The organism is Vibrio sp. QJM3NY_15 (assembly GCF_057785995.1).
Map to the genome: position 1 here is coordinate 2825905 of NZ_CM173517.1, position 57206 is coordinate 2883110.

Annotated in this window: 58 protein-coding genes and 1 pseudogene (2 of these 59 only partly in view); 27 read left to right on the forward strand and 32 right to left on the reverse strand. The window is 44.5% G+C overall.

The window, feature by feature from the left end; all coding sequences use genetic code 11:
* Positions 1-940, forward strand: partial view of a bifunctional uridylyltransferase/uridylyl-removing protein GlnD gene (gene glnD, locus AC3CKG_RS12550; protein ID WP_065110910.1) — the final stretch only. Its footprint begins 1682 nt before the window's first position; the window shows 940 of its 2622 coding nt (coding positions 1683-2622); its start codon lies off the left edge, out of view; its stop codon occupies positions 938-940.
* A 164-nt stretch (positions 941-1104) separates the two neighbouring features.
* A complete protein-coding gene (locus AC3CKG_RS12555; protein ID WP_017107178.1) occupies positions 1105-1488 on the forward strand; it encodes a DUF3461 family protein in 384 nt (127 codons plus the stop codon).
* Positions 1489-1622: 134 nt separating this feature from the next.
* Here the strand turns inward: AC3CKG_RS12555 and truC are convergent, their stop codons facing one another.
* Positions 1623-2372, reverse strand: a complete 750-nt coding sequence (truC, locus tag AC3CKG_RS12560; RefSeq protein ID WP_029225912.1) for a tRNA pseudouridine(65) synthase TruC — start codon at positions 2370-2372, stop codon at positions 1623-1625.
* A complete protein-coding gene (locus AC3CKG_RS12565) occupies positions 2372-2686 on the reverse strand; it encodes a YqcC family protein (RefSeq protein WP_017110390.1) in 315 nt (104 codons plus the stop codon). The genes truC and AC3CKG_RS12565 overlap by 1 nt, the downstream gene beginning before the upstream one ends.
* An 87-nt stretch (positions 2687-2773) precedes the next feature.
* Here AC3CKG_RS12565 and AC3CKG_RS12570 point away from each other — a divergent pair, with 87 nt between their 5' ends.
* Both AC3CKG_RS12570 and AC3CKG_RS12575 read left to right on the forward strand, forming a co-directional pair.
* On the forward strand, positions 2774-3814 hold the full coding sequence (locus tag AC3CKG_RS12570; RefSeq protein WP_017110391.1) for a DUF3549 family protein: 1041 nt from the start codon (positions 2774-2776) through the stop codon (positions 3812-3814).
* Positions 3815-3914: 100 nt separating this feature from the next.
* Positions 3915-4223: a DUF3301 domain-containing protein gene (locus tag AC3CKG_RS12575; RefSeq protein WP_017069389.1), complete on the forward strand. Its 309-nt coding sequence runs from the start codon at positions 3915-3917 to the stop codon at positions 4221-4223.
* Here AC3CKG_RS12575 and AC3CKG_RS12580 read toward each other — a convergent pair.
* Positions 4189-4707, reverse strand: a complete 519-nt coding sequence (locus AC3CKG_RS12580; RefSeq protein WP_017060749.1) for a GNAT family N-acetyltransferase — start codon at positions 4705-4707, stop codon at positions 4189-4191. The two genes, AC3CKG_RS12575 and AC3CKG_RS12580, sit on opposite strands and share 35 nt — an antisense overlap.
* 769 nt (positions 4708-5476) lie before the next feature.
* Between AC3CKG_RS12580 and AC3CKG_RS12585 the strand changes: the two genes are divergently transcribed.
* The 3 genes from AC3CKG_RS12585 (at position 5477) to AC3CKG_RS12595 (ending at position 7104) form a co-directional block, all read left to right on the forward strand.
* A complete protein-coding gene (locus AC3CKG_RS12585) occupies positions 5477-5764 on the forward strand; it encodes a hypothetical protein (RefSeq protein ID WP_017110392.1) in 288 nt (95 codons plus the stop codon).
* Positions 5765-5786: 22 nt separating this feature from the next.
* Entirely contained in the window at positions 5787-6230 is a 444-nt protein-coding gene (locus AC3CKG_RS12590) for a YaiI/YqxD family protein (protein WP_004734361.1), read from the forward strand.
* Between the two features lie 118 nt (positions 6231-6348).
* Positions 6349-7104 carry a MipA/OmpV family protein gene (locus AC3CKG_RS12595; RefSeq protein WP_488528420.1) on the forward strand — a complete coding sequence of 252 codons (756 nt, stop codon included), beginning with the start codon at positions 6349-6351 and terminating at the stop codon, positions 7102-7104.
* Positions 7105-7209: 105 nt separating this feature from the next.
* Here AC3CKG_RS12595 and AC3CKG_RS12600 read toward each other — a convergent pair whose 3' ends face one another.
* The 3 genes from AC3CKG_RS12600 to AC3CKG_RS12610 form a co-directional block, all read right to left on the reverse strand.
* On the reverse strand, positions 7210-8796 hold the full coding sequence (locus AC3CKG_RS12600; protein WP_029225911.1) for an AbgT family transporter: 1587 nt from the start codon (positions 8794-8796) through the stop codon (positions 7210-7212).
* A 386-nt stretch (positions 8797-9182) separates the two neighbouring features.
* Positions 9183-9308: a type B 50S ribosomal protein L36 gene (gene ykgO / locus AC3CKG_RS12605; RefSeq protein WP_010436457.1), complete on the reverse strand. Its 126-nt coding sequence runs from the start codon at positions 9306-9308 to the stop codon at positions 9183-9185.
* Entirely contained in the window at positions 9308-9568 is a 261-nt protein-coding gene (locus AC3CKG_RS12610; protein ID WP_054541634.1) for a type B 50S ribosomal protein L31, read from the reverse strand. The genes ykgO and AC3CKG_RS12610 overlap by 1 nt, the downstream gene beginning before the upstream one ends.
* Before the next feature lie 124 nt (positions 9569-9692).
* Here AC3CKG_RS12610 and tsaA point away from each other — a divergent pair, with 124 nt between their 5' ends.
* The 6 genes from tsaA (at position 9693) to AC3CKG_RS12640 (ending at position 14227) form a co-directional block, all read left to right on the forward strand.
* Positions 9693-10388, forward strand: a complete 696-nt coding sequence (gene tsaA / locus AC3CKG_RS12615) for a tRNA (N6-threonylcarbamoyladenosine(37)-N6)-methyltransferase TrmO (protein ID WP_488528421.1) — start codon at positions 9693-9695, stop codon at positions 10386-10388.
* A 101-nt stretch (positions 10389-10489) separates the two neighbouring features.
* Positions 10490-12205, forward strand: a complete 1716-nt coding sequence (locus AC3CKG_RS12620; protein ID WP_012604615.1) for a proline--tRNA ligase — start codon at positions 10490-10492, stop codon at positions 12203-12205.
* Positions 12206-12406: 201 nt separating this feature from the next.
* A complete protein-coding gene (locus tag AC3CKG_RS12625; RefSeq protein WP_488528422.1) occupies positions 12407-13102 on the forward strand; it encodes a tellurite resistance TerB family protein in 696 nt (231 codons plus the stop codon).
* A gap of 168 nt (positions 13103-13270) precedes the next feature.
* Positions 13271-13474 (forward strand): YaeP family protein, encoded by a 204-nt coding sequence (locus tag AC3CKG_RS12630; RefSeq protein WP_009847436.1) that lies wholly within the window; start codon positions 13271-13273, stop codon positions 13472-13474.
* Position 13475: 1 nt separating this feature from the next.
* Positions 13476-13667 (forward strand): DUF4250 domain-containing protein, encoded by a 192-nt coding sequence (locus tag AC3CKG_RS12635; protein WP_004738555.1) that lies wholly within the window; start codon positions 13476-13478, stop codon positions 13665-13667.
* A 233-nt stretch (positions 13668-13900) separates the two neighbouring features.
* Positions 13901-14227 (forward strand): hypothetical protein, encoded by a 327-nt coding sequence (locus AC3CKG_RS12640; protein ID WP_017107167.1) that lies wholly within the window; start codon positions 13901-13903, stop codon positions 14225-14227.
* A 327-nt stretch (positions 14228-14554) separates the two neighbouring features.
* Here the strand turns inward: AC3CKG_RS12640 and glyA are convergent, their stop codons facing one another.
* Positions 14555-15805, reverse strand: a complete 1251-nt coding sequence (gene glyA, locus AC3CKG_RS12645; protein ID WP_017106297.1) for a serine hydroxymethyltransferase — start codon at positions 15803-15805, stop codon at positions 14555-14557.
* A gap of 347 nt (positions 15806-16152) precedes the next feature.
* On the opposite strand from glyA, the gene AC3CKG_RS12650 reads away from it, so the two are divergent.
* The 3 genes from AC3CKG_RS12650 to AC3CKG_RS12660 all read left to right on the forward strand — a co-directional run bounded on the left by AC3CKG_RS12650 (position 16153) and on the right by AC3CKG_RS12660 (position 19414).
* The gene (locus tag AC3CKG_RS12650; protein WP_017106296.1) at positions 16153-16755 is read left to right on the forward strand and encodes a YitT family protein; all 603 of its coding nucleotides are present in this window, start codon (positions 16153-16155) and stop codon (positions 16753-16755) included.
* A gap of 82 nt (positions 16756-16837) precedes the next feature.
* Positions 16838-18403: a winged helix-turn-helix domain-containing protein gene (locus AC3CKG_RS12655; protein ID WP_488528423.1), complete on the forward strand. Its 1566-nt coding sequence runs from the start codon at positions 16838-16840 to the stop codon at positions 18401-18403.
* Between the two features lie 102 nt (positions 18404-18505).
* Positions 18506-19414, forward strand: a complete 909-nt coding sequence (locus AC3CKG_RS12660) for a hypothetical protein (protein WP_488528424.1) — start codon at positions 18506-18508, stop codon at positions 19412-19414.
* Positions 19415-19559: 145 nt separating this feature from the next.
* Here AC3CKG_RS12660 and treC read toward each other — a convergent pair whose 3' ends face one another.
* The 5 genes and pseudogenes from treC to gmhB form a co-directional block, all read right to left on the reverse strand.
* Positions 19560-21245, reverse strand: a complete 1686-nt coding sequence (gene treC, locus AC3CKG_RS12665) for an alpha,alpha-phosphotrehalase (protein ID WP_488528425.1) — start codon at positions 21243-21245, stop codon at positions 19560-19562.
* A gap of 137 nt (positions 21246-21382) precedes the next feature.
* A pseudogene (gene treB, locus AC3CKG_RS12670) lies at positions 21383-22806 on the reverse strand (PTS trehalose transporter subunit IIBC).
* A gap of 204 nt (positions 22807-23010) precedes the next feature.
* Positions 23011-23955, reverse strand: coding sequence for a trehalose operon repressor TreR (treR, locus tag AC3CKG_RS12675; protein WP_017106292.1), 945 nt, complete (start codon positions 23953-23955; stop codon positions 23011-23013).
* Between the two features lie 88 nt (positions 23956-24043).
* Complete coding sequence (locus tag AC3CKG_RS12680; protein WP_017110401.1) at positions 24044-24385, reverse strand: MliC family protein; 342 nt, start codon at positions 24383-24385, stop codon at positions 24044-24046.
* 77 nt (positions 24386-24462) lie between these two features.
* On the reverse strand, positions 24463-25014 hold the full coding sequence (gene gmhB / locus AC3CKG_RS12685; protein ID WP_017110402.1) for a D-glycero-beta-D-manno-heptose 1,7-bisphosphate 7-phosphatase: 552 nt from the start codon (positions 25012-25014) through the stop codon (positions 24463-24465).
* Between the two features lie 240 nt (positions 25015-25254).
* Between gmhB and metN the strand changes: the two genes are divergently transcribed.
* The 3 genes from metN (at position 25255) to AC3CKG_RS12700 (ending at position 27838) form a co-directional block, all read left to right on the forward strand.
* A complete protein-coding gene (gene metN / locus AC3CKG_RS12690; RefSeq protein WP_065103078.1) occupies positions 25255-26289 on the forward strand; it encodes a methionine ABC transporter ATP-binding protein MetN in 1035 nt (344 codons plus the stop codon).
* The gene (locus tag AC3CKG_RS12695; RefSeq protein WP_004734372.1) at positions 26279-26962 is read left to right on the forward strand and encodes a methionine ABC transporter permease; all 684 of its coding nucleotides are present in this window, start codon (positions 26279-26281) and stop codon (positions 26960-26962) included. The genes metN and AC3CKG_RS12695 overlap by 11 nt, the downstream gene beginning before the upstream one ends.
* Before the next feature lie 66 nt (positions 26963-27028).
* Positions 27029-27838, forward strand: coding sequence for a MetQ/NlpA family lipoprotein (locus AC3CKG_RS12700; RefSeq protein ID WP_102384777.1), 810 nt, complete (start codon positions 27029-27031; stop codon positions 27836-27838).
* Positions 27839-27929: 91 nt separating this feature from the next.
* Here AC3CKG_RS12700 and AC3CKG_RS12705 read toward each other — a convergent pair whose 3' ends face one another.
* The 3 genes from AC3CKG_RS12705 to syd all read right to left on the reverse strand — a co-directional run bounded on the left by AC3CKG_RS12705 (position 27930) and on the right by syd (position 30857).
* Positions 27930-29135 (reverse strand): carbohydrate porin, encoded by a 1206-nt coding sequence (locus tag AC3CKG_RS12705; protein ID WP_488528426.1) that lies wholly within the window; start codon positions 29133-29135, stop codon positions 27930-27932.
* Between the two features lie 395 nt (positions 29136-29530).
* Positions 29531-30307, reverse strand: a complete 777-nt coding sequence (locus AC3CKG_RS12710) for a Zn-ribbon-containing protein (protein ID WP_017106286.1) — start codon at positions 30305-30307, stop codon at positions 29531-29533.
* A gap of 4 nt (positions 30308-30311) precedes the next feature.
* Positions 30312-30857, reverse strand: a complete 546-nt coding sequence (gene syd / locus AC3CKG_RS12715; RefSeq protein ID WP_488528427.1) for a SecY-interacting protein — start codon at positions 30855-30857, stop codon at positions 30312-30314.
* Positions 30858-30988: 131 nt separating this feature from the next.
* Here syd and queF point away from each other — a divergent pair, with 131 nt between their 5' ends.
* The 5 genes from queF to xni all read left to right on the forward strand — a co-directional run bounded on the left by queF (position 30989) and on the right by xni (position 38544).
* Positions 30989-31834, forward strand: coding sequence for an NADPH-dependent 7-cyano-7-deazaguanine reductase QueF (gene queF / locus AC3CKG_RS12720; protein ID WP_065110894.1), 846 nt, complete (start codon positions 30989-30991; stop codon positions 31832-31834).
* A 58-nt stretch (positions 31835-31892) separates the two neighbouring features.
* Positions 31893-34151 (forward strand): tetratricopeptide repeat protein, encoded by a 2259-nt coding sequence (locus AC3CKG_RS12725; RefSeq protein WP_102300272.1) that lies wholly within the window; start codon positions 31893-31895, stop codon positions 34149-34151.
* A 118-nt stretch (positions 34152-34269) separates the two neighbouring features.
* On the forward strand, positions 34270-35835 hold the full coding sequence (locus AC3CKG_RS12730) for a diguanylate cyclase domain-containing protein (protein ID WP_076668268.1): 1566 nt from the start codon (positions 34270-34272) through the stop codon (positions 35833-35835).
* Positions 35836-36230: 395 nt separating this feature from the next.
* Positions 36231-37595 (forward strand): nucleotide 5'-monophosphate nucleosidase PpnN, encoded by a 1365-nt coding sequence (ppnN, locus tag AC3CKG_RS12735; RefSeq protein ID WP_488528428.1) that lies wholly within the window; start codon positions 36231-36233, stop codon positions 37593-37595.
* A 175-nt stretch (positions 37596-37770) separates the two neighbouring features.
* Complete coding sequence (gene xni / locus AC3CKG_RS12740; RefSeq protein ID WP_017110410.1) at positions 37771-38544, forward strand: flap endonuclease Xni; 774 nt, start codon at positions 37771-37773, stop codon at positions 38542-38544.
* Between the two features lie 304 nt (positions 38545-38848).
* Here the strand turns inward: xni and rlmM are convergent, their stop codons facing one another.
* The 7 genes from rlmM to pomA form a co-directional block, all read right to left on the reverse strand.
* Positions 38849-39940: a 23S rRNA (cytidine(2498)-2'-O)-methyltransferase RlmM gene (rlmM, locus tag AC3CKG_RS12745; protein ID WP_192852249.1), complete on the reverse strand. Its 1092-nt coding sequence runs from the start codon at positions 39938-39940 to the stop codon at positions 38849-38851.
* The gene (locus tag AC3CKG_RS12750) at positions 39937-40335 is read right to left on the reverse strand and encodes a DUF423 domain-containing protein (RefSeq protein ID WP_065103071.1); all 399 of its coding nucleotides are present in this window, start codon (positions 40333-40335) and stop codon (positions 39937-39939) included. The genes rlmM and AC3CKG_RS12750 overlap by 4 nt, the downstream gene beginning before the upstream one ends.
* Positions 40325-40948 carry an alpha/beta fold hydrolase gene (locus tag AC3CKG_RS12755; protein ID WP_488528429.1) on the reverse strand — a complete coding sequence of 208 codons (624 nt, stop codon included), beginning with the start codon at positions 40946-40948 and terminating at the stop codon, positions 40325-40327. Before AC3CKG_RS12755 ends, AC3CKG_RS12750 begins: the two co-directional genes overlap by 11 nt.
* On the reverse strand, positions 40941-41849 hold the full coding sequence (locus AC3CKG_RS12760; protein WP_017106275.1) for a transcriptional regulator GcvA: 909 nt from the start codon (positions 41847-41849) through the stop codon (positions 40941-40943). The genes AC3CKG_RS12755 and AC3CKG_RS12760 overlap by 8 nt, the downstream gene beginning before the upstream one ends.
* A gap of 673 nt (positions 41850-42522) precedes the next feature.
* Positions 42523-43971, reverse strand: coding sequence for a tRNA uracil 4-sulfurtransferase ThiI (thiI, locus tag AC3CKG_RS12765; RefSeq protein WP_065110890.1), 1449 nt, complete (start codon positions 43969-43971; stop codon positions 42523-42525).
* Positions 43972-44304: 333 nt separating this feature from the next.
* Positions 44305-45252, reverse strand: coding sequence for a flagellar motor protein MotB (locus tag AC3CKG_RS12770; RefSeq protein ID WP_065103068.1), 948 nt, complete (start codon positions 45250-45252; stop codon positions 44305-44307).
* A gap of 15 nt (positions 45253-45267) precedes the next feature.
* A complete protein-coding gene (gene pomA, locus AC3CKG_RS12775) occupies positions 45268-46032 on the reverse strand; it encodes a flagellar motor protein PomA (protein WP_017106271.1) in 765 nt (254 codons plus the stop codon).
* A 298-nt stretch (positions 46033-46330) separates the two neighbouring features.
* Here pomA and xseB point away from each other — a divergent pair, with 298 nt between their 5' ends.
* The 3 genes from xseB to dxs are packed head-to-tail and all read left to right on the forward strand — an operon-like array spanning position 46331 to position 49383.
* Complete coding sequence (gene xseB / locus AC3CKG_RS12780) at positions 46331-46573, forward strand: exodeoxyribonuclease VII small subunit (RefSeq protein ID WP_004734405.1); 243 nt, start codon at positions 46331-46333, stop codon at positions 46571-46573.
* A 20-nt stretch (positions 46574-46593) separates the two neighbouring features.
* On the forward strand, positions 46594-47478 hold the full coding sequence (gene ispA / locus AC3CKG_RS12785; RefSeq protein WP_488528430.1) for a (2E,6E)-farnesyl diphosphate synthase: 885 nt from the start codon (positions 46594-46596) through the stop codon (positions 47476-47478).
* A gap of 21 nt (positions 47479-47499) precedes the next feature.
* Positions 47500-49383, forward strand: coding sequence for a 1-deoxy-D-xylulose-5-phosphate synthase (gene dxs, locus AC3CKG_RS12790; protein WP_488528431.1), 1884 nt, complete (start codon positions 47500-47502; stop codon positions 49381-49383).
* A gap of 135 nt (positions 49384-49518) precedes the next feature.
* On the opposite strand, the gene AC3CKG_RS12795 is transcribed toward dxs, so the two are convergent.
* The 10 genes from AC3CKG_RS12795 to AC3CKG_RS12840 all read right to left on the reverse strand — a co-directional run.
* Positions 49519-49878 carry a putative quinol monooxygenase gene (locus AC3CKG_RS12795; RefSeq protein WP_065103066.1) on the reverse strand — a complete coding sequence of 120 codons (360 nt, stop codon included), beginning with the start codon at positions 49876-49878 and terminating at the stop codon, positions 49519-49521.
* 50 nt (positions 49879-49928) lie between these two features.
* Positions 49929-50435 carry a phosphatidylglycerophosphatase A gene (gene pgpA, locus AC3CKG_RS12800; protein WP_102485307.1) on the reverse strand — a complete coding sequence of 169 codons (507 nt, stop codon included), beginning with the start codon at positions 50433-50435 and terminating at the stop codon, positions 49929-49931.
* Positions 50435-51409, reverse strand: coding sequence for a thiamine-phosphate kinase (thiL, locus tag AC3CKG_RS12805; protein WP_017633415.1), 975 nt, complete (start codon positions 51407-51409; stop codon positions 50435-50437). The genes pgpA and thiL overlap by 1 nt, the downstream gene beginning before the upstream one ends.
* Before the next feature lie 115 nt (positions 51410-51524).
* A complete protein-coding gene (gene nusB, locus AC3CKG_RS12810; RefSeq protein WP_004734399.1) occupies positions 51525-51992 on the reverse strand; it encodes a transcription antitermination factor NusB in 468 nt (155 codons plus the stop codon).
* Entirely contained in the window at positions 51992-52462 is a 471-nt protein-coding gene (ribH, locus tag AC3CKG_RS12815; protein WP_004734398.1) for a 6,7-dimethyl-8-ribityllumazine synthase, read from the reverse strand. The genes nusB and ribH overlap by 1 nt, the downstream gene beginning before the upstream one ends.
* Positions 52463-52742: 280 nt before the next feature.
* Entirely contained in the window at positions 52743-53852 is a 1110-nt protein-coding gene (gene ribBA / locus AC3CKG_RS12820) for a bifunctional 3,4-dihydroxy-2-butanone-4-phosphate synthase/GTP cyclohydrolase II (RefSeq protein WP_004734397.1), read from the reverse strand.
* A 109-nt stretch (positions 53853-53961) separates the two neighbouring features.
* The gene (locus AC3CKG_RS12825; RefSeq protein ID WP_488528432.1) at positions 53962-54618 is read right to left on the reverse strand and encodes a riboflavin synthase; all 657 of its coding nucleotides are present in this window, start codon (positions 54616-54618) and stop codon (positions 53962-53964) included.
* Positions 54619-54670: 52 nt separating this feature from the next.
* Positions 54671-55786 carry a bifunctional diaminohydroxyphosphoribosylaminopyrimidine deaminase/5-amino-6-(5-phosphoribosylamino)uracil reductase RibD gene (gene ribD, locus AC3CKG_RS12830; protein ID WP_488528433.1) on the reverse strand — a complete coding sequence of 372 codons (1116 nt, stop codon included), beginning with the start codon at positions 55784-55786 and terminating at the stop codon, positions 54671-54673.
* Positions 55787-55796: 10 nt separating this feature from the next.
* On the reverse strand, positions 55797-56246 hold the full coding sequence (gene nrdR / locus AC3CKG_RS12835; protein WP_017106265.1) for a transcriptional regulator NrdR: 450 nt from the start codon (positions 56244-56246) through the stop codon (positions 55797-55799).
* Positions 56247-56402: 156 nt separating this feature from the next.
* On the reverse strand, positions 56403-57206 hold the 3' portion of the coding sequence (locus tag AC3CKG_RS12840; protein WP_488528434.1) for a glutamate-5-semialdehyde dehydrogenase. The gene runs 447 nt beyond the window's last position; only the last 804 of its 1251 coding nucleotides appear in the window; the start codon falls outside the window, past its right edge; its stop codon occupies positions 56403-56405.

Sequence of the window (57206 nt, forward strand, 5' to 3'; positions counted from 1 at the left end):
CAAGAAAGTGCGCGATGAAGAGTCTTTAGAGCTACTGGTGTGCTTAACCGTCGCCGATATCTGTGCGACTAACCCTGAATTATGGAACAGCTGGAAACGCACCCTGTTAGCGGAGCTATTTCACTCAACACAGCGAGCACTACGCCGTGGCTTGGAAAACCCAGTCGATGTCAGAGACCGTATTCGTCACAATCAGCAGATGGCATCAGCTCTATTGCGTAAAGAGGGATTTACCGCTCGTGAGATTGAAGTGCTTTGGCAACGTTTCAAAGCCGATTACTTCCTACGTCACACGCACAAACAAATCGCTTGGCACTGTGAGCACTTACTTCGTCTAGAAGACCCAAGCCAACCGTTAGTTTTGATCAGCAAGAAAGCGACGCGTGGCGGTACTGAGGTGTTTGTTTACTGTAAAGACCAAGCCGCACTTTTTGCGACCGTTGTAGCTGAGCTTGATAGACGCAACTTCAACGTTCATGACGCGCAGGTCATGGTCAGTAAAGATGGCCACGTATTGGATACCTTTATCGTACTCGATCAGCACGGCGAAGCGATTGATGAAGCGAGACACAAAGCCGTGGCTAAGCATTTGACTCACGTTCTAGCTGATGGTCGTCCAACTAAAATTAGAACACGCAGAACGCCGCGTAACTTGCAGCACTTCAAGGTGAAAACTCTGGTCGAATTCCTACCGACCAAGAGCAAGAAACGCACCTTGATGGAACTCAGAGCATTGGACACGCCGGGATTACTAGCTCAAGTTGGTGCAACCTTTGCTGAATTAGACATCAATTTGCACGGCGCTAAAATTACCACCATCGGCGAACGTGCAGAGGATTTGTTTATCCTGACCAGTGAAGCCGGAGGAAGGCTGTCTGAAGAGCAGGAACAAGCACTAAGAGAAAGATTGACTGAGCATGTTTCGGAACTTGCACCCTAAAAAGAGAATCTAATCATCAGATAAGTGTGGGTAAAGATAGAGAGCGATCTTGCCCACAACTTACAATCAATTCCCATATATCAACTATCTAGCTCGTCGTTAGGCTGCTACATTGATCAAGTCAATTACATAAAAGTATTACATTCATAAACTAGAGGTCGCTTATGTATCCAAACCTCACTGGCTTAGGTATCCACGAACCTAAACAGATTGAACGTTACTCCCTTCGCCAAGAAGCTCACAAAGATATTCTTAAGATTTACTTCCGTAAACAGAAAGGCGAACTGTTCGCGAAAAGCGTTAAGTTTAAGTATCCACGACAAGTAAAAAGTGTGCTTGTTAGCGGTGGCAACAATCAATACAAAGAAGTGACCGAGATTAACCGTAATCTCACACTTGTAATTGATGAGCTCAATAAGATCACCAAGCCGATTCCAACCGCAGAAGTCGATGTGAAACAGAAAATTCTTACTGACTTGCGTCACCTAGAGAAAGTGGTATCGAGTAAGATCGCAGAGATCGAAGCGGATCTAGAAAAGCTAAAATGATCCCGCGGTTAGCTATGTACGGTTAACAACTAAATGCTAGTTACCCGTCCAAATTGCACAGACATTAAAAAGGGCTGATATCACTATCAGCCCTTTATTTTTCTACTGTCTACGTTGACTAGACACGTGTGCGTTTACTTAGACAAACATGCTTCAGCATTCACCAAGCTGGTATCCCACTCAAAAGTCTCAAACAACCTTAACCACGTCTCATCTAGGTTGGCCTTCATCACTAACTCTTTTTTAGTGAAAGGATGGATGAAGCGCAATTCAGAAGCATGCAGTAACAGACGGTGCGAATCTAAATCATCACGGAACAATCGGTTATGTTTACCATCACCATGTGAAGTATCGCCTACAATCGGGTGTCTTAGGTGAGCCATATGACGACGCAGTTGATGTTTACGTCCTGTCTTTGGCATCATCTCAACTAAGCAGTAACGACTGGTAGGAAAGCGACCAGTTGAATACGGTACTTCGACTTTCGCTAACGGCTCGTAAACGGTGACGGCTTCTTGTGGTTCTTTGTCTTCTTTCGCGAACTTATCGGCGATCTTATCCAGTTCAACCTTAAGCGCATAATCGAGCGTATCACCCTCTTCTATCCAACCACGCACAATCGCATGATAAGTCTTTTGCATCTCATGGTTGGCGAACATCGGCATCACCTCAGAGGCAACCTCACTCGACAGTGCAAACACCAACACACCAGATGTAGGTCGGTCTAAACGATGCAGAGGAAATACATGCTGACCAATTTGGTCACGCAGAGTCTGCATCACAAACTGAGTCTCGTGTTTATCCAACCATGAGCGATGCACTAGCATACCCGCAGGCTTATTCACCGCGACAAAATACTCATCTTGATAAATGATCTCTAACATTACGCGCATACCTCATCAATGCTTAGAATCGTCACTAGCAATTCCGCTTTCTCTGCCTCATTTTTCCACACTTCACCAAAATAAGGATGAATAGCAAAGCCTTTAGGTAGGCTCATTTGTGCATCCATCATTGCATTGATCTTAACGATGAAGATCCACTGCAACCACTCTTCAGGTTGTAGCGAATCAATAGCGAAGGGTTCAACGCTTGAAAGCGCTTCATCCGAAGGCGAAACATCGCTCCACAGAGAACATTGGCGCATTTGTTGTTCTAATTGTTGAAGTAAAAGAGGTAACTTTGTGGCTGCTGTCATTTTTCACCAAGTTATTTATCTAGTGACCTTGAAATTGGGGCATAGAGTACCATCTATTTAGGAAAGAAAGTTAGGAGCTTTATTACTATGGAAACGATTCACACGCTCACTCAGTTGCTAAAGAATAGCGGTTGCCAATACGATATCTACGACCTAGGTCGTCGCATTCAGAAGATCGACAACACCTTATTCTCTGATGTTGAGCAGGGGAAACAGCCATACCCGTTTCCACTTCAAAAACAGGCTCACTTAGCGATTAGCTACTGGAACGAACACAAGCAACCTTGGATCTGGTTCCTAAAATTCAAACTCGATGAAAGAGGCTTACTGCATCAAGGAGATGTGGGTAATTTTCTTAAGTTTGTTATCGAAGCAATGGGCACGCGTTTGAACGGTGATATCAGCGAAGAGCAACAACAAAAGCTGTCAAACAACCCATATACCTTCAAGCCTTCTGAAGACAAAATGGCCGTATTCCATAGCCAAGTAAGAGCAGGTTTAGACCTTGCGACGAGCCAATATTACGAGCACGCTCAGCATTACTTCACGGGTGAGCTTGGTTGGGATAACTGGAAAACGGTTGGACTACAAGGCATCACTGATATGTGTGCGCGTTTAGGCAGCCAACAAAACGGTGTTGCGATTCGTAAAGCCATCAATAAGCTGCCATCAGAACCGCTATACGCGACGTTAGGTGCGCTTGAGCATACACAAATCAATGACAAACTCGCGCAACGCTTACAAGAGCTTGCAGAAAATGAAATCGCAAGCAAAGAGCCTGATTTGTTCTTACTCTCAGCTTTGGTTCGTGCCCTTTCCGGTGCAGAACAAGGTATCGCGAACAACATCATTAACCAAGTTCTCGCTAGTCCACGCTTGAGCCACCAAGAAGTGTTGATTGGTTTAGCGGGTCGCAGCTGGCATGCGCTACAAGATCCAGCGATTGCCGAGCAATTCTTGTTGCGCCTCGCACAAACAGGCAACCAAAACCTGTTCAATCAGTTATTTGCAGATTTAGTGATGATTCCGACACTAAGAATGGTATTTTTGCCCTTGTTGAATTCGAACCCATCACCTGAGCTCGCAAACGCATTGATTGAGTTACAACAAGCGGCTAAGTCTCAATAATTAACTGAAGACTACTCAAAAGCGAGCTAGATCTGTAGCTCGTTAACACAAGCTCAAAATTACGATTGGAATAGAGTGATTAAAAGGAAGTATGGATTAAATGATAGATAACTTATTGGCTATTTTGCTTCTGTGCTTCTTTTGCTTTCTGTTTTGGCAGCAGCGCAGGCAATCCGAGCTTGCGAAAGCTGCCATTGCGAGAAAGTGTAAAGAGCTCGACCTACAATTATTAAGTGTCGCCTTCAACGGTCATAAACTTAAGATGCGCCATGAGCTCACGACCATTTGGCGCTGGCATACTGTGTACCATTTTGAGTTTTCGGCGTTAGGTGATGACCTGTACCAAGGAAAACTGACCATGGTGGGTTTCCGCTCTATGCGGTTTGAGCTACAGCCTCATAGAATGTAACGTCGCAATACGCGGTATAACTATATTCATGATAAGGGCCAAACTGATCTTGTTTGGTCTCTTTAAATGCAAAGCCTAACTTTTCAAGTAACTTAATCGATGGGTTATGACCAACATTAACGGTCGCGACAACATTCGTTAGGTGTTCTTCAAAACAAACTAAACTAAAGAAAGGTTTTAGCACTTCACTAGCAAGGCCTTGATTCCAAAACTCCTTGTCCAGAATAAACCCTAGTTCATGCTTCCCTTCTTCAGACGAAACAAACAAATGCCCGAGGTATTCGCGGGTTTGGTTATGGATAATTGCTCGGCAAAAACCGACGTTGTCGTTCAGTATTTCTTGAAATAGGTGTTTTGCAGAGGCAATAGAATGCGGCCCGTTCATTTCAGCACGATTAATGGGGCAGCAATTCAACTTAATAAAGTCATGTTCTAACTGCTCGGTATAAGGTACCAACAGCGTTCTTGAGGTTGCTATCGTCATAAAACACTCCTTGTGTTGACCATTAGCAGAAAAGCAGATGTCGCGTGCTTAGATAAAAGCTCCTGAATTAAAGAGAGCCCCTAGATAGAGAAAAAGCCTTAGGAAAAGAAAAGCCCCGACACCGAAGTGTCAGGGCTAGGGTCTTACTCGCAGCAGTCCGGCTACTAATTAATGCTCCATGCATCATCCATAATAGTGGCTGTAATCCTTCAGCTCTTTCCTTTACTTCGCCATCCTAGCGGTGTCCAATCATCCTGAAAGCTAACAATCCTAGTTAGCACACATCACTTGTTCCGTGAGCGGTGTCCTTTACATCGTCCTGATGCTAATCCAACCCTTTAAATCCTAAAGGTGTCCATTGTCATTCCGTTGCAGCTAACTTCCTGTTAACTGACTGTATCCCTACAATGTCCTTACGCTCCATGCTTGACTACTCAATCCTAAGTAACCAAATCTTCATCCTGAAGATAACCAAATCCTTGGTGCTTTCCTGTTCCGTGTCAGAATCCTTCCGACAAGGTTTAATTTACGCGATTTAAGATTTCGGACAATAGATTTGCATCACATTTTGAATTCAATAAAGTTGTTAATTATATAAAACAATTAAAATTCAAAAGCTTAGTCATATGCATATCAATCTCTCTAGAGAACTATTTGTGTTATCTCACAGCCTTTGTAAGAGATCTCTCACACGTGATGGGCTGTTTTATGATTCGCTATCATTCACTGGAGCGAGTAAAATGACCAAATACTAAAAATGGAGGTCAACATGCTGACAAAAGATGTGTCTGAAGAGTTGAAATCAGTGCTTGAAGGACTGCAAGCGCAAGGGAAAGAGCCAACCGTTGCTTTAGTGAAAGCTCGTATGAGTACATCCGTTCCAATGCCGGCTTTGATTACAACCATCAAGAGCTGGAAAAGTGCGAATCGCGTACCTAAAGTGGAAGTCGCGACACAAGAAGAGCCAGCACTTGATCGTGTTAGCCAACTGGAAAAGCAAATCCTTGAACTTACCGCTCGCGTTGCCACGCTAGAAGCTAAGTTAACTGAGCAATAAGCTAACAGAGAAATAGAACACTATGAAGATATGGGTTGATGCGGACGCTTGTCCCAAGGTTATCCGAGAAACAATCGTACGCGCAGCTGAACGCACAGGGGTCGAATGTACCTTTGTCGCGAACCATTTGGTTCCCGTTCCCAAGCGTAACAACATTCACTCAATTCAAGTCCCAAGCGGATTTGATATTGCAGATGATGAAATCGTAAAACGCACTGAACCCGGCGATCTGGTGATTACCTCTGACATTCCTCTGGCTGACGAAGTGATCACCAAAGGTGCGCTTGCTTTAAGCTCTCGCGGCGAGCTTTACACCAAAGAGACCATTAAAGCGCGTCTCAACATTCGTGACTTTATGGATACTATGCGTTCAAGTGGTATTCAAACTGGCGGACCAAGCACCCTTTCTCAAACCGACCGTCGTGAGTTCGCAAACCACCTCGATCGCCTATTAGCAAAACGCTAACCACAGCTTTCTAATGACGACAGCTTTAGAAGTTGTCTCTTACATCGTTGTAGCCCAGATGAAATTTTAATCGACATACTCCGTTCTTGATATTTATTACAATAACGGAGTATTGCTTATGATTCGTCGAATCGCCCTCTCGCTATCCATTGTTTTTGGCAGCACCCCACTTTCTTTTGCTGATGAAGACTTTGCCGATGAACACTTTGCTGATAAAGAGTACGGAATCATCGGAGGCAGCATCACCTATGGTGAAAGTGTTTTCTCGACTAAAAGTGCCCCTCAATTTGGCGCGACACCCAACCTATTCTATTCAGGTCCAAAAGGCTTTATCGATGGTAGCTTAGCCAATTGGCAACTGCTGCCTTACGTAGGGCTATCTGGAAATTGGCGCTTTGCTGAAGTGTCAGACACCTTCATTGACCTACCTAACGGTATTCAAGACAGAGATGGTAATGGAGAACTGGGGATAACCTTAGGAACGGTAGGCGCACGCCTCACCTACTTGCATGATGTGACTTCAGAACATAGCGGCTACGAAGTTCAGCTTCACTTAGGCAGAACGTTAGAAACCTGGACGCAGCCATTCACCATTACGCCCTACCTAGAAGTCGATTATCGTGATAAGAAACTGTCCAATCACCTGTATGGTATTTCTAACACCGAATCTTCTACCTCAGGGTTAAATCAGTTTGATGCAGGGTCGACGTTTGTTTATCAAGCGGGATTAATCGGGCTTTATGAGTTCACGCCAACTTGGATTGGTATCGCTCGAGCAGACCTAATTCATCATGACAGCGACAGCGCGTTGATACAACGAGACGTGGGCTGGTCATTCGAACTAGGCGTCACCTATCGGTTTGCGGGATTGTAAGTTTATTGACTCAAACAAAAAGAGCCTGCATCAATGCAGGCTCTTTGGTACCTCGTCTTTTATTCAGTTAATTAGCGAATCGAAATTCTCGCCTATCACTGTTCACTAAGGCGTGTAGTACGTTGCAGCGCCTGGACCTACTGGTAGACCAAATACGAATACCCATAGGTAGAACAAGATACTCCAACCGAACATGAATACCATTGAGTAAGGTAACATTGTCGCGATCAGTGTACCGATACCTAGGTTCTTCATGTAGCGAGTTGCTACAGCAAGGATAAGACCGAAGTAGCTCATCATTGGTGTAATGATGTTGGTTGTTGAATCACCGATACGGTAAGCCGCTTGAATCGTTTCAGGTGCGTAGCCTACAAGCATTAGCATTGGAACGAAGATTGGCGCTGTTACTGCCCACTGTGCAGAAGCTGAACCGATCATCAGGTTAATGAAGCCACACATTAGGATAAATGCGAAGAACAACATTGGACCCGTTAGGCCAATATCCTGAAGGAATGTTGCGCCGCCTACAGCGACCACTTGACCAAAGTTAGTCCACTTAAAGAAAGCAACAAACTGTGCAGCAAAGAATACAAGAACAATGTACATGCCCATTGAAGACATAGACGTTGCCATTGCATTAATCACATCACGGTCATTCTTCATTGAACCAGTAACTTTGCCGTAAACAAAACCAGGAATAGCAAAGAATACAAAGATAAACGCGACGATACTTTTCAGGAATGGAGAACCTGAAATCGTACCTGCCTCTGAACGCAGAACACCGTCAGCAGGAACCACAGTCCAAGCTAAAAGTGCACTCACGATTAATACAGCAACACCCGCTAGCTTAAGGCCTTTCTTCTCAATAGCAGTAAGCTTACCCATTGAGTCATTTGAAAGATCTTCAGATGCGTCTTCATCGTTGTATTTACCTAACTTAGGTTCAACAATCTTCTCTGTTACCAATGCACCGGCAATCGAGATAAAGAAGGTCGAAACAAACATGAAGTACCAGTTTGATTCAGGGCCAACAGAGTAAGAAGGATCAAGCATTTGTGCCGCTGTTTCTGTGATACCAGAAAGCAGTGGATCAACCGTACCGATAAGTAGGTTTGCAGAATAACCACCAGATACACCAGCAAATGCTGCCGCTAGACCTGCTAATGGGTGACGACCCAATGAGTGGAAAAGCATTGCTGCAAGAGGGATAAGTACTACGTAACCTAGCTCTGAAGCCGTGTTAGAGATAATACCGGCGAATACCACGGTTACAGTAACCATGCGCTGAGATGCGCCCATTACCATGCCGCGCATTGCCGCAGATAATAGACCTGAGTGTTCAGCAATCGCAACACCTAGCATTGCAACAAGCACGGTACCAAGTGGCGCAAAGCCAACAAAGTTCTTAACTAGATTAGTTACGATGAGCTGTAAGCCTTCAGCATTAAGTAAGCTTACAACGTGGATCATGCCATCAGCAGCACGACCGCTAGCACCTTCTGGGCGAGGATCCATTACAGATACTTCGAAGTAACCAGCAATTCCTGAAGAAACTAGGATTGCGACACAGAAGATTGCGAAAAGAGTGATTGGGTGGGGTAAAAGGTTCCCCAAATATTCAACGCCATCGAGAAAGCGGGTAAAAATAGGTTTCTTTGGCGAGTTGTTTTTTATTGAAGCTGATGAACTCATCAGTTCCCTCCTTGTAGTGATTCCTGTGCAATTGTGACAAAAATGTTCAAATTGCCAGCGCAGAGTACGCGACAAAATTATCAATTAGAAATTCAAAATGTTACAAAATGTGTAACAAACGACGATTTTTAACTCTATTTGAACAATTAATTAGCAAATAAATCTATATTAAATACAAAAGATAGATTTATAATTCACAAACAAGTATTCACTACAAATATGACTGACAATATAACTCATTGATTCACATGAAAATAAAACACACCATACTCTAAAGTAAGATTCTATATTGGCCAAGGTTCCGCTCGAAGGAAAAGAAAAACAGGCAAATGAATGAAGTTTGACTTTCCCCTCGTTTTTACACACGCGTCACATCATATTGACGGTTATTTTTGAACCGCTTTAAATCTTGGATTGGATTTGCAGATCACATAATGACGCCCTCTACGCTTAACGATCTGGCAATCTGGGTGACGGCTTTTTGCACTTTTAAGTGATTTAACAACTTTCATTATTTAGCTCCCTTACCTAATTGACCAAAGCGACGAGTAAAGTTAGCAACCCGTCCCTCTTTATGTAGCACTCTCTGTTTACCCGTATAGAAAGGATGCGATTTTGCAGACACTTCAATCGTGAAATAAGGGTAAGTATTGCCATCTTCCCATTCGATAGTGCGGTCTGTTTTCAGCGTAGAGCCGATTAAGAAGTACTCATCAACGCTGGTGTCGTGGAACACCACTGTGCGGTAGTCAGGGTGGATATTCGGTTTCATTGTATTTCCCTAAATAATTAAATTGATACGTTATAACATATCAAATGATAATTATTATCAAAAGAAAAACAAGCTATTTTATGATATTTTTCCGCCATAGATCGTAATTAGAGAACGTCCACTCATGTACTCCATTGAACCTATTGGCTTTATAGAGTCTCCCTATAAAGAGAAGTTCGCGGTACCAAGGCAACCTAGATTGGTGCCCACATCTACCTCAAAAGTCAGGCTAGCTGACGCAGCAAACTGTCTTGAGTCTGTTCGTGATATTGAACAATTTAGCCATGTGTGGTTGTTGTTTTTGTTCGATAAGAACCTTGAGGCAGGCTGGAAACCAACAGTGAGACCACCTCGCCTTGGCGGGAATGAACGTATTGGTGTCTTCGCATCGCGTGCCACTTTTAGGCCGAATGGAATTGGCATGTCTGCGGTTGAACTCAAAGGGGTATCTCAAGAAAAGGGACAAACTTGGTTGGACTTGGGCAGTGTTGATCTCGTTGACGGCACACCTATCATCGACATCAAACCTTATATTCCCTACTCGGATTCAATTCTCGATGCACGAGGAGGGTTTGCCGCCGATGAACCTGAAGTGTTAGATGTGAGCTTCTCGCAGCAAGCCCAAAGTAAGCTGTCTGGTCACCCGCAGGCGCGCCATATCATTCAGGTGATCAAAGAAGTGCTAGGCCAAGATCCACGACCCGCCTATAAGAAAGGCAAGCCAGACAGTAAAGAATATGCGGTAAATTTGTTCGATCTTAACGTGAAATTCGTTGTTGAAACGCTTTTCATCAATGTTACCGACATTGAACGCTTTTGAGATCCCAAATAGGCTGATATTATATGCGGCTATATCAGATTTGCTGTCGTCACTAACTGCAGCAAGTTTTCTTTTATCAATGATGAAACGGATACCATAGAATGCGTACCAGTAACTACCTTCTTTCTACTCTGAAAGAGACTCCAAACGACGCAGAAGTTATCAGCCACCAGCTGATGCTACGTGCAGGTATGATCCGTAAGCTAGCTTCAGGTTTATATACTTGGCTACCTACTGGTCTACGTGTACTGCGTAAAGTCGAAAATATCGTTCGCCAAGAGATCGATAATGCAGGTGCCGTTGAAATCTTGATGCCCGTAGTTCAACCGTTTGAGCTTTGGGAAGAGACTGGCCGTTCTGAAAAGATGGGCCCTGAGCTACTTCGTTTCACAGACCGTCACTCTCGTCCGTTTGTTCTTAGCCCAACAGCAGAGGAAGTGGTAACGAGCCTAGTACGTAACGAGATCAGCTCTTACAAACAGCTTCCTCTAAACCTGTACCAAATCCAGACTAAATTCCGTGATGAACGCCGCCCTCGTTTTGGCGTAATGCGTGCTCGCGAATTCTCTATGATGGATGCGTACAGCTTTGATATCGATAAAGAAGGCTTAGAAAAGTCTTACCAAGCGATGCACGATGCTTACTGTAAAGCATTCGACCGCATGGGTCTTGAGTACCGTCCAGTATTGGCAGACTCTGGCGCAATCGGTGGCAGCGGCTCTCAAGAGTTCCACGTTCTTGCTGAAAGCGGCGAAGACCTAATCGCATTCTCTTCAGAATCTGATTACGCAGCGAACATCGAGAAAGCAGAAGCACTCGCTCCTACTGAAGAAGTTGCAGCGCCAACTCAAGAGATGGAACTGGTTGATACGCCAAACGCAAAAACTATCGCAGAACTTGTAGAGCAACACGGTCTAGCAATCGAGAAGACAGTTAAGACTCTATTCGTTAAAGCATCTGATGAAGTAGAAGCAGATATCATTGCTCTAATCGTCCGTGGCGACCACGAGCTTAACGAAGTGAAAGCAGAAAACCTTCCACAGATTGCTTCTCCACTAGAGATGGCCTCTGAAGAAGAAATCCGTGCACTTGTTGGTGCAGGTCCTGGTTCACTAGGTCCTGTTGGCCTAGAGCTGCCATTCATCGCTGACCGCTCTGTTGCTGTAATGAGTGACTTCGGCGCTGGCGCAAACGTAGACGGTAAGCACTACTTCGGTATTAACTGGGGTCGTGACGTTGAGCTTGCTCAAGTTGAAGACCTACGTAACGTTGTTGAAGGCGACCTAAGCCCATGTGGTCAAGGTACTATCCAGCTTAAGCGCGGTATCGAAGTTGGTCACATCTTCCAGCTAGGTAACACTTACTCGAAAGCAATGAACTGTAACGTGCTTGGTCCTGATGGTAAGAGCGTAATCCTAGAAATGGGTTGTTACGGTATCGGTGTTTCACGTGTTGTTGCATCTGCTATCGAGCAAAACCACGATAAATTCGGTATCACTTGGCCAGATGCACTAGCACCATTCCAAGTTGCTATCGTACCAATGAACATGCACAAATCTGAGCGCGTTAAAGAAGCAGCTGAGAAGCTATACGCTGAATTAACAGCTATGGGTATCGAAGTACTATTCGATGACCGTAAAGAACGCCCAGGTGTTATGTTTAAAGATATCGAGCTAGTGGGTATCCCTCACACTATCGTTATCGGTGATCGCAGCATGGACGAAGGTAACTTCGAATACAAAAACCGTCGTACAGGTGATAAAGAAGCTATCGCAATGGACACGGTTATCGAGCACCTTAAAGCTCAGCTGGCTTAGTAATCCGATTGCTTGTGCTTGCAAGCTGATAGATAAACATTGAAAGGCTACCATTAGGTGGCCTTTTTTGTGTCTGTCGTTTCTCTTCAAACTCCCTTCTATTTATCACCAGAGTAAATAACGTAAGTTAATCCCCTGTTCATCTTTATATCCGTATATTGGTTTCAACTACTCTTAGGCACATCTACATTGGAGGTATCGATGGATATCAAAAGCTTACTTAACCAAGCACTTAAGTCAGATCTCGTTAAACAAGGCACTCAGAAGCTTTCCCAAGGATCTTCGAGTTTAAGTAGCCTCTCTAAAGGCAGTAACAGCAATGGCAAGAGTAGCAGTAAAAGCACACTTGGAGCCTTCGGCGCAGGCGCAGTTGGCGGTGGACTGCTAGGGGCATTAATGGGCTCTAAGAAGACTAAGAAGATGGGTAAGAAAGCGGCTGGGATTGGCGGTGCAGCGGCACTGGGTGCTCTGGCTTATAAGGTCTACAACGATTACCAATCGAAACAAGGCCAAACACCGAATACCGAACAAGCTCAATTTGATGAAAACGATTCAAACCACAGCATACTGATTCTAAGATCGATGATTGCTGCGTCCAAAGCTGATGGGCATGTTGATGAAGAAGAGATGGCTAAGATTGAACAAGCCGTCGAGAACATGGGCGCAGATTATCAGCTGACTAAATTGGTGTCTGAAGAATTGCACAAGCCACTCGATCCAAGCGAAATAGCTCAATTAGCAACATCACCTCAACAAGCGAGTGAGATCTACTTAGCCTCTTTGATTGTGGCCGACGAGCAGAACTTTATGGAAAAGGCTTACCTCAAAGAGTTAGCAAAGCAGCTTAACCTTGCTGATGAAGTGACTTATCAGCTTGAACAGCAGATCTCTAATTAAGCGGTCAATATCAGGCTAATCCACAAGCTGACAGAGTGATATATTGAGCCTCAACAAAATGAGATATTGAGCAAGGACAAACTAACTCTGAACTTAATCAGATCCACTTTGTTTTTGCTTATCTCTATGTGTATATTGAGACCAGTTATCATTTGGTTAGGTATAAAAATGAAAGTATACGATTGTTGTGATTTGGTGCGTGAACTGTATTCTCAAATTGGCAGTGGCGACCAAGGCTATATCCCTAAAGCGATCACTTGCGCTGTAAAAACATTGAATGACCTTGCTGCGGATGAGTCCCTTCCTAAAGAAGCAAGAGATCGCGCTGCATTTGCCGCAGCTAACCTGTTGATCTCAGATTTCGAGGACTAACATGAACCTCGCTAACTTTGAAAAAATGGATCCTGTGATGTTGATGAGCATCGTCAACATGAAACTGCGTGACGACTTCGGCGGTGATTTGGATCGAGTGGTCAACTTCTACGAAATCGATAAAGCCGCATTGATTGCTAAACTCGCGTCTGCTGGTTTTGAATATCTTCCAGAAGCCAAACAGTTTCGATAATAATTGAAAACAAGCTTCCTAATAAAAGACCAACCTCTGCGTTGGTCTTTTTTTGTTGACGATACGTAGTAACTAAACATGCAGTAAGCCAGTTATAAATTATCTGTCTGCACCTATACTTTTATATCTTAGAGTCAACCAACGCTCCTTGAATCAAAGCGTATTGTTGTATAGGCTACCTCAAACAGCATATAAACCTCATCATTCAACTTGATGATAGCGAAGGATTAACAATGAAAAGACTTGGACTTTTAGCCGTTATTGCAGCCACACTCACCGCTGGTTGCGCTTCAAATACTCAGCAAGACAATTTTCGTGAAGCCTCTTTTGAGCTGTGTAATACCGAAGTCGATATCTACTCAGTAAGTCATGATGAAAGAGTACGCATCGTCTGCTCTGATGGCTCTAAATTCGCTTTGAGTAGTGAAGATACGCTAGAAGTGATGCGTGATATCAACATCGATTACTGCGACGGCGAAGGCCTAGGCAAGTTCAATGAAAGCCGTAAGTACTACTCATTCAAATGTAAGTCAGGCACCTTGCTCAGCATCAAAAAATAAAACCGATACCAACAAACAACAAAGGGTTAATGTGAAAGCATTAGCCCTTTTTAGTACCCGCTCTTTAATTACTCAGATAGCTAACTTTCAAACGTAAAAAAGGCTCCTAGATAGGAGCCTTTCAAATCGTATTTTTCAATCAAATAGCTTTAGTTCAAGGAAAAGGCGCGGAGTTTTCAGCACCTTTCCCTAAAACAAAAAGGGACTCAATGAGCCCCTTTAAAAGTATTTTCACAGTAGTCGTTTGAAATTCTAGGAGAGCACGCGGAGCTTACGGATGTAAGTGAGCATGCTCGACAACGAAGTTCAAATTACTACGAAGAAAAATTAAGCGTAAACAGGTAGACGCTTACAGATCTCTAGTACTTTCGCTTTCGTTGCTTCGATAACAGACTCATCGCCCATGTTATCAAGGATGTCACACATCCAGCCTGCAAGAGCTTTCGCGTCTGCTTCTGAGAAACCACGACGAGTAATAGAAGGAGAACCGATACGAATACCAGACGTAACGAACGGGCTACGTGGATCGTTTGGTACTGAGTTCTTGTTAACTGTAATGTTAGCTGAACCTAGTGCTGCATCTGCTTCTTTACCTGTGATGTCTTTGTCGATTAGGTCAACTAGGAACAGGTGGTTCTCTGTAGAACCTGAAACGATGTTGTAACCGCGTGCTAGGAATTCAGCAACCATTGCTTTTGCGTTAGCCACTACGCGAGCTTGGTATTCTTTGAATTCTGGCTCAAGAGCTTCTTTGAACGCTACAGCTTTACCAGCGATAACGTGCATTAGAGGGCCACCTTGACCGCCTGGGAATACTGCTGAGTTCAGCTTCTTGTAAAGATCTTCACCTTCGTTAGAAAGGATAAGACCACCACGAGGACCCGCAAGCGTTTTGTGCGTTGTTGTTGTAACAACGTGAGCGTGTGGAACTGGGTTCGGGTAAACACCTGCAGCGATTAGACCAGCAACGTGAGCCATGTCTACGAAGAAGTAAGCGCCTACTTTGTCAGCGATTTCACGCATGCGCTTCCAATCACAAACTTGAGAGTAAGCTGAGAAACCGCCGATGATCATCTTAGGCTTGTGCTCGATAGCTAACGCTTCCATCTCTTCGTAATCGATTTGACCCGCTTCATCGATACCGTAAGGAATGATGTTGTAAAGCTTACCAGAGAAGTTTACTGGAGAACCGTGAGTTAGGTGACCACCGTGCGCTAGGCTCATACCAAGAACCGTATCGCCAGCGTTTAGTAGTGCCATGTACACAGCGTTGTTCGCTTGAGAACCTGAGTGAGGCTGTACGTTCGCGTATTGCGCGCCAAATAGTTCACATGCACGTTCGATTGCTAGTGTTTCAACTTTATCTACGAACTCACAACCACCGTAGTAACGCTTACCTGGGTAGCCTTCAGCGTATTTGTTTGTAAGTTGAGAACCTTGAGCTTCCATTACACGTGGGCTTGTGTAGTTTTCTGAAGCGATAAGTTCGATGTGCTCTTCCTGACGAAGAGTTTCTTCTTGGATAGCTGCGAATAGATCCGCATCGTAATCAGCAATGTTCATGTCACGCTTAAGCATCTGTATCTCCTGACTCAGATTGTACTGAAAGTTTCAAAAAAACCACACAACGACCGAAAGCAAACGTTTCCGTCACCGTTTTGATGTGACGCATTCTACATAATTTGATCTAGGTCATAAAGAGCTAATTGCAATTTTATCATGCAGTTTTTTCATAATCACATATAAGATTCATCATGGTTATTAAGCATATCCAACCAAAGATGACGCTTACTGTCAATTTTACGATTTACACCCTGTAAAACGCAGATTACATAGGTTTACCTTAATTTTGCCCCTCTAGCTACCGAAAGCTAAAGTTTTTCTCTACTATGCACGCCTTTATTGGTTAGGTAATTATAAAAACGATGGAAAAACACACACGCAAAGAAGATTGGGTAGCAATCCTCACTGGCACGTTTTTAGTGGCGTTAGGCGTATTCTTTTTACAGTCAGCAAACCTGCTTACTGGTGGCACTACTGGCTTAGCTCTGCTTTTGAGTCAATTTACGCCAGTAACCTTTGGTATTCTGTACTTTATTGCGAACTGTCCATTCTATCTATTGGCATGGAAACGATTTGGCCGTCACTTCGCAATAAGCAGTGCCATCTCTGGTGCTTTAGTGTCTGTATTTGCCGACCATTTATACTTGGTGATTTCGTTAGACGTTCATAATGAAATTTACTGTGCAGTCGCTGGCGGCTTATTAATGGGCTTAGGCATGTTGATCTTGTTCCGTCATCGCTCGAGCTTGGGTGGCTTCAACGTATTGTGTCTGTTCATTCAAGATCGCTACGGTATCTCAGTAGGCAAAACCCAAATGGCCATTGATGCCTGTATTCTGTTTGCATCCTTCTTCTTCGTATCGCCTTGGGTAATTGCAGTCTCTGTATTAGGCACAGCAGTATTGAACATCGTATTGGCAATGAATCACAAGCCGACTCGTTATTCCGTGAACTACGCGTCTTAATACCAATCACCCTATGAATTACTAGCTGTTTTTAATAACAAAAACAGCTAGAATTTAGGTTTTGTAAACCATCGCCTTTTCTATGCAAGATTACCTCTCTAGCGCCAAAGACCAACAAGTCTCTATTTATATTGAAGGCTTGGAGTTCAACCCCAACACACGAGTCTTAAGCTGCGACGAGCAGGTCATTGATTTAGAACCTCGTTCTATCGAGCTCTTAGAGTTATTTCTTACCAGCGTTGGTCAGCCGCTCGCTACCGAGCACATTATTGAATCTGTATGGCAAAGTAACTTCATTTCCAAAAATGTTCTGACTAACCGAATCAGCACCTTACGTTCCGTACTTCAAAAATATCTCCCTGATAGCGACGCAACCAAAATACTGGTGACTTACCCGCGCAAGGGCTACTTCCTTAACCCCAGCTCGATTAGCTTTGCCACAGGCTCTCCTGATACCGCAGCGGATGATAGCGCAGAAGAATCTACAACCAGTAAAAAAGGATTTAGCTCCAATCCAGTTAACCCTTGGCTTGTTGTGGTGTCTTTGGCTTTGCTGATCAGCACTGTGGTAATGGGTTATATGCTTTGGCAATCTTCGACTCGAGCTTCCGAAGTCGAACGCGACCAACGATTGATTCCCAAGGTCGAACTTCTGCTGAATCGATTGGATGCCATTGGCGATAATTCTAGAAAATACCGAAAAGTCGTAAAAGCCTTGCTACTTCAACAGCAAATTGAATACGCCTACACCGATCTTGCCAATCAAGATGCGCCAAGCTACTTCCTTGATCCTATAGATAGCTCTCCCTTCTTTCCGGGAGCCAAAAACATGCGTACCAGTGATTACCTGCTTAATATCCAGCTGAAGGATCAAGAAGTAGATAAACGTCTTATCGCTAAAATAAGCCTGATCTACCCAAATTCAGGGAAGCTGGCGTTTGGTGGGGTTTACTCTATTGATGTTAATAATATCAGCAGTAGCATTATGGAGATCAACCGCGAGTTAGCTAACTACTTTGCTCTGCCCGCACCATTGTCTCCTGAATGGTCAGTCGACAACACCGAAATCAGCGAATTGCTGAGTGGAAAAACCATCACGTTTGATGGCATCAAACTCAACACCATGAATTCAACTCTGATTGCGCGACAACTTGCTCTATTTGAAACGGATCAGAAGAAGCTCATTGCCTTTACTAATCTTGTTCAAACTCGATTTAAGTTACTACCGGACGAACTCAAACTGTGGCTTGGTATCATTCATTTCAAACTGAGAGACCTACAAACCGCCAAAGAATTCCTGACCAATACCTCAGGAAACTCTACGATCGAAAATGCGTTGGTTTATATGATGGTTTCTCACATTGCTTATAAGCAAGGCAACATGGAGAAATTCCGCCTGAACTACATGGAGTCTCTGGTTGCGTTATTAAGAGTGGTTCCATCCGAAGATCTATTCGCTCGACTATCTAAACCTGAATCCAAATCGACCTGCCTACAACCTTGGAAGAGCTTGAAGCTAAGCGTTAAAGAGCCTCTGATCATAAAGCAGTGGGAAAGCTTAATGCTTAATTACTGCACGGCTGTTGGGCAACAGATTTCAGGTCAAAATAAAAAACCGTTTAAAATAAATAACTTAAATATAAATTAAGATTTTATGTAACTTCGTTTTTTGCCCTATTTACTCTTCAAACAATAGCATTCCTAAAAACATCGAGCCCATCAAGGGCTTCCAACTTTAGGAATGTTCAACATGAAAAAATCCATGACGCTGCTAGCAGCTTCTCTCTTTGCTCTTTATGGTTGTGGCGGCGGAGGCGGCTCTTCTTCGGGTTCAACAGGTGGTAACAAAGGGCCAAGCAGTCAGGTTGACTACCCGATAGCGAACTCTGCATTTGCCCCTAAACCAGAAACAACATTGGGCTACTCATTTACCAAAGATGGTCAGGCTGAAGGTGTGATGACCATGAACTTCACACCTTTAAGCGGTGAACTCATTATTGCAGGGCTAGAAGAAGAGACCGGCAATGAAGCGGCAGTTCAAGTGCTCAATGACCTCATCAATTACGGCACCACCGAATTTTATGTTTCTGAAGACATCATAACGAATGTTGAAGGTACACAAGAAGACGGTAGCATCTATTTTGTAGGCCCCGACCGCAGTCTACACGAGCTCACCAATGCCTACTTGATTGGTAGCCAATACATCACAACCGTTATGCGCAGCAGCCCACTTTTCCGTTTAAAGGGTGCTGACGTAAAAGAGAGCAATCCAATCATTGATATCAGTGAAGAAACCGTTTCATTGCAAGTGACGTTAGACGGCGAAGCTGTCGCTAACATGCTAAATGACTTTGAAGACCACTCATGGGTCTCAAGCCTTCCAACTGACGCCTCATGCTTAGTTACATGGCAGCAAGAAATTAATGAAACAGGTGTACGTAAGAGTTTCACTGTTTCGGGTAAATCAATCGAAGCTGCGAACCTAACAGAGAAAAACACCTATTACATCAACTGTGAAGGTATGGATTCGACAGAATTTGGCACATCATCGGAGCGCTGGTTCAACCCAAGCATCGGCTTAATTGAACAAATTGACTTGATGTCTGTAGAGCAATCTAATATCGAAGAATCAGCAGCAAGACTGACCTCGATTAGCTAGCCTTGACCTAGGTTAACTAAACCTAAGCTTAACCGAGGGCTAACCGCAAACAATAAAAAAGGCTTTGGGAGCACTCCAAAGCCTTTGTTCAAACCTAAATCTTTAGGGGGCACTGAGAATTAGGTTTATTGAAATAGTAACGAGGCTAATCTTCAATCAAGATAATACGAGTCTCGTAAGGTCGTAGTACTTGGTGATGAGACGTAACTAAACTCTCGCTCACTTGATAATTGGATAACAGGCTCTTAGCCTTCATCATCTCAAAACGCTCAGGTAAAACGCACTCGGTTTCTTCGCCATAATAGTTATTAATGCACAACAGAGTTTGCCCTTCACTCTCACGAACATACGCAAAAATGGATGGATGCTCAGGCAGAAGGTCTTGATAGCGACCATGAGTAATCACCGGTACTTGTTTACGTAACTCAATCAAGCTCTTGTAGAAATAGAAAACAGAGTCTTTATCTTCGAGCGCTTGCTCAGCGTTGATCTCAGTGTAGTTATTCGCAACATCTAGCCATGGCTGTGATTGTGAGAAGCCTGCGTAAGCTTCACTATTCCACTGCATTGGCGTACGAGAGTTATCACGAGATTTCTGCGCCAAGATCGCCATCATATCTTGATGAGCCACACCATCACAGTTCACCATGATGTCGTACATGTTAGTGCTCTCTACATCACGATACTGGCTGATATCGGTATAACCCGGGTTAGTCATCCCAATCTCTTCACCTTGATAGATATACGGTGTGCCTTGCATCATGTGGACAGAAGCGGCAAGCATCTTGGCCGACTCAACGCGATATTGTTGATCGTTACCCAAGCGGCTCACGACTCTTGGTTGGTCATGGTTACACCAAAATAGCGCTCCCCACCCTTTGCCGTTCAAACCGGTTTGCCAGTGATTGAAGATCGACTTGAGCTGTAAGAAATCAAATGGTGCATTGGTCCACTTCTCACCATTGGTGTAATCAACCTTAAGGTGGTGGAAGTTAAACACCATCGACAGTTCGCTGTTATCAATATTTGAGTATTGCTGACAATGTTCCAGTGTCGTTGAAGACATCTCACCAACCGTCACGCTACCGTATTTCTGGAATACTGCTTCGCTGATTTCTTTCAGGTATTCGTGCACTCGTGGGCCATCGGTATAGAAACGACGACCATCACCGATATCATCATTTGGGAAATCTTGCTGCTTTGAAATCAGGTTAATCACGTCCAAGCGAAAACCATCAACGCCCTTTTCTGCCCAGAAACTGATAACGTCTTTCACTTCTTCACGTACAACAGGGTTCTCCCAGTTTAGGTCGGCCTGCTCTTTGGCGAATAGGTGTAGGAAATACTGCCCAGTGGCCTCATCCATTTCCCATGCATTACCACCGAATTTAGACTGCCAGTTGGTTGGTGCTTGACCGTTTACTGGGTCTTTCCAGATGTAGTAATCGCGGTATGGGCTGTTTTTGTCACCCAATGCAGACTGAAACCATGCATGCTCTGTTGAAGTATGGTTGACCACAATATCCATCACGATGCGGATGCCACGTTGGTGCGCTTCAGACAATAATAAGTCGAAGTCTTCCATGGTGCCGAATTGAGGGTTAATCGAGTAATAGTCTGAAATATCGTAACCATTGTCGATCATAGGTGACGCGTAAACTGGGGTTAACCAAATCGCATCGACACTCAAATGTTTAAGGTAATCCAGTTTCGAAATGATCCCTTTGATATCGCCAGTACCTTTACTGCCACTGTCACAAAAGCTCTTTGGGTAGATTTGATAGATGGTTGCGGTTTTCCACCAGCTTTTATCATGTTCAGTCATCGCCATCTCTAACACTCACTTACCAGAAAATATAAATAAAAAATCACCATGCTTACATGGTCGAATAGCCGTTATAACTAAGAGAAAAAGCTATAACTAAGAGAAAAGCGATGACTCACTTGAGTCATCGCTTATTAAATGCATTACGCGTTGGCGGTTTCTAGCTCGCCTTTCATCTGTGCTCGTTTATAGAAGAACAATGTCAGCGTTATCGGCAGTACAACCGCCACCAGCATCGCAACTAAGTAAATCGACCAATATTGAGGTTGAATCGATAGGATGCCTGGCAAGCCGCCGACACCGATACCATTCGCCATCACACCCGCGCTGCCACAGATTGCGGCTGCAACAGCACTACCAATCATTGCGCTGAGCATTGGGAATTTGTATTTAAGGTTAATACCGTACATCGCAGGCTCTGTTACACCTAAGTAGGCTGAGATTGCCGCAGGAACCGAGATGTCTCGTTCGCCTTCGCGCTTACTCAAAATGATGATGCCGACAACCGCTGAAGCTTGTGCGATGTTTGATAGCGCAATCAGAGGCCAGATTGGTGTGCCACCTAAGTCTTGCATCAGTTGTAGATCCACAGCGTTGGTTGTGGGTGAATACCTGTAATAACCAAAGGTGCGTATAGGAAGCCAAAGACCACTGAACCAAGAATCGCGAAGTCACCTGTCATTGCCACTTTAGCAGCGAATGCCACACCATCACCCAACATACGGCCGAATGGACCAATAAAGGCGTGGGCCAGAATCACAGACAAGATAATCGAGACAAATGGCACGACAACAAGATACAAATAAGAAGGAACAATGCGCTTAAGGTTGGTCTCAATGAAGGCCAGAGCCACACCCGCTAACATCGCAGGGATCACCTGAGCTTGATAACCAACTTTCTCAATCACAAACAAGCCAAAGTCCCACACCTCAGGTACCGATTTACCTATCATGTAAGCGTTCATCAGTTGCGGAGAAACCAAGGTCACACCAAGCGTGATGCCCAAAATAGGGGTTCCGCCGAGTTTATTAACCGTCGCCCAACACACACCAACTGGTAGGAAGAAGAAAATCGCTTCGCCAATCAACCATAAGAAAGAATGAACGGTTGCCCAGAACTGGCTGATCTCAACCAAGGTTTTGCCGTCGAACATGCGAATGTCACCAATCACATTACGGAAACCAAGAATCAAACCACCAGTAATAATGGCAGGTAGCAGTGGTACGAAAATTTCGGCTAAATGGGAGATACCACGCTCAAGGAAATTCATGTTTTGACGAGCAGCCAACTTCGCCTCATCTTTTGATGATGCATCTTTACCCGTTTGCTCAATCAGAAGTGCGTACACCTCATCAACCTCGGTGCCAATAACCACTTGGAATTGACCTGCGTTAGTAAAGCAACCTTTTACCAGCTTAAGCTTCTCTAATTCTGCTTTGTTCGCTTTTTCTGTATCATTCAATACAAAACGCAGTCGAGTCAGACAATGGCTGACACTCGCAATATTCTCTTTGCCACCGACTAACTCGATAAGACGCGCAACGTCTTGCTTCGCTATCTTACTCATACTACCCCACCCTGGTTTCATTCAATTACTCATCTAAACCATGCAGCTATAACCACTCGGGTTTAGACTTATGGGAACATTCCCAATTACGGTTATTATAATGCCCACATGAATGATAAATTAAAATGGGAACAGTCCCATTAATTGAAAGAGATCACACTCTAATTTTAATCTAAGCGGTTCAATTTCGCTTGATTGAGTGGATTATAGAATAGGTGATTGAGTGTGATGAGAGATCTCTGCATTGCCTAAAAGCTGAGAGATCAATAAATTAGCAGCCAACTTACCCGCAGATTGATACCCAGGATCAATGCTAAATACTCGCGGGAACAAGAAAGAGAGAAGATCATTGCCACCAACACCGGTCACCACTACATCTTCACGTTGTAGCTCTTGCAGACGTTTGATTACGCCAAGAGCCAATGTGTCACTGGCACAAACAATCGCTTGAGTCGCAGGAGCGAGTACTTCATCCACCAACTGATAAGCACTTTCGTGATGAAGTTGACCAGTACGATAGTTGGCAACTGAGCCTGTGTTTTCACACCACTCGAGATAAGCCTTAAGACGCAGTTCACCGGTTGATTTGTCGCTAGGATCAACGCCAATGAAACCAACATCAGAGATCCCCTGATCCGATAGATGCGCTAATGCACTATTGATCACCTGTTGGTTATCATAGTTAATCGACGTCACGTTCTCGGTATCCAGAGCAATCACAACCGCTTTGTGTTCCCAAGCTTCGATTGCAGGAATATCGCAGTCAGTAAAGCCAAACACAATAATGCCGTCTACATTGCGACGCTTAAGAACCTGCAGGTGCTCATTGGCTTTTTCTCTATCGAGCTGGCTTTCCATGATCACGACATCGTAATCCGCTCGATACAATTCAGCCAACATAGTGCTAACTGCTTTGTTTTCAGAAGGAGAATCCAGACGAGAGATGATAACACCTATGACTTTTTGGCTGCCACCGCGCATCGACTGTGCAGACTTTGAAGGCGTGTACCCAGATTCTTGAATTACTCTTTCCACCCTTTCTCGGGTTTCAGGTTTCACTTTTGGATCATTGGTCAGAACGCGAGATACGGTTGACTTACCAACACCGGACAGCTTAGCAATATCGAGAATAGTGAGTTTTTTGCTCATAAAAAGTCTAACGTTAAAGGGAAGAGAAGAAAAAGTGAGGGTGTAATCCCTCACTTAACTGTTTGTAAATCCTAGCAACTACTATGACTTACTTTTGGCAATTTCGATAGACGACACGACCAAGTTCTAGACGTGCGTTGTCACCTTTAGTACGTAAAGTGACGCTGTTAATCAGTTCAGAGGTTCCATCATCTAAGATGTATTTCGTTCCTGAACCTGCTGGAACTTGAGTCAGACGGTATTCATTCTCAGGGAGACGTAATACCGCTTTTTCATTATCAAGGTAAGCCACTTCAAACGAAACGTCAGACTCACATTGATAAGTCACGAATTGATTATCCGATGCTGCGCTCTCAGTCTCAGGAGCTGCTGATTTAGAGCACCCGACTAATGCAACTGAACATAGAGATGCTACTAACATAGCTTTCATACTTCGTTCCTCATCTTTATATAGTGGGCAAATATGGTCGACAACACTCATTTGTATACTGAGCGATAGGTCTGTGTTTAGCCTTTCAAATATGCGGGTACATCTTTAATGCTGTCCAGCACGACACTGGCAAGTGCCTCACCCTTTTCAGTTACGGGTTTACCGGTTCTCACCAAGACCCGAGTACCAACACCAGCGGCTTCTGCTGCCATCATGTCTTCAGCTTTATCGCCGATCATGACAGAATTCGCCATATCAATTTTCAGAAAGTCACGAGCAGAAATGAACATACCTGGTTTAGGCTTACGACATTCACAATCTTGTTTGTAGTCGCCAATACCGTGTTCAGGGTGATGAGGACAGTAATAGATACCATCTAACTCAACGCCATTATCGACAAAGTTCCAATCCATCCACTGCGTCAAAGAAAGAAAACGATCTTCGCTAAACTTGCCACGAGCAATACCAGATTGGTTGGTCACAAGTACCAATAAATAGCCCATATCTTTAAACGCTTTCGCCGCTTCAAACACACCATCGATGTATTCAAAGTCATGCTCATCATGTACGTAGCCGTGATCAACATTAATCACACCATCACGATCTAAAAAAACAGCCGGTTTAGACAAAATTCAGTTCTCTATCAACTCTCTATTAATCATTAATTATTACACGCTTTATTTGCTTCATCACTATCTATTTAGTTTTGCGTTCGTTAACGATTTGTTTCTACCCTAGCAACACGATCGACGTTTAGCCGTCTAGACGTAAAAATATCTATTGACTTAGATCATAGAACACCATAGCATCATCTGTAAATCGAACGAGCTATCGATATATTATTCTGTTTTACCTGCACGAGTTTCCCTATGATTAAAGTGAATCAAGTCAACAAGGTTTTTTATCAAGGCACTAAAGAAATCAATGCCTTAATTGATATCAACCTCCACATTCCTCAAGGTCAAATCTTTGGAGTCATCGGCTCTTCAGGTGCAGGCAAAAGTACCCTAATCCGCTGTGTAAACATGTTGGAAGCTCCAACGTCTGGTGAAGTGATTGTTGACGGTATTGACCTAACAACACTCAGCAAATCAGAACTCAGCGAAGCGCGTCGTAACATCGGCATGATCTTCCAGCACTTCAACCTTCTGTCTTCTCGTACTGTATTTAACAATGTAGCACTGCCTTTAGAGCTTGCTGGTAAAGATAAAGCAGCGATTGAAGCAAAAGTGAGTGAGCTACTTGAACTTGTTGGTCTATCAGACAAACGTGACACCTATCCAGCCAACTTGAGTGGCGGTCAAAAGCAGCGTGTCGCTATTGCTCGTGCGCTAGCTTCAGACCCGAAAGTATTGTTATGTGATGAAGCGACAAGTGCACTGGACCCTGCAACGACTCAATCTATTCTTGAGCTACTGCGTGAAATCAACCGCAAGCTGAATATCACTATCCTGCTTATTACTCATGAAATGGATGTAGTGAAAAGCATTTGTCACGAAGTGGCGATCATTGGCGGTGGTGAATTGGTAGAAAAAGGGACTGTCGGTGACATCTTTGCACACCCTAAGACAGAACTGGCACATCAATTTATTCGCTCAACCTTGGATCTGACGATTCCTGAAGATTACCAAGCGCGCTTGCAAGAAACTCGCGTAAACAGCAGCTACCCGCTGGTACGCCTTGAGTTTACTGGCGCAACGGTCGATGCTCCGCTGATGACGCAAATCGCACGTAAGTTCAACATCGATGTCAGCATCTTAAGCTCAGACCTAGATTACGCAGGCGGCGTTAAATTCGGCATGATGGTCGCAGAACTGTTCGGTAATGAAGCCGATGATAATGCTGCTATTCAATTCCTACGCGACAACAATGTAAAAGTAGAGGTACTTGGTTATGTCCTTTAGTTTCAACGAGATTGCTGACTGGATCAGCCTTAACGGTAACCTTCTATTAGGCGCAACAGGCGAAACCCTTTACATGGTTGCTGTAGCGGGCATTGTTGGCTTCGCTGTCGGTATCCCGTTAGGCGTGATTCTACACACGACTAAAAAAGGTGGTCTGTTAGAGAACACCAAGCTAAATAAAATTCTCGGTGCGGTTGTGAACGTGGGCCGTTCAGTGCCTTTCTTAGTATTGATGGTTGCGATTATCCCATTGACTAAGATGCTGATTGGTACCTTCATAGGTACAACAGCAGCGATTGTTCCACTTACCATTGGCGCTATCCCATTCGTAGCTCGACTTATCGAAAGTGCGCTACTTGAAGTACCAACAGGTCTAGTGGAAGCGGCTCAATCAATGGGCGCAACACCAACACAAATCATCAATAAGGTTCTGCTTCCTGAAGCACTACCGACTATCATCAACTCAGTAACGATTACATTAGTAACGCTGGTGAGCTACTCAGCAATGGCAGGAACTGTTGGTGGCGGCGGCTTAGGTGATGTCGCGATTCGTTACGGATTCCACCGTTATGATGTGACTATCATGGCTGTGACGGTAGTGATGTTGATTGTGCTGGTACAAATTATTCAATCAATCGGTGATTCATTAGTTCGCCGAGTTGACCACAGATAACGACTTACAGACCAAACTCAAAGTCGTCTGAACCAAATTAAATAGATTTATTAAATGGAGATTATTATGAAATTTAACCTTAAAGGTTTACTTACTATCGCAGCAGCGGCATCAGCGCTAGTACTAGCAGGTTGTGGTGACAAAGAAGTGGATACTTCTAAAGTAAAAGTTGGCGTAATGGCAGGTGCTGAAGCACAAGTTGCTGAAGTTGCAGCTAAAGTAGCAAAAGAGCAGTACGGCCTAGATGTTGAACTAGTAACTTTCACAGATTACGTAACACCAAACGCAGCACTGGATGACGGTTCTATCGACATCAACGCATTCCAACACGCACCGTACCTAGATCAGCAAGTGGCTGACCGTGGTTACAAGCTAACTATTGCTGGCAACACGTTTGTTTACCCAATTGCAGGTTACTCTAAAGAAGTGAAATCTGTAGACGAAATCCAAGACGGCGCGCGCATTGCGGTACCAAACGATCCAACAAACCTAGGTCGTTCTCTACTGCTTCTTGAGCAACAAGGTCTTCTTGAGCTTCGTGAAGGTGCAGGTCTTCTAGCAACAGTTCGTGACATCGTTAAGAACCCTAAGAACCTAACTATTGTTGAACTAGACGCTGCGCAACTGCCACGTTCTCTTGATGATGTAGCACTGTCTATCATCAACACAACTTACGCGAGCTCTATCAACCTGACTCCGCAAAAAGACGGTATCTTCGTTGAAGACAAAGATTCTCCATACGTAAACCTAATCGTTTCTCGTGAAGATAACCTAAACGCTGAAAACGTACAGAACTTCGTTAAAGCTTACCAAACTGAAGAAGTGTACAACGCAGCTTCTGATATCTTCCAAGGTGGCGTAGTTAAAGGTTGGTAATCAACTAAACGACAGCAATCTATAGATACCCGAAGGGGCTGACATAACGTCAGCCCCTTTTTATTGGTTAGGATTTACAAGAAAGTTCGACTTACCACCAAGCTTCTACTTGCATACCAACGCTCATTTCGCTGTTCTTACCTTCACCGAAGGCATTGTCATTTTCAGCATCGTTTAGGTAAGTCGCAAAGATACGGAATTCAGGACGAGACCAGAAACCCACTTGTGGAACCCAAGCCTGAGCGATTGTGAATTTACCACCCGCCCCATCTTTGTTATCGATAGTTTCAACAAAGCCACCAATTTCAAGAATGGTACGCATACGCTTGTCCCACTTGTAAAGCGGACGAATGACAGCACTGAAAGAATCATCATCGCTATTATTCGCGCCAACCCCCGTCGACATGGCATAACGGACAGTGTGGCCAAACTCGATATTCTCACCAATCGCAAGTACACCCCAGTTAATCAATCGAAAGCCCTCGGCGTCATTATTGTTTGCATCACGTACGATGCCCTTACCGGTACCAAAGGTTGTCATCTGCTCGGCATAGCCAGAGTTAGCGACTTGGAGAATCGTTTTGTTGAAGCCACCAGTAAGATTTTGATTCAAACTTGCCGTTAACATTAGGCTGTCATCCGCATCGACCGTTTGACCTTGCTTTTCATTGGCAAAGTTCATATCAATACCGACCTCAAGATCCGCATTTTTCCACAATGGAATCCCGGCATAGCGCACGTCAGCAATCATGGCTGTGGTTTCTTTACCATCAAAAACATCGCCCGTAACGGTGTCTTGAATCAAAGCGACCGATAATTTACCTGGGCCCATATTGATGTGCTCTACGCCGGCACCAATACCACTTACGTCCCAGTAGTAGTTATCAACGATGTGTACATCATGACGTTGGTAGTAACGTTCACCCGCCCAAATTCCAATGTCCTTATCTTCAAATAGCCCGACCGCCTGAACATTCAATTGCACCACATCAACGCTTTTATCCGCGGCGTTCTCATCTTGGCCTTGCCAGTACGACAACATGGAATCAACTAAAAATGAAACGTCGTCCTCAGCATACACCTCTTTCTTAAAACCAAACTCGCCATACAGGTCATTTTCGTTGCCAAGTCGGCCAACTTTACTCACCTCCCATTTGCTATTTGACCCGCCTTCATTACTCAGGCCAACGCCGCCGCGCATGTAGCCATTGAATTCCAATGGCGTGGTTTCACCAGCGTATAAATTAGGAGCAAGTAAAGCAGTAGAGAGTGCAGCAGCAATAGGTAACAGTTTCATCGTCCATTCCTTTAAGATCTAGAATTACGTTATTTTTATAAATGGGAACATTCCCATGGGATCGATCCCATTTATATTGAGAGGAATATAAATTGAAAGAGAACTGATTGATTACTGTGATCCAGTTAACTATTGAAATGATCAAAAGTTGATGGGTGTTGAATTATTTTGGTGAATGCTTAAGGACTACAGAGCGAGAGATAAAACACAGAATGGACGTATTAAAGTGCAAAACTCGTTCAACAAGATGGGTTCTCCCAATACTGATAAACGATCAATATTAAGGAATAAAAAGAGAAAGAAACGGGAAGCTAACAGGGAGAAAAGCAGAGGAAAAAGTATCGAAGTATTGGCTCATACTTCGATACTCTGAATCTAGAATAGAGCTAAGTGGGTTACTTAATATGATCCCAAGAGATGTTCGACACCAAGCGGCAGTCGTCACACTTGAAATAGAAAATGTCGTGGATCGGCGCATCTAGCAGCCATTCACCACCACATTGCGGGCATTTACGCTCTTTTTCAGCTTTTAGGCTAATGCCACCCACACGGTATAAGTAGTAATACGTTGGGATCTTAGTGAGGTACTCAATGCGCCCTCTTAAACCCCAGCCGCGTTTGAACAATACGCTTTTGGTATCACTGATCTCGGTCAGAGTTGCGTGTTCAGCACGACAACCACCACCCATTTGAACTTCATCACAGGCTTGCCATTCTGTCTGCCACTTCAGTACGGCTTTATGGTCGCCATTAAATGTCGGAGGGTTGCGATATAGAGGAATAGGCAACAAGCTGTCGCCACTGCGCAGCGGTGAACAGGTATGCACGAACGTCGTGTACAACACTTGCCAGCTCGGCGCTTCATCTTCTGCCACTTCTTCGGAGTTAAGATCTCGGCCAAGCAAACGCATTTTAGGCGTCAGTAAGCTCGCGTTAGACAAACGGTCAAAACACACTTTAACGAAGTCTGAGTGGTTCCGTGGGTGCAAACTGTCTTGCTCTGGACACACAACGCGAACATAAAATTCGCCGTCACCCATCACGATAGGAAACTCACGACCCAACACTTGCCCGTTATAACGAAGTGCATCCATCAAGCCATTAACCGCCTTGTCGACAGCGCTTACCGTTGTGTTATCAAAACACTCAAATTGAAGTTCTAGTACGTACATCTATTTATACCGCTGGTTGTAACTTTTCTAAAAATTCTGCCAATGTCTCGGCTAGTACATCACGATTTTTGGTGCCTAAGCGCTCTAGAATCACGTTACCTGTTAGGTTACAGATCGAGATAACATCCAATTCAGCATCAGTCGCGGCAATAAACACTGTCGGTTTTAGCTTCAAACGACGCTGAGTCACTAAGTGACCTAAGATATTTTCTTGCAGACATTCGAAGTCATCGTCACTCCAAATTTGCAATAAAGTCAGTTCATTACCATCAAAAGTCGCGTTCATATCTGCGCTGTATTGTGCGCCGTAGAATGTTTTGATGTCTTCATGCAGCGTCAACTCGATGCCCGTTTCAACGTTACTGAAATCAGCAAATTGCTCACGTGGATAGTTTTTCCATAACACAGTATCGCCGCTCTTCTCTTCTACGCAAGGCGACACAATATCCACCAACTCCTCATTGCGAGGTAAACTTTGGTGTTGCAGTTGCCACGCGTCAACGTATCGCTGACTAAAAGAAAGTAGTGCGTCTTGAGCACGTTGAGTCATGAAAATCTCCTAAACACAAAATAATAAATAGAATCCGAGCCCTTTCAGCACCGATTAAGCGATGACTTAATGACAGGGTAATGGGGATTCAGTAAAATCGACCCCATTCTAATCGAATTTGAAACGAAAGTATGAGCAAATATTCTGACGCAAAAGAGCTAGCGGGTTTAACCCTAGGCCAAAAAACTGAGTACTCTAACCAATACGATGCAAGTTTATTGCAACCAGTACCTCGTAGCCTGAATCGTGATGATCTTGCGCTAAACGGTGACCTGCCTTTTGTTGGCCATGATATTTGGACGATGTACGAGCTTTCGTGGCTAAACAGCAACGGCCTACCACAAGTGGCTGTGGGTGAGGTTTTCATCCCAGCAACCAGCCCAAATTTAATTGAATCAAAATCTTTCAAGCTGTACTTGAACAGCTACAACCAGACTCAATTTGAAAACTGGGACCAAGTCACTGAGCGCCTAACCCAAGATTTGTCTGCATGTGCAGGCCAAACGGTGATAGTGAATGTAAATTCAGTAACCGATTACACCAACCAGCCTATCGTAACGATGGAAGGCGACTGTATCGACAACCAAGACATCCAAATCACTAGTTACGACTTTGAAGCGTCACTGCTTGAAGGGGCTGCTGGCGAGCAAGATGTTGAAGAAACACTGCACAGCCACCTATTGAAGTCGAACTGCTTGATCACTAATCAGCCAGACTGGGGCAGCGTTGAGATCGCATATTCAGGTAAGCAAATTGACCGTGAAGCTCTGCTACGCTATTTAGTTTCTTTCCGTGAGCACAATGAATTCCACGAACAATGTGTTGAACGTATCTTCACTGATATCATGAAATACTGTGGCCCATCGAAGCTAACCGTGTTCGCACGTTACACGCGTCGTGGTGGTCTGGATATCAACCCATATCGTTCAACCGAGCAAGATAGACCAAGCCACAATAAGCGTATGGCTCGCCAATAATCAGGCGAAAAGCACTTACTCTTATTTGAACCTATCCAATCTTTAAAGGGACATTGAAATGCGTTGGTTATACGTTGTTAGTCTATTTATTTTAAGCTTCAGTACATCGGTCAATGCGTCGGTCTACTCGTCGGCGTTACTCAACGAGGCTAACAACCTTGTAGAGATTGAGCCGAGCCAAGCAAAACAAATGGCCAACAGTTACCTAACGCTGCGTGTCCTTTCAGATCAACGTGAGAAAAGCCCATCGGCTATTTCTCGCGAAGAGACTGACTCTTCCATTCGAACGCCAAACAGCAGTATTGATGCGTACAAAATCTTAGCCAAAGCTGAATACAACCTTGGCCATACTCATACTGCCATTCAGCACATTGAAGAAGCCTCGGAACTTGCGAAAACTTATAAGCTTGAATACCTAACGCTTGATCTACAGATACTGAAAGTTAGATTGCTTTGGCTCAGCGATAAAAAGTCGACGAAAGCAAAAAATGAACTCGCCAGTATTGAAGCGAACCTAGAATCAATCAACAAAACGCTGCGTCTAACAGAAGGCATCACCTATCGATTGATCATGTTGAAGGCGGAGATCGCCTCTTATGAAAACAAAATCGACGAAGCCGAAAAGTACTATCAAGAAGCTAAAACGTTCCTCGATCAGCGCTACTCTGAAAAAGTCACTATTGATTATCATATCTCTGTTGGTGAGTTTTACCTGACCCACAAAGAATATAACCACGCGCTTTCTGAATTGTTGTATGGTTACTGGAAATCAGTGGAAGGCAACCTAAGCTCGCGCTTGGCTAAAGTAAACCGCCTGCTTGCACAGCTTTTCTTCGAGCGACAAGTCCTAGATAAAGCACTAGAACACCTTTCTCAAGCCGCTGATTTTTATGATAACTTCGAAAATTCACCCGTCTTAGCACAAGTGCTCAAGAAGATGGGTGATGTGTACTTCTTCCAAGGTAAATACAACCTTGCCCTCGTGCATTTCTTCAACGTCCTTGATCACGAGAGTACTGACCGAGATATCCACCAAGTCATTGATATTCGTCTAAGTTTATCGGCAACCTATCTGCGCCTTTATAACTACCCTCTAGCCGAGCAATACCTAACCCGTGCTCTTGAGCTGCTGGAATATACGGACATTCCAAAGCTGGAAGGTCGTGCTGCACTGTTATCAGCAGGATTGGCTTATCACCTACAAGAGAGCGAAGATGTGATAAAGCATGCGACACGTGCGCTTGAGATCTCACGTCAGATAGAGAACATGCGTCTTTCGCAGCGTTCGTACTACTTACTCTCTTTGGGTTATGAGCAGGCAGGTCGTCCGCAACAAGCGTTGGCGAATCTTAAGCAGTACAACAGCCTGGTCTCTTTGGAACAGCAAAAACTCAACCGTGTTGGTGAAGACGCATTCCGCCAACAGAAAGAGTTTGCCGAACAAACCCTGCACTACGCAGGCCAAGCGCAAGAGCTAGAAAAGTACAAACTAGAGCATCGCAAATTCCAGAAAATATCGTTCGCTCTATTCTTGTTCAGTATTATCTTGTTCTTCTTTGTGCTTCGCCGTGGCTACCTCATTCAAACCTTAGCCAAAGAAGTCGACTCACTACGAACAGACCTGTTTACGCACTCACGCTCTAAGCTCCCGAACCTCAGAATGCTGAATGCCAAGCTGTCCAACTCGCTAGAACAAACCAGCCAAACCTTCGAACAATGGCAACTTGGCGAGCTAATCTATGAACCATTGAATGATCGTCTCCGCTTCGTGATGATTGATTTACCCTTCCTACGTAACATGTATACGCAGAACGGTTATAAAGCGGGTTTAGAGTTAGAAGATGCTTTTGGTGAATTCTTGAAAGAGAAGCTTGAAGGCCCTGCTCGTGTCTATCACTTCTCAGACGCGAACCTGCTTTACATCGAACCTAACTCAGACCGAGATTCATCACCAGAGACGATGTTTAAAAAGATACAATCTTGGATTACCGACTTTGAACCGAAGCGTAATATCAACCGAACAATTCGTATGGGTATCGCTGACTACCCGTTCTTGCCTAGAGCTTACACCGCTATTAATGACCAAGAGCTGCTAGATGTTTTATTGATGTCGACGAACCTAGCACGAGAAATCAGCCTTAAAGAACGAAGCAGTCAATGGGTATATCTCAAAGCCATTGATAATGCGCCCGCAGCAAGCCTTGCAACAGGTAACATAAGAGAAGCTTGTAAACATGCGATTAATCAAGGGTTAATAAAAATACAATCGTCCTACCAGAATGAGGACAACATCAAAAAAATGCTAAAAGATGACTGATTTGCGAGCGGTTGAGACCTGCAACTCGTGACCTTATTTTTAGTTTTGTTATTATCGATGCAATGGAATTTCATCTAAACGATCGTGATCGGTCTACTCGGCGCTAATTAATACATCTATGGGCATTCTCGAACAAGACATTCACGCGCAACTCCACCAGCTGAAAGTTCAGTTGGAACAAGTTCGTTTGACACAGAGAGACACTTCGTTCAAGTTTATTAGAGAGCAGAAAGTTCTAAAGCGTATCGTTACATCATTAAGTGACGCGTGCGTTGGAAGTAACGAACACTTAGATGAAAACCTTATTGCCTTGCGGGAAGAGCTAGAAAAGCAAAAAGACATTAGCTCAATGATCCCAAAATTGGCAGTACTAGAAAGGATGCTTAAGCAGAAAACGTTGGCTATGGATAAACAGAACGGATATCTGGACGATAGCATTAAGCACAGTGGTGAAACGCTACAACGCATTACTGGTCTTCCAGCGCAGTTGAAACGCGATCTACGAAACTTACTTAGCTTCTCCGAATGCAATGGCAGTCAGAAAGTCGACCACGCCATGAAGCTTCTCAGTATTTATGAGCGTGCCATAAAGATTATGGCGAACAACTCTCGCACTCATTTTGGCGATACAGCTCAATCTCCTGAGCAAGAATTACTTTCGGACCTTTCCACAGAATTACAACACTTGATCACTGAACTCGACTTCGAGGGTGAATCAGGTGACTCGCTTATCGATATTCGAGCAAAGCTCCTATTGGGTGTTTCTACACAAAACCTGCTGGAGTTGTCACTTCAGATCCTCAAACTGGTTATTGAAGGCACCAATCTAGAGCGTAAGAAATCTGAACAGTTTATCGATCAGCTCAATGCTTCACTCTCTTCCAGCATCAAAACTGCAGACCAAAATACCGATCAAAGCCAAAGCTATTTTGAGCACCGCCAAGGCCTTAACTCAGAGTTAAGCGACCTTGTCGTCAAAAGTCAAAACTCGGTTGAGAAAGCCACTGATATTACTGTCTTGAAGCAGTCGATTAATCCGCTTCTTAGCGAGATAGCTTCTCTGTCAGAGCGGCTCAATCATGCAGAGCAGAAAGAACAAGCTTTGATCGAACGAATGAGTTACGGAAAGACTCAACTAGATTCTCTCTACGAAGTGACCCAAGACTACAGAAAACGTCTTGAGGATCAGGCTCAGCGTATGCTGCTTGACCCACTCACTAAGGTTTACAATCGTACCGCTTTTACCGATCGCTTAGAGCTTGAGTACCGTCGTTGGATTCGCGCACAACACTCACTACGCGTTGTACTGCTAGACATCGATAACTTCAAATCCATTAACGATAGCTTTGGTTATACCGCGGGTGATAAAGCCCTTAAAATCATCGCAAGAACCATCACCAAAGAGGTCGGTATTACTGATACTGTAGCTCGTTTTTCTGGTGAAGAGTTCGTCTTGTTACTTCCAGAACAAACGGACGAATATTGCCATCAGGTGATTCAGAACATTCAAGCTCAAGTTAGCCGATTACCTTTTAAGTTCCGCGACCAACAGATCACCATTACTTTGTGTGCGGCAAGCACTCAGTTTAAAGAATCAGATACACCGGAAGAAGTGTTAGAGCGATTAAATAAGACGCTGAATAAAGCAAAACAACGTGGTACCAACCAACTCATTTGGCACTAAGCCAGCCTAGCGTTTAATTTATTTCATTTTTTCAAATACTTATCACATACCAATTCCCTCAATGTTTGCTAAGCTAATGATTAACATTCGCTTAACAAGCATTTTTGACAAGCAATGCGTATAGAAGCTTTTAAGTCTCTATATATGAACTTAAGAAACTGTATGTATGAACTTAAGTCTCTTTATATATGAACCTAAGAATCAGTGTATACGTACTTAAGCATCTGTATATAGGCTCGTAAGCCATTCTAACTAAGTCATTAAGCAACGCTGTCGTAACCGTTTCGTCTGGTTAACTCTCTCACCTTTAACCAAACACTTTCAACGTTTGCTTCTCACTCTCGAGCCAGAGGGTCACTTCAACGTCCCCCTGCTCTTTTCAACAAGGAGGCATTATGATCACTCATATCAGCCCAGCCGGTAGCATGGATCTACTCTCTCAACTTGAAGTTGAGCGTCTTAAGAAAACCGCGTCTAGTGATCTGTACCAACTGTATCGTAACTGTACGTTGGCGGTACTCAACTCTGGTAGCCACACCGACAACTCCAAAGAGTTGCTCGACAAGTATCAATCGTTTGATGTTGAGGTCGTGCGCCGTGAGCGTGGTATCAAGCTCGAACTCAGTAACCCACCGGAGCATGCTTTTGTAGACGGTGAAATCATCAAGGGTATTCAAGAACACCTATTTTCAGTGCTGCGCGACATTGTTTACGTCAACATGCATTTAGCAGACAACCAACGACTCAACCTGACTAACGCCACTCACATCACCAACCTCGTTTTTGGTATCTTGAGAAACGCTGGTGCACTTACACCCGGCATTGAGCCTAACCTGATCGTGTGTTGGGGTGGCCATTCGATTAACGCCAACGAATACCAATACACTCGCGAAGTGGGTAATGAATTAGGCCTGCGTGAACTGAACATCTGTACCGGTTGTGGACCGGGGGCAATGGAAGGTCCGATGAAAGGTGCAGCTATTGGCCACGCGAAACAGCGCTATACAGACCATCGTTACTTAGGGCTAACAGAGCCTTCGATCATTGCAGCTGAGCCACCAAACCCAATCGTGAATGAACTGGTGATCATGCCAGATATCGAAAAGCGTCTTGAAGCATTTGTACGTATGGCTCATGGCATCATTATTTTCCCTGGAGGCCCCGGCACGGCCGAAGAGCTGCTGTATATATTAGGGATCATGATGCACCCTAATAATGTCGATCAACCCATGCCGATTGTTTTAACAGGCTCAAAAGAGAGTGAGGCTTACTTCCGCTCGATTGATAAGTTCATCGGCGAAACCTTAGGGCCTGATGCGCAGAAACACTATGAGATCGTTATTGATGACCCAGCACGCGCTGCAAAAATCATGAAGCAAGCAATGCCAGATGTTCGATCTCATCGTAAAGAGACAGGTGATGCATACAGTTACAACTGGTCACTGCATATTGAGCCTGAGTTCCAACTGCCATTTGACCCTACCCATAAGTCTATGGCGGCACTCGACCTACATATGGATCAGAAAACAGAGAGCCTAGCCGCTAATTTACGTAAAGCGTTCTCTGGCATTGTCGCGGGTAATGTCAAAGCTGAGGGCATTCTTGAAATCGAGGAACATGGCCCATTTATCATTGATGGGGACAAAGAGCTGATGACCAAAATGGACCAACTGCTGAATGACTTTGTTGAACAGCATCGAATGAAACTGCCGGGCGGTACGGATTATGTTCCTTGCTATAAGATCGCACCCAGTAATTAATGACACTCAATCACTGGTAACCAATTAAGTGATAACCAATGCAGTGATAACCAATTGGCAGGTCTAAAGTTAATCAGGTTATGGCGTTTACGTCGCTAACGTTTCAACTCACCAATTGATACGTTACTATAAGGGGCTAGCAGCCCCTTTTTTATTGCCTATTTAGTGGAAACTTATGTCTATCCATCTTGTTATTATCGATGCCTTAAACCTCATCCGACGCGTGCACTCTGTTCAGCCGGATCCAACCGATATTGCAAGAACCATCACCACAACGGCTCGTACACTCAACCGAATCCTAAACGAATCCCAACCCACGCACATCATCGCGGTATTTGATCATCACCTGCAAGATCGAGGCTGGCGCGCTGAGGTACTGCCTGCCTATAAGCAAAACCGTAAGCCAATGCCAGAGCCTTTAATGAAAGGGCTCGATGCGATTCAACAAGCATGGTGGGAGCTAGGTATTGATTCATTGCTTTCAGACGGCGATGAAGCAGACGACTTGGTCGCAACACTTGCGAAGAAAGTCGCTGACCATGGCGAAAAGGTCACGATCATTTCTACTGATAAAGGCTACTGCCAACTACTGTCACCAACGCTACAGATCCGTGATTACTTCCAACATCGTTGGTTAGATAAGCCCTTCATTGAAGCTGAGTTTGGCGTGAAGCCTGAACAACTGGCAGATTACTGGGGATTAACCGGTGTAAGCTCAAGCCAAGTTCCGGGGATCCCAGGAGTTGGACCAAAAGCTGCCAAAGAGATCCTAACCACGTACCCAGATATTGAAGCGGCATTCTTAGCTGAAGACTTACCGAAAAAGTATCGCAAGAAGTTCGATGAGCATATTGAATCGGCTCGCGTATGTAAGCTCGTTTCTGCACTCAAAACAGACATCGATTTAGGCTTTAATCTGCAAGATATTCGCTACGAAGCGGTGTCTTAATTCGACGTTACAAGCTCAATCGCTAAAAAGTTAACCGTTAGAGACATATCAATTATAAATCAATGATTTAAAAAAACAGTCATTAGAAAGTAGAAAAGCCTTAGTCTGAACTAAGGCTTTTTTAACTGATGATCGCAGAGGTTAAAGCATAAATCGGCGACGATGACCAAACGGCCAACCAAAAACGTCACCATCTATACCACCAAATTGCAGATACAAAAAATGCCCCATAAAGGAGCATTTTATTGGCCGCTGACAGACCGATTAATGACTGATATTAGTCACTCTTCACTGTCACTAATAATTAGTACGGTGAGATATTCGAAAGCGACTGAATATGAACCGTGATCTCTTCGCGATCATGATAAAGGTGCTTCGCCTGCATCTTGAATTTAACTTTGTTATCGATAAGGAACTGTTTTAGGTTCTCGATATCTTGCAGTACTTCATCGTAGCGACCTTTCATTGGCAACTTAAGGTTAAACAGAGCTTCTTTCGCCCAACCTTTGATGATCCACTCACCCATTAAGTGAGCAACACGTGCAGGTTTCTCAACCATGTCACAAATAATCCAAGTCACGTTCTTACGGTCAGGTTCGAACTTAAAGCCATCCACCATGTGGTGCTTAATTTGACCCGTTTCCATCAGGCTGTCTGCCATCATGCCGTTATCGACACAGTGAACAAACATAGAGCGCTTAACCAATTGGTAAGTCCAACCACCTGGACACGCACCTAAATCTACGCCCCACATACCCGGAGCCAGACGCTCGTCCCACTCATCACGAGGGATGAATACGTGGAATGCTTCTTCTAGCTTCAGTGTAGAACGGCTTGGCGCATCTGATGGGAATTTCAAACGAGGAATGCCCATGAAGAACTGTGAGTTGTTGGTTGGGTAAGAGTAACCAACAAAGCAATGACCCGGTGCGATAAAGCATAAATGAAGCACTGGCTTCTTAGCGTTATCTTTCGCAGTCATCAGGCCTTTACCACGCATTGCTTGACGCATCGGCACGGTAAACTTACGGCAGAACTTCAAAAGCTCTTTCGCTTCATTGGTATCTGGCGTTTCAATACGGATATCACCACAACGCGGGAAGCCTTCTTTCTCAGAAAGCGCCTCAAGAATTGGAGAGATACGATCTTCTGTTGGGAGATCTTTGATTTCAACAGCAACCGCTAACATTTGACGAGCAAAGATCAGTGATTGGAAATCCACTTCTTTGATCAGCTTATCGGCTTCGCCAGCTTGATAACATTCAAACAATACAAAGCCTGTATTGCTCTTTAAGCGAGGAAAACCAAACACTTCCAGTTGTGTTGCCTTGTCTTGAATTTCGCCAGCACATTCTTTTTCAAAACCAGAGCGACAATAAAGTAGTACGTGTTTCACTGAGTTACCTCTTTTATATTCAAAGCAGCGAAGGAGAAGACTCCCCAACCAATGATAAATAGTAGACCACCAAACGGTGTTATAGGGCCAAACCATTTTATTCCTGTCAGTGCTAAGCCATAAAGGCTGCCACTAAAACAAAGGATGCCGATGATAAAGCAAATTGCCGCAATGAAAAAATATTTTTGTGATTTAGCGCCAAGTTTCATCTGTAGTAGAGCACCACACGCCAATATCGCGAGCGTATGGATAAACTGGTACTGAACACCGGTCTCAAACACACCCAAAAGATACTCAGGCAAGATAGCTTTCAAGCCGTGCGCGGCAAATGCCCCAAGCATTACGGCAATCGCACCAGAAATGCCCGCGATAGTGAGTAAATACTTACTTCTCATTGAGCACCTCTTTGATAAACGCAGATAACTTCTCAACGGTTAACGCAATATTCTGCTGTTCGGTGTAACCAGAACTCTTACGAGGCTTAAAGCTGTGGTCGCCATCAGGGATAAATTCAACACGAATAGAATCGGACAGATCGAAGTCAGCAAACTCTTCACGCTTACCAAAGGTATCGCGCTCACCTTGTAGAATAAGACATGGCTTTGTTAACTCAGCCAAGTGCTCACCTTTGTATTTCTCTGGTTTGCCAGGAGGATGAAAGGGAAAACCCAAACATGCCATCGCAGCCACCTTATCCAGTTCAGACAAGTGACTCGCCATGCGTCCTCCCATCGACTTGCCGCCAATGACAAGCTTGTCGGCATCAACCTGTTCGATAACCTCTTGGTAAGCTTCAAGCAGCTTAGGCGCTCTGTCAGGTGGACGACGCTTGCCATCTTCAGCTCTCTTAATCATGTAAGGGAAATTGAAGCGAATCACTCGTATTCCTTTAAATGCCAACCCTTTGGCTACCGACTGCATGAACTCATGATCCATACCTGCACCGGCGCCGTGTGCAAAGACAAAGGTTACTGGGTTGTCTTCACCATCAATAATTAGGTTACTCATCGAGTAAGTCCTCTTGTTCGCTTTGTGCTTTCGCTAACATCCAATCTCGGAAGGTTGCAATACGTCCCATGTCGGCCTGTTTCTCATGGCACACCACATAGAAAGCATTTTTACTCACCAACACTTCATCAAATGGAGCCAACAAGCGACCAGCCTCGATTTCAGGCTGAGCTAAAACGTTGTTCCCCAGAGCAATACCTTGCCCATGGGCAGCAGCTTGCAACACCATGGTCGAGTGGCTAAAGATAGGGCCGTGATTCACGTTAACGCCATCAATGCCATTTTGTTTCGCGAACTGTTTCCAATCTTTTCGAGAGGTATCGTGCAGTAGCGTATGACATGCCAAATCACTTAGCGATTCTAGAGGTTTTGTTCCGAGCAACACCGACGGTGAGCAAAGAGGAATTAAATATTCTTGGTAAAGCTTGTCAGCTCTAAGCCCCGACCAATTCCCTCGCCCGTAGTAAATAGCCACGTCTACATCATCCGTTAGCGAGCCTTCATCCATATCTACAGCTTTGATTCGCACATCGATATCCGGTTCTTGCTGATTAAAATCAGCCAACCTTGGTACTAACCATTGAATCGCAAAACTTGGCGGTAAGCTGATGGTCAATGCGCCCTTCTCGCTTCGCTCAAGCACCTTGTCTGTCGCCTCAGCCAAAGAAGTGAAGATATCTTTAATATCTAAGAAGTAGCTTTGACCCTCTTCAGTCAGCAACAAAGAACGGTTTCTTCGGCGAAAGAGCTTTAATGACAAGAATTCTTCAAGCGCCTTAATTTGATGACTTACTGCAGCTTGAGTAACAAATAACTCTTCTGCGGCACGCGTAAAACTCAAGTGTCGAGCCGCGGCTTCAAACACTCTCAAGGAGTTTAATGGGGGTAATCGACGAGACATAGTTACTCTCTAAATAGGCATTAGTTTTTTTTATCTGAAACATTATAATTTGTCCATTGCCTAGCGGCCAGAGAAATTCTATATTTCATCCCGCAGCAGCTAGCCTGAACGGCTTGATTCTCTCCAGAATCAATTGGTTTAGCTCCTGCGATGTTGTGTTTGCAAACTCGTACTTTTCGAGTTGGGTAGAGTTCTACCAAATGTTTTGTTGCAGTTCCATACTGAAACGAGGCATATACTTCCTGTATTTATTTTGACCTGTCTGTCAAATTGGTTTGCACCGCCTTTAAGGCGGTGTTTTTTTATGCCCAAAGTAAAATAACAACAAGTTTATCAATAGCTGTGCTAATTAATCCTTATTATTTTTCATCGCTAATCACAGAATCAGACACCCACTCAAATAATCAACTGAACACATACAAATAGAACCATTGAGTTGCACTAAAAAGTAACAGAATACTTCAAGATACTCACACTTCTTCAGTTACATATAAATCTGTTTAGAGCTCACCATTTCTATCAATCAAAAATTTTAAAGCTGAGCATGACGATAGCACGCCCAAACTCACGCCTCTGTCTGACTACTGTAAATCATTCATAATAGAAAATAAAAAAGCCGCTTACTTTTCAGTAAGCGGCTTTGCAAAATGATTAACGGTTGGTCAACACACCACTATGGGCGGTAAACCTTAACGTTGTGGAAGCCTTGCTCTTGCAAGTAAAGCGCTTGCAGACGGCTCATGACACCACGGTCACAGTACAACAAGTACTCTTTCGATTGGTCTAGGTCACCAAACTGAGTTGAAAGCTTGAAGAACGGGATGTGTTTGATTTCAACACCATCGATTTCTAGTGGGCTTTCGTCTTCTTCGTCTGGGCTACGGATATCTAGAACGACAGCGTGCTCAGCAACGGCTTGAACTTGCTCCACTTCTGGTGCCTGTTCTTGGCTCTCTTTCTCGATATCACGAATATCCATAATACGAGCGTTCTCGATCACTTGATCCAGCACTTCGAAGTTAAACTTAGCTTCTTCCGCTTCTAGTTTGCCTTTCTTCGCTTTCACTGTTGGCTTCTTAGAGATAACACCACAGTACTCAGGCATTACTTTAGCGAAGTCTTCAGTACCAATCTTACGAGACAGGTCGATGATGTCTTCTTTGTCCCAGTTGATCAGCGGACGAAGGATCAAAGTATCCGTCACGTTATCGATATGACGTAGGTTAGTTAGCGTTTGGCTAGAAACCTGACCCAATGCTTCACCCGTTACTAGAGCTTCGATACCGAAGCGCTCTGCAACCATACCACCAGCACGCATGAACATACGCTTAAGAACAACGCCCATTTGGCCGTCTTCAACGTTCTCAAGGATCTCTGCAACTACAGGTTCAAAATCGATAGAGATGAACTTCACCTTTGCAGATGAGCCGTATTTATTCCATAGGTAGTGAGAAACTTGCTTAACGCCAATCTCGTGAGCAGGGCCACCAAGATTGAAGAAACAGTAATGCACTTTAGAACCACGTTTGATGTGTAGGTAGCTCGAAACGCCAGAGTCAAAGCCGCCAGAGATCAAGCTCAGTAGATCTTCTTGAGTACCTAGAGGGAAACCGCCTAGGCCTTTATGACGTTCAATTACTTGGTTTAACTTGTCGTTCTCGACTTCAACTTTAACGGTAATATCTGGGTTTTTCAGTTTTACTTTTGCTGAGTCAACCGCTTGGTTTAGACCACCACCTACGTAGCGTTCTAGCTCGATAGAGGTAAAGTCATGTTTACCACGACGCTTAGCTCGCACAGAGAAAGTCTTACCTTCAATAAGACTACGGCTGCGCTCAAGAACTTGCTCGTAAATATCGTGCAGGTCTTTAAATTCTGATTGCTGAACCTCAAGGGAGTGATGAATACCCGGAGTTTGCGTCAATACTTCGAGTGTTTCTTTGAAGTATTTATCGCTCTCAGACGTCACTTCGATGTGGTCGCGACGGTTGAAGACAGCCACAGACTCAGTACGACGCTGAAGAATAGTACGAATATTACGTTCTAGAATCTTTGTGAAGCGCTTACGCACCGATTCACTTTTTACAAAAATTTCCGGGTGGGGCTTAACAATAAATTTCATAGTACTTTCACGCCAATAAGGTTCACAATTTTAATAAGTTCATCACCACGTAAAAGGTCATTTCACATAGTTATTGAAGCAATAATAGATCAATATTAAATCTAAGGGCGCGAATTATACATGAGAAAGTCAAACAAGGAAAAGAGTGCGTGCTTTGGTGCCATTAATAAACTCACCTTGGCGGCAAGCTACCATCTCAATTTCATCGCATCTCTTCTCTTCTCTTCTCTTCTCTTCTCTTCTCAGCTTGGTACAAACACTTTTATGTATCACACAAAGAAAAAGCCCAATCTACGACAGATTGGGCTTTGGAATGCATATTCTTGGTAAAGACTATTCAGCGATTGCTGGGACTTCTTCGCTATAGAGCGGCTCACCCTGCATGATGCTGATTTCAACGCGGCGATTGAGGCTACGTTGCCATTCTGTATCGTTGGACTCGACAGGCTCTGTATCCGCCATACCACGCACTCTCAAACGTTGATGAGAAAAACCACGGACCTTTTCCATTTCTTGAGCAACAGACACCGCACGTTGCGATGATAAGTCCCAATTAGAACGGTAAAGCTCAGAATCGAGTCGCTGGTTATCGGTGTGTCCTGAGATTCGAACAATACCGGGCACATCTTTAACAAGCTCAGCAACCTGTCTCACCAATGGTCGGAACTTAGGTTGTAGGAAAGCAGAACCCGATGGGAATGCACCCTTCTCGCGAATTCGAATCACAATCTGCTGGCCAAGATTTTCAACTTCAATCGCACCTTGGTCGATCTCTCGCTCAAGTGCTTTCTTGATGCTTTCCATCAAGGTTTCCATCTCTTGCGATTGAGCCTCGGCTTGTTGCTGTTGCTGGTCTGACTCAGAGTTTTGATTGTCGTGAGTCGATACCTCTGGAGACTTGCCTCCGGTCATCTTGCCTTGGTCACGCATCGTACCGCCAGCACGCTCAGATTCACCTTCATGAAACTCTAACGTTTGCTGAGTAATATCAATGGTCTGCTGCATGATCACGTCAATCGGTGTCGGCTCTGGGCGACCAGGGCGGAACTCTTGTGCAATGATGCTAGTGCCTTTAGGAATGTCTTTCACTTCCAAGCGGTTTTGGACACCGAATGCAAACTTCATCGAACCGGCAATCTGCTTGAACTTCAATACGTCCATCTCAGAAAACGAGAGCAGCAGTACGAAGAAACACATCAGCAGTGACATCAAGTCAGCAAATGTTCCCATCCATTGAGGTAAACCGGGAGGGGGACATTTACATGGATTTTCTTCATCCATCTTCATTCTTCCCCCTTAATCAGTTTCACCATCAAGACTACGCTTACCTTCGTTCAGGTAACTCTTCAGGTAACCGTCAATCACTCGCGGGTTTTGACCATCTTGAATGGCTAATACACCGTCCATTACCAAGCGGCGGTTTAGCGTCTCTTGATCTCGGCGCAATGCAAGCTTGTCTGCGATTGGGAAGAACACCATGTTCGAAAGAATCGCACCATATAGAGTCGTCAAAAGTGCAACCGCCATCGCAGGGCCGATCGCTTTAGGATCATCCATGTTCGAAAGCATCGCAACCAGACCAACCAAGGTACCGATCATACCCATCGCAGGGGCAACATCACCGAATGCAGAGAACACTTTCGCGCCCTGTTCGTGACGCTCTGTGGTTAACGCAATGTCTTTTTGCAGTGCCGCACGCACCACATCACCATCATGGCCATCGACCAATAGATCGATGCCCTTTTGCATGAAGCTGTTGCTGATTTCCATCTCTTCAAGTGCTAAGAAACCACCTTTACGTGCTGCATCAGCCATCTCTACAACTTTAGCGATAAGATCTTCAGGCTCGTCAGCTTTAAACATAAATGCTTTGCCAGCGATTTTGGTCGCACCAAAGAATTGTCCCATGGTGAACTTCATCAGAACAACAAACGTTGAACCACCAACCACGATCAAAATGGATGTCGTGTCATAGAACATCCCGAGGCTTCCACCTAGGATCATTGCCATGATTACAAAGGCAAATCCACCAATCAAACCTATTAGGGTTGCTAAATCCACTGAGCACTCCTCATGCTTTTTTGTAGCTCTATGTCGACGATAATCTTTTTATCGGCAAGACTGTAAGATCTTTTAGTTAATTCTTGGCCTAAGTATCACACTTTTCGTTTTTGAATCACAACTATTAGCTTACTTTGGCCTTATCCGTAGCGCATAAACTCGATAAAGCTAAGGTTATTCAATCAAAGTGAGTTCAAGCCCCTTAAAAACGAACTTTCTAGCAAAATTCCTTGGTTACATTTGACCATCTCAGCGGCCTAGGGTAACGTTCGTTCATCTTTCCAAACGCAGATTTATTATGGCTACTAAGAAACCTGAAAATATGAGCTTTGAAGCGGCTATCGAAGAGCTTGATGGCTTGGTTGATCAACTAGAAAATGGTGATCTAGCTTTAGATGATGCGCTGAAAAAGTTCGAACGAGGCATCTCCCTCGCTCGTGCTGGTCAAAGTAAACTAAACGACGCTGAACAGCGTGTTAGCATCCTGCTGCAAAATGATGAAAATGCAGAACTGAGTGACTTTAACCCACAACCTGAATAACAAATTGTATGAGATCCCCTATGATCGAGACGTTATTGTCTTATCAAGCACGTAATAACGAGCAACTGAACCTTTGGCTTGACCGCCTGCCACACCAAAATCAGAACCTAATCAACGCGATGCGTTATGGGTTACTTTTAGGCGGCAAACGCGCACGTCCGTTTCTTGTCTACATTACAGGGGAAATGCTCGGCTGCACTGCGGAAGAACTCGACACTCCAGCATCTGCAATCGAATGTATTCATGCCTATTCTCTGATTCACGACGACCTTCCAGCAATGGACGACGACGAATTGCGTCGTGGCCATCAGACTTGTCACATCAAATACGATGAAGCAACGGCAATTTTAACTGGCGATGCACTACAAACTCTCGCGTTTACTATACTTGCGGAAGGCACATTAAGTGCTGACGGGGAAAGCAATCGCGTTCGAATGATTCAACGCCTAGCAGAAGCGTCTGGTGCACAAGGCATGTGTATTGGACAAGCTCTTGATATTGAAGCTGAAAACCGCTCTGTCACGCTAGAAGAGTTAGAAGAAGTTCACCGTAACAAGACTGGCGCTCTAATGAAGAGTGCGATTCGTTTAGGTGCTCTTGCTGCTGGCCAAAAAGCGTTTGAAGTGATGCCTCAATTAGATAAGTACGCCGATGCAATCGGGTTAGCCTTCCAAGTTCAGGATGATATTTTAGATATCATTAGCGATACCGAAACTTTGGGTAAACCACAGGGCTCTGACCAAGATTTGAACAAAAGTACCTACCCTTCTTTGTTAGGTTTAGAGGGCGCTCAAGAAAAAGCGCACACTCTGCTACAGGAAGCGCTTCAAGCTTTGGCTGCAATCCCATACAATACCCAGTTACTCGAAGAGTTCGCCCGATACGTCATCGAGCGCAAGAACTAAGACAATAAGCGCGCATTACCTATGACTCTTGATATATCAAAGTACCCAACTCTTGCTTTGGCTGATAAGCCAGAGGATTTGCGTCTACTTCCAAAAGAGACGCTTACACAGCTTTGTGATGAATTACGTACCTATCTTCTTAACTCAGTGAGCCAGTCAAGTGGTCACTTAGCATCAGGCTTAGGTACAGTAGAGCTAACAGTTGCTCTGCACTATGTGTACAACACGCCTTTCGACCAGTTGGTTTGGGATGTTGGCCACCAAGCATACCCACATAAGATTCTTACTGGCCGTCGTGACCGCTTATCGACTATCCGTCAAAAAGATGGACTGCATCCATTCCCATGGCGTCAAGAGAGCGAGTACGACACGCTTTCTGTTGGTCACTCTTCAACATCGATCAGTGCCGGACTTGGTATGGCGATCAGTGCGAAGAAAGAAGGCAAGAATCGTAAAGTCGTCAGTGTTATTGGCGATGGCGCGATTACCGCAGGTATGGCCTTCGAAGCGATGAACCACGCGGGCGATATTCATAATGACATGCTGGTTATCCTTAACGATAACGAGATGTCGATCTCTGAAAACGTCGGTGCTCTGAACAACCATCTAGCTCAAGTTCTTTCTGGCAGTCTTTACACGTCAATTCGTGAGGGTGGCAAGAAAGTGCTATCGGGCGTTCCGCCGATTAAAGAACTGGTTCGTCGTACAGAAGAACATCTAAAAGGCATGGTTGTCCCTGGCACCATGTTTGAAGAGTTAGGCTTTAACTACATTGGTCCGGTTGACGGTCACGATGTGAATGAGCTGATTAAAACGCTGAAGAACATGAGAGACCTTAAAGGCCCTCAGTTCCTGCATATCATGACCAAGAAAGGCAAAGGCTACGAGCCCGCTGAGAAAGATCCAATTGGTTATCACGGCGTACCTAAATTCGATCCTGCACACTCAAGTCTGCCTAAGAGCACCAGCTCTAAACCAACTTTCTCTAAGATTTTTGGCGACTTCCTGTGTGATATGGCCGCGCAAGATCCTAAGCTAATGGCGATCACGCCAGCAATGCGCGAAGGTTCTGGCATGGTGCGTTTCTCGAAAGAATACCCAGAACAGTACTTCGATGTAGCGATTGCTGAGCAGCACGCTGTGACGCTAGCAACGGGTATGGCGATTGCGGGTGATAAGCCGATTGTGGCTATCTACTCGACATTCCTACAACGCGGCTACGATCAACTGATACACGATGTAGCTATCATGGATCTACCGGTTATGTTCGCGATTGACCGCGCAGGTCTTGTGGGTGCCGATGGTCAAACACACCAAGGTGCGTTCGACTTAAGCTTCATGCGCTGCATTCCAAACATGGTGATCATGGCACCAAGCGACGAAAACGAATGTCGCCAAATGCTTTACACTGGCCACCAGCACAATGGACCAAGTGCGGTTCGATACCCTCGTGGTAATGGCATGGGCACAGAGATTCAAAGTGAGTTTACTGCACTTGAGATTGGTAAAGGCCGTATCGTTCGTGAAAGCTCAAAAGCAAAAGATGGCGCTAAGGTTGCTATCCTAAGCTTTGGTACTTTCCTTGAGAGTGCACTTCAAACGGCTGACGCTATCGATGCGACAGTGGCTGATATGCGCTTTGTGAAGCCACTCGATGAAGCTCTGATCAAACAACTTGCTGCTGACCACGATGTACTTGTGACAATCGAAGAAAACGCTATTGCAGGTGGTGCCGGTGCGGGTGTGATTGAATTCTTGATGAAAGAAAAGCTACTGATGCCAGTATTGAACCTTGGTCTACCAGACAAGTTTATTGCTCAAGGTACTCAAGGCGAACTGCATGAAGAGCTTGGCTTAGATGCTAAAGGCATAGAGAAGTCTATCTCTGATTACCTTGCTAAATAGCTTTCACAAGCAAACGGCATAAGCAACAAATCAAAAAAGGTTGGCCCTAGGGTCAACCTTTTTAGTATCCGCTAACTCGTTAGCTAAACCTTATAGCTCCACTAACTTTCGCTTATCCAAACTTGTAGTCCAAACTTAGCAACAAGGCTTAAGTACTGGTGCGTCATAGTTCTCTGGTTCATCAGAGTAGATAGCAACGTTGAAGTTCTCAACCAAGCCAGTCTCTTCAACACACTGCTCTTGGAAGAACTGCTGAATCTCACGACGTTGGCAATGCGCTTCAAACGCTTCGTTGTCCGCCCAGATCTCATTGAAAGCAATCGGGAAACTCTGACCTTCTGCAAACGGGCTCTGAATGTGACGTGTCACAGTGTACTGGATACAACCATCTTCACGCATTGTGTTTGGTTCTAGAGACTTTAACACTTCAAACAACTCGTTCAATTTGCCTTCTTTTGGCTGAAATTGAGCAACACAGTAAACCTTCTTAGACATTGTTATTCCTTGTTTCTATCTATTATTGTTAGTGCTTTGGATATTGATTCTTAGATGAGCCAACCTGAAAAATGAGCCACTGCATACAGCGAAATCGCCGCCATAATACCCGCCACGATATCATCAATCATGATACCTAAGCCGCCGTGAACTCGCTTGTCTAACCAACCAATTGGCCAAGGCTTTACCATATCGAAAAAACGAAACAGAACAAAGCCAGCGAATAGCCATTTCCAATCATTAACAGGAATACCCAACAACGGTACTAGGCCCATGGTGATCCAAAAGCCAGCAAACTCATCCCACACAATAGAGCCGTGATCGTGAACGCCCATGTCATCAGAAGTCACTTGGCATATTTTGATACCAATAATGCAGCTCACAACCACAAGAATGACATAAATAGGGAAAGGTAACTGAACCAGCAATAGATAAAACGGGATAGACGCAAGCGTGCCCATGGTGCCGGGAATAATAGGCGATAGGCCACTACCAAAACCCGTTGCCAATAAGTGCCAAGGATTTTTAAGAGAAATAAGAGAAAGTGGGTTTGTCATCAATTAACCTTAAAGTGATCGTAACCAGTTAAGTTCCAGCTTAGTGGTTCACCATTATTGTGTAATTCAAAATATTCTACAGGTCTTATCTGGCCAATGCAGGTGACTTTTGTGCCAGTGTGTGACAAAGCACTTTCCAGTGAACCTTTATTTTCTTCCGGCACGGTAAAGCAGAGTTCGTACTCTTCACCACTGGTAAGCGCATACTGCTGTGCAGAAGCGATATCGGAAGAAAACTGGCGTAATTCAGCGGAGATAGGCAACGCACTCACATCAATGCTTGCACCGACCTGAGAACGCTTAAGGATGTGTTTTAAATCAGCAATAACACCATCAGAGATATCGATGGCAGACGAAGCAAGATTCACTAATGCTTGACCCGCCAAAACTCGTGGAGTGCTCAGGTAGTGTCTCTCTTCAAGCTCTAACGCATAAGGCTTAGCTTTGTTCTGTTCAGGGTCTAATATCACCTCTAGTCCCGCTTTGCTGTCGCCTAAGTTGCCCGTTACGTAAATCCAGTCACCCACTTTCGCGCCATCTCTGCGTAGTGCTCGACCTTCGGGTACAAAGCCCTGCACAGTAAGCGTTAAACTCAACGGTCCTTTGGTCGTGTCACCACCAATAAGTTGAATACCAAAATAGTCTGCAAGTTTGAAAAAAGAGTCACAGAAGGGAGCAAGCCACGCTTCATCGACTTCAGGCATGGTTAACGCAAACGAAACCCAGGCAGGCGTCGCGCCCATAGCCGCGAGATCACTGATATTCGAAGCCAAAGCTTTGTGTGCCACCCAAGCTGGGTTTGCTTCCGCTAAGAAGTGAGTGCCCGCCACTAAGGTATCCGTACTGATCGCGATCTGAACATTACTTGGCGCTTTGACCAAAGCACAGTCATCGCCCGCAGCAAGATGTACGTCTTTACGTTGTGGTTGTCGATTTACAAAATATTTTTCAATCAGGTTAAATTCGCCAGACATCACATGCCCTATCTTTAGTCTTCATACAAATCACCGTAATTATTTATATTACAGAAATTTAGTTACAAAAAAGGCCAGCATAAAAGCTGACCTTTAGATTCAATATACGAACGTCTTATTTCTTACGAACGTGCGGTGCAGCTTTATCAAGCACACCGTTAACAAACTTATGGCTGTCTTCTGCTGCGAATACTTTCGCAAGCTCGATAGCTTCGTTGATAACCACTTTGTATGGTACATCTTCGCGACGAGTCATCTCGTACATAGCTAAACGTAGAAGTGCTAGTTCCATCAAATCCAGATCTTGCATAGGGCGAGATACGAATGGACGAAGCTTGCTATCAAGTTCCATGTGGCTAAGAGCAACACCAGTTAGTAGGTCGCGGAAGTATGCAACGTCTGTTTCTGGCATAGCTAGAGCAGGTTCTGCGGCATGATGCTCTTCTTCATCATACTTACCACCAGATAAGAACTGTTCTTCAACGGTAGCAATATTTTCTTTAGTAATTTGCCAAGAATAAATTGCTTGTAGAGCAAATTGACGTGCGTTACGACGTGCGGCTGGTTTCACACTGGCCCCCATTAGGAATCGATTTCAGAAAGAACGTTGATCATCTCAAGTGCGCTAAGTGCTGCTTCTGCACCCTTATTACCAGCCTTGGTTCCTGCGCGTTCAATAGCTTGATCGATCGTATCAACAGTAAGAACACCAAACGCTACTGGAAGAGAAAACTCCAGAGACACTTGTGCCAAACCTTTATTACATTCACTACAAACATAGTCAAAGTGAGGTGTACCGCCACGGATTACTGTACCAAGAGATACAATCGCATCGAACTTACCTGTTTTTGCAACGCGCTGCGCTACAAGTGGAAGTTCTACTGCACCAGGGCAACGAACAACAGTGATGTTGTCTTCGCTTACTTGTCCATGACGCTTTAAAGTATCGATTGCACCAGAAAGTAAACTTTCGTTAATAAAACTGTTGAAACGAGCAATAACGATAGCAATTTTTGCATTTGGCGCTGGGAAGCCACCCTCGATCACTTTCATAAGCCTTCCTTTAACTATTTTCATCAAGTGAGAATCGCCGGATTCTAGCACAAAACTGTGAGCAATATCTAATGCTAATTTAGAAGAACAGACACCGGAGATGTAAAGATGATAACGCAGCGCTGCTGCCAACCTTATTGGAGCAGCAAGTAGCCAAGCTTGTGTATTCAACACGTTTTGAATCTGGCTTGGCTACTTTGCTCTTTTATCGAAATTAACCTCTAAAAGAGCCACTGAAATCATCGGTAAATTATGCCGCTATAAACGGACAGAGGTCGGCTTACTCGCAAACATATTCAACAACGTTAAGGCCAAAACCACCCAATGCGTGGTAACGCTTAGTGCTTGAAGAAAGCAGACGCATATCGTGAACGCCTAGGTCTTGAAGAATCTGAGAACCTACACCAACACGACGAGAAGTACCTTGTTTCTTAGCCATGGTTGGTTGCTCATTCTTATCTTGAGCTTCGAATGTCTTCACTTTATGGATCAAAGAATCAGACGACTCTTCGTTACCCAGAATAACCAACACACCGCCTTCGTCGCCAATGCGCTTCATCGCTTTATCTAGCGACCAGCTACGCTCGGTACCGCGATCAGAATGAAGCAGATCGGTAAACGTATCATGCAGGTGAACACGCACTAAAGGGGCGCCTACAGACAAGTCGCCCTTTTGCATTGCGTAGTGGATCTGGTTATCAATCGTGTCACGGTAAGTCACAAGTTCAAAGTCACCAAACTCTGTTGGCAAATGGCATTGTGCTACACGTTCAATCGTCGTTTCTGTGTTGTTGCGGTATTCAATAAGATCAGCAATGGTGCCTAATTTGATATCGTGCTTTTCAGCGAAGACTTCAAGATCAGGGCGACGTGCCATGGTGCCGTCGTCATTTAGGATCTCAACGATAACAGATGCTGGCTCACAGCCTGCTAGACGAGCTAAATCACAACCTGCTTCAGTGTGGCCTGCACGAGTTAGAACACCACCTTCTTGAGCTGTCAGTGGGAAGATATGACCAGGTTGAACTAAGTCAGCCGCTTTTGCGTCTTTTGCCACAGCAGCTTGAACGGTAACAGCGCGGTCTGATGCAGAAATACCGGTTGTTACGCCCTCTGCCGCTTCAATCGAAACCGTAAAGTTCGTCGTGTATTGAGCGTTGTTGTCTTGAACCATAGGCGCTAAACCCATGCGGTTTGAACGCTCTTTGGTCAGTGTTAAACAGATTAAGCCACGGCCATACATCGCCATGAAGTTAATCGCTTCTGGCGTAACATGTTCAGCTGCCATGATCAGATCGCCTTCATTTTCGCGATCTTCATCATCCATCAGGATAACCATTTTCCCTAGGCGAATGTCTTCAATAATTTCTTGAGGAGTACTAATTGGCATTGTTCTATATCCTTTGAAATGGTTCTGCTTCCTAGAACCGACACTATTTAAACCTGATGATATTGCTGCGCTTTTACAAAGTACTCTTTAGCAAACTTTGTACAAACGGTTAAGCAAAACCATTCTGCTGTAAGAATTCCATTGTTAATCGAGATTCAGGCTCAGACTCTTGCTGCTGGCCTTGCAGTAAACGCTCCATATAGCGCGCTAATACATCGACTTCTAGATTCACTTTGCGACCAACATTGAATTGATCGATGGTCGTTTCTGAAGAGGTATGAGGAACGATAGTCAGCTTAAAGGCATTCTTGCGTAAACCATTCACCGTCAGGCTAATACCATCAACGGTGACTGAACCTTTTTGAGCTACGTACTTTGAGATCTCTGCTGGCATTTCTACCCAAAACTCAATCGCACGACCAACTTGGTTACGCTCAACAATCTCACCCACGCCATCAACGTGACCCGATACGATATGACCACCGAAACGCGTGGTCGGTAACATTGCTTTCTCAAGGTTAACTTTATCGCCCGCTTGGTAATCGACAAAACCCGTTTTTTGCAGGGTCTCAAGCGAAAGATCTGCACTGTAGCTGTGGTCGTTATACTCAACTACCGTCAAACAAACACCATTGGTCGCGATACTGTCGCCTAACTTAACGTCAGCCATATCAAGATTACCAACATTAACCGTTACGGTGATGTCTTCTCCGCGGGGAGTGATTGCACTCAATGTACCTACGGCTTCTACAATTCCTGTAAACATTTTAAAACTCTTTTTGTTGTCAACGACACGTATGCTGTTGGAATGACTATTTCTACTGTGGTTTCGTCGCGATAATAGGTTTCGCGACGATGCGAATATCCACACCAACCTGTCGAACATCTTTAATTTCTAGGTCAATCACATCAGACATTGAAGTGAGCCCTAATGCGCCCATCAAACCTCGTCCGTCACTGCCCATTAGTTTAGGTGCTAAATAGAGGATTAGCTCATCCACCAGCTGCGCTTCAATCAAGCTTTTTGCCAATGTCGCGCCCGCTTCGACCCAAATATGGTCGATATGGTTCGCTGGCAATTGACGCATTAGATCGTGTAAATCGAGCTGACCTGCATCTGTGGTTCCGACTTCAATATCAGCAGAGGTTTCAGCGACTCTCAATACCGATGTTGGAGTTTGGAATAACTTGAGCTCAGGATACAGTTGATTTTGGCGATCAAGAATTACGCGAATTGGCTGACGTAACTCGTCTTCAACGTAATTTGTTTTGGTACTGCTTGGCAACTCTGCCCAACGAACATTCAGCGACGCGTTGTCTTCAATCACCGTTTGGCTGGTTGATAGCACCGCGCCTGATTTTGCTCGGTAGTTCTGAACGTCACGACGCGCTTCTGGCGACGTGATCCACTGACTTTGACCATTTTCCAATGCCGTTTGGCCATCAAGGCTCGCGGCCATTTTTAACTGAATAAATGGCATACCCGTTTGCATACGCTTAATAAATGCAGGATTTAAATCGAGAGCATCTTGCTCTAACAAGCCGATTTCAACCTCAATACCTGCGTCGCGTAGCATCTTGATACCACGGCCTGCGACTTTAGGGTTTGGGTCCTGCATGGCACAAATCACTTTTGAAACCTGAGCCTTAATCAAACCTTCAGCACAAGGCGGCGTTCGACCGTAATGAGAACAAGGTTCTAGCGTGACATAAGCGGTCGCGCCTTTTGCCTTGTCACCCGCCATTCTCATAGCGTGTACTTCGGCATGAGCTTCGCCAGCTTTGGCATGAAAACCTTCGCCAACGATCTGACCGTCGGTTTGTACGATGACACAACCCACATTCGGGTTGGGTGCAGTGGTGTAAATGCCGCGTTTTGCTAACTGAATAGCACGCGACATCATTTGAAAATCTAGGGGAGTAAAATTAGACATGATTGAGGAATTAGTCCTCTAATTTAGCGATTTCTTCGCCAAACTCTCGGATGTCTTCAAAGCTGCGGTAAACAGAGGCAAAACGGATGTACGCCACTTTATCCAATACTTTCAATTGACCCATAACAAGATTACCAATCATCTCGCTTGGTACTTCACGCTCACCAGTTGCACGGAGTTGTGACTTAATCGTACTGATCGCAAGTTCAATGGCATCAGCACTCACTGGGCGTTTTTCTAGGGCGCGTTGTACACCACCGACCATTTTATCTTCATTAAATGGTTCGCGGTTTCCATTCGACTTTATGACTTTAGGCATCACAAGTTCTGCCGATTCGAACGTCGTAAAACGTTCACTACATGCAAGGCATTGACGGCGACGACGAACCTGATGGCCATCGGCTACCAGTCTTGAATCGATTACTTTAGTGTCGTTCTCTGAACAAAAAGGACAATGCATATCACCTCCAAATAATTGAATATCAGTGTAACGGAATTGCCAAACGTTAGGAAAGAAAAAGGGCCAATTAAGGCCCTTTTGTGTGGTGATTCATTGATTATTGCTACTCAAAAGCAATTTCAAAAATGAGCTGAGGAATAAAATTAACGACCAGCGTTAACCACGAACCAAATAGTTCGCTTTGCCCACCCATTTGTAACTTGTCAGTTCTTCTAAGCCCATAGGACCACGAGCGTGTAGTTTCTGGGTAGATACTGCGACTTCAGCGCCTAAACCAAACTGTGCGCCATCGGTGAAACGTGTTGATGCATTCACATAAACCGCTGCAGAACCGACAGAGTTAATAAAGCGCTCTGAGCTCTCTAGACTATTCGTCATAATCGCATCTGAGTGGCTCGCATTGTGTATGCGCATGTGGTCAATAGCTTCTGCCACATCCGCAACGACTTTTACGCCTAGCGTGTAGCTTAGCCATTCAGTGTCAAAGTCACCTTCCACTGCATCACGTTGGTCTTCAAAACCCGCTATCAGAGATTTTGCGCTAGTGTCAGCAACCAAGGTAACCTTGCCCGCTAAACGCTGTGTTAGCTGCGCTAAGAAAGCTTCAGCAACCGCTTCGTGCACTAATAATGTATCTAGCGAGTTACACGCAGATGGGCGTTGAACTTTTGAGTTTTCAACCACATCAACAGACTTCTCTAGGTCCGCGCTTTCATCAACAAAGATATGGCTGATACCAAAACCACCAATGATCACTGGAATGGTGCTGTTCTCTTTACACATCTTGTGCAGACCAGCGCCGCCACGAGGAATGATCATATCTACGTAGTCGTCCAATTTAAGCAGTTGAGAGACTAATTCACGATCAGGTTTTTCGATATATTGAACTGAAGCGGCAGGAAGTTCCGCTTTCTCTAATGCAGACTGGATGACTTTAACCAGCTCCATGTTTGAGAAGAA

Coding starts and splice junctions, on each gene's coding strand:
- AC3CKG_RS12625 (WP_488528422.1), top strand. CDS start 12,407: ATGGATATCAAAAGCTTACTTAACCAAGCACTTAAGTCAGATCTCGTT.
- AC3CKG_RS12725 (WP_102300272.1), top strand. CDS start 31,893: ATGCGTTGGTTATACGTTGTTAGTCTATTTATTTTAAGCTTCAGTACA.
- AC3CKG_RS12575 (WP_017069389.1), top strand. CDS start 3,915: ATGATAGATAACTTATTGGCTATTTTGCTTCTGTGCTTCTTTTGCTTT.
- AC3CKG_RS12610 (WP_054541634.1), bottom strand. CDS start 9,568: ATGAAACCGAATATCCACCCTGACTACCGCACAGTGGTGTTCCACGAC.
- ribH (WP_004734398.1), bottom strand. CDS start 52,462: ATGAAAGTGATCGAGGGTGGCTTCCCAGCGCCAAATGCAAAAATTGCT.
- AC3CKG_RS12640 (WP_017107167.1), top strand. CDS start 13,901: ATGAAAAGACTTGGACTTTTAGCCGTTATTGCAGCCACACTCACCGCT.
- AC3CKG_RS12695 (WP_004734372.1), top strand. CDS start 26,279: ATGTCCTTTAGTTTCAACGAGATTGCTGACTGGATCAGCCTTAACGGT.
- AC3CKG_RS12705 (WP_488528426.1), bottom strand. CDS start 29,135: ATGAAACTGTTACCTATTGCTGCTGCACTCTCTACTGCTTTACTTGCT.
- AC3CKG_RS12700 (WP_102384777.1), top strand. CDS start 27,029: ATGAAATTTAACCTTAAAGGTTTACTTACTATCGCAGCAGCGGCATCA.
- ribBA (WP_004734397.1), bottom strand. CDS start 53,852: ATGCCAATTAGTACTCCTCAAGAAATTATTGAAGACATTCGCCTAGGG.
- AC3CKG_RS12565 (WP_017110390.1), bottom strand. CDS start 2,686: ATGACAGCAGCCACAAAGTTACCTCTTTTACTTCAACAATTAGAACAA.
- glyA (WP_017106297.1), bottom strand. CDS start 15,805: ATGCTTAAGCGTGACATGAACATTGCTGATTACGATGCGGATCTATTC.
- metN (WP_065103078.1), top strand. CDS start 25,255: ATGATTAAAGTGAATCAAGTCAACAAGGTTTTTTATCAAGGCACTAAA.
- nusB (WP_004734399.1), bottom strand. CDS start 51,992: ATGGGGGCCAGTGTGAAACCAGCCGCACGTCGTAACGCACGTCAATTT.
- syd (WP_488528427.1), bottom strand. CDS start 30,857: ATGACTCAACGTGCTCAAGACGCACTACTTTCTTTTAGTCAGCGATAC.
- xseB (WP_004734405.1), top strand. CDS start 46,331: ATGGCTACTAAGAAACCTGAAAATATGAGCTTTGAAGCGGCTATCGAA.
- AC3CKG_RS12770 (WP_065103068.1), bottom strand. CDS start 45,252: ATGGATGAAGAAAATCCATGTAAATGTCCCCCTCCCGGTTTACCTCAA.
- AC3CKG_RS12570 (WP_017110391.1), top strand. CDS start 2,774: ATGGAAACGATTCACACGCTCACTCAGTTGCTAAAGAATAGCGGTTGC.
- AC3CKG_RS12680 (WP_017110401.1), bottom strand. CDS start 24,385: ATGAAAGCTATGTTAGTAGCATCTCTATGTTCAGTTGCATTAGTCGGG.
- AC3CKG_RS12595 (WP_488528420.1), top strand. CDS start 6,349: ATGATTCGTCGAATCGCCCTCTCGCTATCCATTGTTTTTGGCAGCACC.
- AC3CKG_RS12755 (WP_488528429.1), bottom strand. CDS start 40,948: ATGAGTAACCTAATTATTGATGGTGAAGACAACCCAGTAACCTTTGTC.
- AC3CKG_RS12590 (WP_004734361.1), top strand. CDS start 5,787: ATGAAGATATGGGTTGATGCGGACGCTTGTCCCAAGGTTATCCGAGAA.
- AC3CKG_RS12825 (WP_488528432.1), bottom strand. CDS start 54,618: ATGTTTACAGGAATTGTAGAAGCCGTAGGTACATTGAGTGCAATCACT.
- thiI (WP_065110890.1), bottom strand. CDS start 43,971: ATGAAATTTATTGTTAAGCCCCACCCGGAAATTTTTGTAAAAAGTGAA.
- ribD (WP_488528433.1), bottom strand. CDS start 55,786: ATGTCTAATTTTACTCCCCTAGATTTTCAAATGATGTCGCGTGCTATT.
- ykgO (WP_010436457.1), bottom strand. CDS start 9,308: ATGAAAGTTGTTAAATCACTTAAAAGTGCAAAAAGCCGTCACCCAGAT.
- AC3CKG_RS12585 (WP_017110392.1), top strand. CDS start 5,477: ATGCTGACAAAAGATGTGTCTGAAGAGTTGAAATCAGTGCTTGAAGGA.
- AC3CKG_RS12555 (WP_017107178.1), top strand. CDS start 1,105: ATGTATCCAAACCTCACTGGCTTAGGTATCCACGAACCTAAACAGATT.
- treC (WP_488528425.1), bottom strand. CDS start 21,245: ATGGCGATGACTGAACATGATAAAAGCTGGTGGAAAACCGCAACCATC.
- AC3CKG_RS12580 (WP_017060749.1), bottom strand. CDS start 4,707: ATGACGATAGCAACCTCAAGAACGCTGTTGGTACCTTATACCGAGCAG.
- AC3CKG_RS12630 (WP_009847436.1), top strand. CDS start 13,271: ATGAAAGTATACGATTGTTGTGATTTGGTGCGTGAACTGTATTCTCAA.
- dxs (WP_488528431.1), top strand. CDS start 47,500: ATGACTCTTGATATATCAAAGTACCCAACTCTTGCTTTGGCTGATAAG.
- AC3CKG_RS12635 (WP_004738555.1), top strand. CDS start 13,476: ATGAACCTCGCTAACTTTGAAAAAATGGATCCTGTGATGTTGATGAGC.
- thiL (WP_017633415.1), bottom strand. CDS start 51,409: ATGTCTGGCGAATTTAACCTGATTGAAAAATATTTTGTAAATCGACAA.
- AC3CKG_RS12730 (WP_076668268.1), top strand. CDS start 34,270: ATGGGCATTCTCGAACAAGACATTCACGCGCAACTCCACCAGCTGAAA.
- ppnN (WP_488528428.1), top strand. CDS start 36,231: ATGATCACTCATATCAGCCCAGCCGGTAGCATGGATCTACTCTCTCAA.
- AC3CKG_RS12795 (WP_065103066.1), bottom strand. CDS start 49,878: ATGTCTAAGAAGGTTTACTGTGTTGCTCAATTTCAGCCAAAAGAAGGC.
- xni (WP_017110410.1), top strand. CDS start 37,771: ATGTCTATCCATCTTGTTATTATCGATGCCTTAAACCTCATCCGACGC.
- truC (WP_029225912.1), bottom strand. CDS start 2,372: ATGTTAGAGATCATTTATCAAGATGAGTATTTTGTCGCGGTGAATAAG.
- AC3CKG_RS12660 (WP_488528424.1), top strand. CDS start 18,506: ATGAAAAAATCCATGACGCTGCTAGCAGCTTCTCTCTTTGCTCTTTAT.
- AC3CKG_RS12760 (WP_017106275.1), bottom strand. CDS start 41,849: ATGTCTCGTCGATTACCCCCATTAAACTCCTTGAGAGTGTTTGAAGCC.
- AC3CKG_RS12750 (WP_065103071.1), bottom strand. CDS start 40,335: ATGAGAAGTAAGTATTTACTCACTATCGCGGGCATTTCTGGTGCGATT.
- treR (WP_017106292.1), bottom strand. CDS start 23,955: ATGAGCAAAAAACTCACTATTCTCGATATTGCTAAGCTGTCCGGTGTT.
- AC3CKG_RS12620 (WP_012604615.1), top strand. CDS start 10,490: ATGCGTACCAGTAACTACCTTCTTTCTACTCTGAAAGAGACTCCAAAC.
- ispA (WP_488528430.1), top strand. CDS start 46,594: ATGATCGAGACGTTATTGTCTTATCAAGCACGTAATAACGAGCAACTG.
- pgpA (WP_102485307.1), bottom strand. CDS start 50,435: ATGACAAACCCACTTTCTCTTATTTCTCTTAAAAATCCTTGGCACTTA.
- AC3CKG_RS12655 (WP_488528423.1), top strand. CDS start 16,838: ATGCAAGATTACCTCTCTAGCGCCAAAGACCAACAAGTCTCTATTTAT.
- AC3CKG_RS12650 (WP_017106296.1), top strand. CDS start 16,153: ATGGAAAAACACACACGCAAAGAAGATTGGGTAGCAATCCTCACTGGC.
- AC3CKG_RS12710 (WP_017106286.1), bottom strand. CDS start 30,307: ATGTACGTACTAGAACTTCAATTTGAGTGTTTTGATAACACAACGGTA.
- nrdR (WP_017106265.1), bottom strand. CDS start 56,246: ATGCATTGTCCTTTTTGTTCAGAGAACGACACTAAAGTAATCGATTCA.
- tsaA (WP_488528421.1), top strand. CDS start 9,693: ATGTACTCCATTGAACCTATTGGCTTTATAGAGTCTCCCTATAAAGAG.
- AC3CKG_RS12600 (WP_029225911.1), bottom strand. CDS start 8,796: ATGAGTTCATCAGCTTCAATAAAAAACAACTCGCCAAAGAAACCTATT.
- queF (WP_065110894.1), top strand. CDS start 30,989: ATGAGCAAATATTCTGACGCAAAAGAGCTAGCGGGTTTAACCCTAGGC.